The sequence below is a fragment of the Halopseudomonas salina genome, assembly GCF_014637955.1.
Lineage (GTDB): Bacteria > Pseudomonadota > Gammaproteobacteria > Pseudomonadales > Pseudomonadaceae > Halopseudomonas > Halopseudomonas salina.
Genome location: NZ_BMFF01000001.1, coordinates 55229 through 112899 on the forward strand (window position 1 = coordinate 55229; position 57671 = coordinate 112899).

Sequence of the window (57671 nt, forward strand, 5' to 3'; positions counted from 1 at the left end):
CGCTTTTCACGCGGATGTTCGTTTCAGCCGATGACGGAGTACAAACAGCGGTCAACGCTTATCTGGTCAACACGGGTACCGAGCTGATTCTGGTCGATGTGGGCGCTGCGCAGTGTTTCGGACCGACCCTCGGCAATGTTGCATCCAATCTGAAAGCCTCCGGCTACACTGTCGAGCAGGTCAGTATGGTGTTGTTGACGCACCTGCATCCGGATCACGCCTGTGGTTTGCGCAACAGCGACGGATCGGCAACCTACCCCAACGCCACGGTACACGTGCCTCGCGCAGAAGCCGCTTACTGGCTGGATGAAGAATTGACAGCGACCATGCCGGACAGCGCCCAACCGTTTTTCAAGATGGCTCAGGCGGCCGTAGAGCCCTATGTGGCGCAAAAGCGATTGCAGAAGTACGGGCGTGATACCGAACTGATGCCCGGCGTGCGAACTGTACCCACGAACGGCCACACGCCTGGGCACAATGCCTACCTGTTTCAATCTGAGGGGCAGGACCTGATGGTCTGGGGCGATATTGTGCATAGTCATACGGTGCAATTTGCTCGCCCGGATGTGACGATCGAGTTCGACGTCGACAGTGAGGCGGCGCTGGCCACCCGCAAGGATGTATTTAACGAGGCTGCACGTAACCGGTTCTGGGTGGCGGGAGCGCATTTGCCTTTCCCTGGCCTGGGTCATGTTCGCCGCGAAGGGGCGGCATTCTCCTGGGTGCCGCTAGAGTTCGGGCCGCTACGGTCGGATCGCTGATCCAAGGTTGATGGGGCGCCAGCAATTGCTGCTGGCGCCGGGAACCCATCATGTAGTGACAGGAGGCTCAAGAGGGGCATCTGGCATGCGTCCGGCGCCCCAGCTGCGCTGTATATAACCGATGACTTCATCCAGCTCCTCGCGGGTGACGGACGCGGGTTCACCGTGCTCGAGAGGGTCGTAGTGAAAAATGTACAGCCTGGACAGAAACTGTGCGAAGGGTAGTGAAGCCTCTCCGAAGCGTTCGCCGTGGCCTGCGGTACTGACCTCTACGCCGTCGCCCCAATTCTGCCCGCTGTCATTGTTCGGATTGTAGAAATACAGGCGCATCTCATCGGTCTGATCCAGATTGACCCGCAATATGGTGATGGCGTGCCAGCCGATGAAGCGCGCAGCGCTATCGGTAACTGCGATGCCCGCCGGTTGGGGGTGAATCAGCGGCTGATTGCCATTGTGATACGGATGATAGGCGGCATAGAAGTGCCGGATAAAATCATCCAGATCAACCAGATGGCCCGTCGGGACATCAACATTCAATCGGAAGCCACGACCTGCCCACCAGCCATGGAACTCGGGATTGACCCAGCGATGCGGGTCGCCCTCACGACCGATACAGCGTCGCCCCATTTCAGCGTAGATGCGGTCCAGATGCGGCACCACCAATAGTGAAACTGCATCCAGGTCGATCGGCAAGGTGGTAGCCACGCCACTCAGGCTTTCCTGTGAGGAAATTGGCTGCCCTTCGAAGTGCATGATGATCTCATCATCGCGCGCCGCCCAGGTCACCATTTGCAGAAGATAATCCGGGTCGTTGTAGGCCCACATCGATAATGCCCGTGCAGACTGACAGGTCGGGTTGTTGCCCTGGCCTACGCCGAGGGGCAGGCCCAGCATACATAGAACCCCCTCCAACAACAGTGCCTCAGCTGGTACGGCGGTGCCGAACGCCATGGTCAGCCGCTCCCGTGACCAGTCCGACAAGGGTAAGCCGAGCTGCCGCCACATGGCAGGGGCAACCGGCAACTGAAACAGAATGCCGCGCTCCAGCATCAGGGCCAGACCGTAGATCGCCTGCGGAGTACCCGGATGTACACCCTTGTCGATCAGTGCCAGGACCAGCTCGCGATAACACAGAAGACAGTCTCTTCCGGTGGCCGACAGCCCCATGGCCTCAGCCAGCAAATGCTCCGCCTGGTTAAGCAGGTGACGCATTAGAACGGCGTGATAGGCAGAGGCCAGACCGGTATCGTGCATGGCCCGGGCAAAACCGGTCGCTTCGCTTTGCAGCGCGGCGTGGTCCATGTAATCGAGACGTTCCTGGTAGATTTCGATACCCGGGTCTTCTCGGCATGCATGGGTCGGACCGAACAGGCTGCTTACCAGGCGGTCGGCGCCCTGTCCGCTGTTGCCCAGATCAATGTCGGGATTGGCCTGACACAGGGCAATCTGGGTAATCATCCGTTTTACCGGGTCAACCTGAATGGGCCGTTGCTGCAGGATGCGCCAGATCTCGCCAATCAACTGGTCAATAATGTGTTGATAGCCGATTGAAGCTGCCAGATGCTGCAGCAGGTTACGTGGCAGCTCGGCTAGACGTCCCTGAGTTTCACGCTCGGCTTCACTCAAGGGTGAGAACAGTAACGCAAGGTTGCTTGCCAGTACCTGAGTAAGAAAATGATGTGCATGCTCGGAAGACACAACCGGGTGAACAAATTCGCCGCGGGCTACAGCCAGCAGTCTGAGCTCGCTCAACGCTTCAATCACCAGCGTATGGGGATCAGCACTCGACAGGGTCTGGGGAGTGAGGGCCGGCACCAGTGTTTCGGGGCTGGCCCAGTCGGAGCCGGCGAAAATTCCTGCGGACTCCAGCATGGCTGCGCGCGATTCAAGCTGCGCACAGCCACCGGCTACCATCATTACCCTCCGCGCGGTGTCGAATACCCGGCCGAGCTTGCCTGGCTTGGCAAACTCGGGGGCGCGATCCAGCAGCTCAAGGGCTTCGTCAAACCGGGACAACAACAACGCAAGCTTGCCGTCATCTGGCGGATTTTGCGTATTCTGCTCGACCACGCACACACTCCCTATTCATTCTCATTGCCGCCCATGATAGGGACCGGATGCGCTGAGCGCTATACGTAGAAGTCCAGTTCTTCCTGACGCGCGAGCAACTTGTGCATTTCCTCGGCGTTGTCGCCCTTGAAATAGATCAGGCCCCAATGGGTTCCGAATGCGGTGCGCTTGGTTACCATCTCTTCAAGCGGTGTCGTCAGCTCGTGTGACTCGAAATAGGGGTGATCCTCGGTTTCAGCAGGAATTTCGAGCTTGCTGACTACGCGGCGGCGCGGATAGACACCAAAGCAACCGGCGTACCCATCGGCGTCCTCGATCTCCTTGGGGAAGTAGGCTTGGACTTCCTCTTCGGTGGATTTCGGATCGAATACCAGCATGCTCGCATGATAAGCATTGAAACCCTTGTACACGCGCTCAAGCAGCTCGAATACCTTGAAGCCCGGCGGACGGTAGGCCACCTCACCAAAGTACATCTCGCCGTCGCTGGTCACGAAATACTCGGGGTGAATCATCCCGAATTCGATGTCGAAGGTTTTGATCAGCTTCTCGATCTGCTTGACGATCTGCGGACGATACTCTTCCAGCTTGGGTGATGCGGGAACGTGTACCGAATAACCAAGACGTACATACTCGGAGATGTTCAGAAAGCGAATCTTGCCATCGTGAATCCAGGCCTCGACCGCAAATTCCCAGCCATCGAGGTGGGACTCCATCAGGGATGGGAACTCCTCGTCAGGGATCGCATCCACGTCATCCGGTGTGCGAATGACCCGGTGACCGAGACAACCCGCCTTGTCGAACGCCTTGACGTGGATCGGATCGTTCGGATCGCCATCAAGCTTGAGCAGGGTCTGGTTGACGCGCTTGAGGAAGCGGATCACATCGCCGCGATCGTGGGCTTCCTCGAAGATGCCAACGCGAATGCCACCAAGCTGTGCACGACGCTTCATCAGCGACTTGTCACGCATCAGCATTGACTGGCCGAACAGGCGTGGATTATCCAGCAGGACGGAGTTGATCGCCCCGGCCCACTCAACGGTCTCTTCGAATAATGGGATGGATACATCCACGCCCATGTCCTTGAGCGTCTGAGCTATTTCCATGGACCGGTCGTTGAGGCGCTCGAAGTTCCAGGCCACGTAGGGGATATCGTGCTCTTTACAGTAGTCCTCGGCCCATTCGGGTGCGACTACTACATAGCGACGGTCAAAGGTGGCTGCGGCTTCAACAGCGTTGGGCGCCCAGCCGAGCAGAGCAATAAAACCCTTGGTTGGATCCTTCTTCATATGCGACCTCCTTTGCGATCGGGAGCTTGTCCCGTTCAATGTATAATTTAGATGTGTAATTACTATACACCATAGAAGAGGTCTAGGCTAACCGTACCTGCATATGGTTTGCGGTGTTAGGTCGTTATCAAATGATTCGAGAGCGAAATATTATTGTCATCTGTTCGGGCTCTATTGGTATGAAGCCGATGGGGCACACAAGTTCCGGTCGTGTTCTTTCATGCCGGTAGAGCGATGCGAAGACATCGACATTGACGGCTGATCGGCAGCCAAGGATGATTCGCTGCACAATGTTCATGTTTGGGGTGGGGTAATGCTGGAGGGCGTGAATCTGTTACCTGAGGGGGTCGTACTCGCGGACGGGATTTTGCGATTGCTGATCAGTACTGCATTGTTGCTTGTCGTGGTTCTGGTAGCCCGTTCGCTGACCGCTCGCTTCATACGGCGGACGGTTGCATCCCCCGAATTAAGGGGCCGCTGGCTGGTTAACTCGCGGAATGCTTTCCTTTTGCTTACGCTCCTTGGCCTGGTGATCATCTGGGGTGACGAGTTGCGCACGCTGGCACTGTCGATAGTCGCAATCGCAGTGGCCTTTGTCGTCGCGACAAAGGAGTTGATCCTGTGCCTGACCGGCTCTCTGCTTAAAAGCGGGTCACGGTCCTTCAACCTGGGAGACCGTATTCAGGTCAAGGAGTTTCGCGGTGATGTGATTGACCAGAGCCTGCTGGCCACGACGGTTCTTGAGGTGGGTCCCGGCGCATTGCAGCAACGCACGGGCAGGATGATCGTTATTCCCAATGCGTTGTTTGTCTCCGAGCCGGTGATCAATGAAAGCTTTACTGATAATTATGGATTTCACGTCTTCAGCATCCCGTTCCGGCGGGGAGATGACTGGCGCTCGGCGCAGCGGGCTTGTCTGGAATCAGCTAATCGACACTGTGCTCCTTATCTCGAACAGGTAAGAACCTTCATGACTCGGGTGAGTGCCAACCGCGGTCTGGCTGTGCCCGCGGTAGAGCCGAGGGTCACGCTGCAAGTCCCGGCGCCGGAGGCCATGCACCTGGTTGTCAGAGTGCCGGTGAAGGTCGGGGAGCGGAGTTTTATCGAACAGGCGATTCTCAGCGATGTGTTTGCCGAACATGACTTTCTCCCTGCTCACCATGAACCGAGGGCCCGGATAGCGGAGCCATCACGTGTCGAGGATGCCGGCGACATCTGACCCTGAAGGCTCCGCACTGGGCGTTGGCGGGCAAAAGCTTGCAATTTACGGCCCGCGAAATTAGCGTCAGCAAAGGTTTTATTCATCCCGGCACCCGCCGGAACCCCATCACAAGAGGCAACTGATCGTGAAAACCCGTATTACTGAATTGTTCGGCATCCAGCACCCTATCATCCAGGGCGGCATGCACTATGTCGGCTTTGCCGAGCTTGCAGCAGCAGTCTCCAATGCAGGGGGGCTGGGTACCATCACCGGTCTGACGCAAAAAACCGCTGCGGATCTGGCCAATGAAATTGCCCGTTGCCGGGACATGACCGACAAGCCTTTTGCAGTCAATCTGACCTTTCTGCCCTCGCTGAACACGCCTGACTATCCTGGCTATATCAAGGCGATTATCGACGGTGGGGTCAAATATGTCGAAACTGCCGGCCGTAGCCCGGAACAGTACATGCCACTGCTCAAGGACGCCGGGATCAAGGTGATACACAAGTGCACGTCGGTCCGCCATGCACTCAAGGCCCAGTCAATCGGCTGCGACGCGGTTTCGGTCGATGGCTTCGAGTGCGGTGGTCACCCTGGTGAAGACGATATTCCAAACATGATCCTGTTGCCCCGTGCAGCCGATGAGCTGGAGATTCCCTTCGTTGCATCAGGCGGTATGGCTGATGGTCGCTCGCTGGTTGCGGCCATGGCGTTGGGCGCCGAGGGCATGAACATGGGCACGCGCTTCATTGCTACCCAGGAAGCGCCCGTGCACGAGAACGTCAAGCAAGCCATTGTGGCTGCCAGCGAGCTCGATACCCGCCTGGTCATGCGGCCGTTGCGCAATACCGAGCGCGTTCTCAATAACGCAGCGGTTGAACGCATTATCGAGAAAGAAAAGCGCCTGGGCGCGGACCTGCAGTTCAAGGACATCATCGATGAAGTTGCCGGAGTCTATCCGCGCATCATGAAGGAAGGCGAGATGGAGATTGGTGCCTGGTCATGCGGCATGGTCGCAGGTTTGATCCATGATATTCCGACCTGCCAGCAGCTGCTCGATCGCATCATGGGCGAAGCGGACGCACTGATTCGTCAGCGCCTCAACTCGATGCTCTGATGCCCTTTCGCAGGCAGCCCTTTGGGGCTGCCTGTCACACCTTGCAGTATTCCTTTGCAAATGTGTGCGAACTGCTTCTTCGATACGGCGTCCAAGCTGAAACCAATCGAATGCAAGGAGACACGCATGACTGATCCCGTCCTGTTAATCACTGGAGCCTCCTCCGGTATTGGCGCCGCCACAGCCAGAGAAGCCGCAAAGGCTGGCTATCGGCTGGTGCTGGCAGCGCGTTCAGCAGACAAGTTACACGGCTTGCAGCAAGAGCTCGGCGGGGCAGAGCGCGTGATCACCGTCGCCTGCGATGTGCAAAGCCAGGATGATCAACTCAGGCTGGCCGCGGAAGCAGAGCGCGCCTTTGGGCAAATTGATGCGATTTTTGCCAATGCCGGGCGTGGTGGTGAGCCGGGTGGATTCTCCAAAGCCGATCCCGCCGTGTGGCGCGACATGATCCTGACCAATGTGCTGGGCGTGGGTATGACCGTGCAGGCCTGTCTTCCTGCACTGCGCAAGACTCGTGGGCATATCTTGATGACTGGCTCCGCAGCGGGTCGAGTGACAATTCCCGGGTCCATGTACAGTGCGACCAAGTGGGCTGTTTCGGCAATTGGATACGGCTTGCGCGAAGAGCTGCGGGGAAGCGGTATACGCGTCACTCTGATCGAGCCGGGGATGGTTGATACGCCCTTTTTCGACAAGCCGCCTGAGCGGGCTCTGCAGCCCGAGGATGTTGCCAGGGCCGTGCTCTATGCCCTGTCTCAGCCGGCTCATGTGGATGTGAACGAGGTGCTGATAAGACCAACCCCAGCTCTGGAGTAACACGTCCGGGCCTCGGGCACGCCCCAATATAGAAGTGCGTGCGTTGGCTGATCTTTCTCGGGCATACTTTCCCTGTACGCACGGAATGTATTTCTGACGGAGCAGCCAAGCATGATTCCAGACCTCTACATAGCCAACAAGAACTACTCCTCCTGGTCTCTCAGGCCCTGGGTGTTGTTGCGCCACTTGCAGATCCCCTTCAACGAACGTCTGATGCCCTTTGCCGGAGACGCAACCTCCGCTATTTATCGCACCTTCTCGCCAAGCGGCAAGGTGCCGTGCCTGACGCATGGCGACATTGTGGTCTGGGATTCGCTGGCGATCTTCGAGTATCTTGCCGAGCTGCATCCGCAGGTGTGGCCCATTCATGCGAAGGCGCGGGCATGGGCCCGGTGCGCATCGGCCGAGATGCACGCCGGTTTTGCGCACCTGCGCAGTATTTGCACCATGAACTGTGGACTGCGAGTGCGTATGGCGGGGATATTACCGGAACTGCAGGGAGATCTTGATCGGATCGATGATCTGTGGAACCAGGGGCTTGAGCGTTTTGGTGGGCCTTTTCTGGCAGGGAATCAGTTTACTGCAGTGGATGCGGCTTTTGCGCCGGTCGCTTTCCGGATTCAGACCTATGATTTGCCGATGTCCGGCGCGGCGCTGGAGTATGTGGATCAATTGCTCGATCTCCCCGCCATGCGCGAATGGTATGAGGCGGCGTTGCGGGAGGAATGGCGGGACGAAAGACACGAGCAGGAGGCCCATCTTGCCGGCGACTGGATGGAAGATCTGCGGTCCTGATGGGCCGTGAGATGGTTCAGGCGGCTTCCCGGGCAGCGTTTATAGTCTCCCGGGCATCTTCCTTGTCACTCCCGTCAGGTTCAGGCTTGTCGTGCTCATCACTCCGTGAAGGGCGGTGGCACAGGGTGGCAAGAATGGGGAAGTGGTCAGATCCGAACCCCTGAAGTCGTTCCATGTGCCGCAGGGTGAAGTGCTCGGTCACAAAGATGTGATCCAGCGGCCAGCGCAGCAGGCGGTGCTCGGCATGAAAAGTGGAAAACATACCCCGGCCCCGGCGCGGATCCAGCATGCCGCTGACGCGGGTGAACATGCGGGTGGTACGCGACCAGGCGACGTCGTTCAAATCGCCGATCAACAAGGCGGGTCCGGCGTGATCGCGGATTTCCTTGCCAACCAATAGTAATTCAGCGTCGCGCCAGAGGCTGGTGTCGCTTTCCTGCGGCGCCGGGGGGCGGGGATGCAGAGCATGCAGGCGCACGCGTTCGCCGCTTCTCAGAATGATCCAGCAGTGTATCGAGGGAATGTCGTCCTGGATCAGCCGCTTGACCTCCAGGCCCTGTAATTCCAACCGGGAATAGAGGTGCATGCCGTAGAGATTATCCTGGGGAATACTCACTACTTCGGGCCAGGTCTCTGACAGCGCTGCGTGCAACTGCTCGCCCCACCAGTCATCAGATTCCAGGGTCAGGATGATGTCGGGCTGATGCTTGAGTATCTGCTTTATAAGCCCTTGTGCGTTGCGGTTGGGCGTCAGCACATTGGAGATCAACAGCTTGATGCAGCGATCGTCGTTACCAGGCTCTGCGTTCTTGAGTTCCAGCGGACCAAAGGGCGTGTAGGGGTAAATTCGCCAGAGCTGCAGGGTCAGCACGACCAGGCTGGCCGCCAGGCTGTAGGGTTGGAGAGGGTCCCCGACCAGCAGTGACAGCAGCGCGGTGATGGCTGCAACTGATGCAATCTGCACCCGCGGAAACTCACAGGCGCGTAACCACCAGTTGTGCAGACGGATCCTGGCAAACAGCGTGACTGCAAGCAATACCATGCTGAGCGTAAAAACGGCCAGGTCGAACATGCGCAACTCCCTTATCCCTGCAATTGGCAGGAAACCTGTTCAGTCACCGGAGGTTGCATTGTGCATTGGCCTGGCCCGGGAGCAGCGTTTTCAGATTTCCGCGTTGTGGTAGATGTTCTGCACGTCGTCGAGTTCATTCAGCATGTCGATGAATTTTTCGAACATTGCAACGTCATCGCCTTCCAGCGTAGTTGATGTCTGCGGCAGAAACTGGATCTCGTCGACTGCAAAATCGATATCGCCATAGCTGTCTGCCAGTGCCTGCTTGGCCTTGCCGTAATCGGTATTGGCCGCAAAGACAGTTATCATGCCATTTTCGTTCTCGATGTCGGTCACATCGACGTCGGCCATCATCAGTGCTTCCAGAACACCCTCTTCATCATCAGATGCAAAGGACAGGATGGCGCAGTGATCGAACATGTGGCTGACACTGCCCGGTGTACCCATCTTGCTTTTGGTCTTGGTAAAGCAGTTGCGCACATCGGAAATGGTGCGGTTGGGGTTATCGGTCAGACACTCGACGATGGCAATGCAGTTCCCCGGCCCGAAGCCTTCATAGCGTGCAACCGAGAAGTCCTCGCCACCGCCACCCTTGGCCTTGTCTATCGCCTTGTCGATCACATGGGCTGGTACCTGATCTTTTTTGGCGCGTTCGATCAGCCCGCGCAGGGCCAGATTGCCAGTGGGGTCGACGCCGCCGGATTTGGCAGTGACGTAGATCTCGCGAGCGTACTTGCTGTAGACCTTGGTTTTGGCATCGGCCGTCTTGGCCATCGATTCTTTGCGGTTCTGGTAAGCGCGACCCATGGAATTGCCCCGTTGATTGGCGTCAAAGCCGCGATTTTACCTGCAGATCCGGGTCAGAGCTACGATGGATTTAGACGGTTTGGCCGCGGGCTGGGGATTGTGCATTGCGTCTCGGGTTAAACCGGCCTACCTTGAAATCAGACTTGTTTGAATACCGCTAGAAAATCAAAGGAGGAAAAATGTCCCTTTCCCGATTGAGTGCCAAACGACTGTTCCGCCAGCAAAGCTACATTGGAGGGCAGTGGCGAGATGCCGCCGATGGCGCAACCGTCAAGGTCGACAACCCGGCAAACGGGGAGATTCTGGGCACCATTCCATCGCTGAGTGCCGCCGAGATAGGTGAAGCCATCGTACAGGCTGATGCCGGCTTTCAGATCTGGCGCAAGAAAACGGCACTGGAGCGTGCAGACCTGCTGCTGCGCTGGAATGATCTGATGCTGGAGCACAAGGAGGATATCGCTTCCCTGATGACCATGGAGCAGGGCAAACCCCTGGAAGAGTCCCGTGGCGAAGTCGTCTATGCCGCTTCTTTTATCCGCTGGTTCGCTGAAGAGGCTCGCCGGGTATACGGTGAGACGATTCCGGGTGCCAAGCCGGGCCAGCACATTGTGGTTACCCGTCACCCGGTGGGGGTCACGGCGGCCATTACACCCTGGAACTTTCCAGCAGCGATGATCACCCGCAAGGCCGGTGCGGCGCTGGCTGCCGGTTGTTCAATGATCGTCAAACCGGCCGAAGCGACGCCCTATACCGCTCTGGCACTTGCTGAACTGGCTCACGAAGCGGGTATCCCGGCGGGTGTTTTCAACGTCGTCACCGGCAAGTCCAGCATGATTGGCAAGGTCTTTACCGACAGCCCTGTGGTGCGCACGCTGAGCTTTACCGGCTCGACCTCAGTGGGTAGCAAGTTGATGGCCCAGTGCGCCGACAATGTCCAGAAGGTATCCCTTGAGCTGGGCGGTAACGCACCCTTTATCGTTTTTGACGACGCTGATCTGAAGCGCGCCGTCGAGGGGGCTATGGTAAGCAAGTTCCGCAACACCGGACAGACCTGCATTTGCGCCAACCGGTTCCTGGTACAAGCCAGTGTTCACGATGAATTCGTTTCATTGCTGGCCGAGGCAATGGGCAAGCTCAAGGTCGGTGATGGCTTCGAGGAGGGCGTTACCCAGTCAGCTCTGATCAATCATGATGCTGCTCTCAAGGTCAAGCGGCATTACGAAGATGCGTTGTCGAAGGGCGCTACCCATGTTGCCGGACCCAGGCCCGAAGCAGATAACGGCAGCTACGTGCACCCTGTATTGATTACCGATGTGACTCCGGACATGGAGCTGTGCGAGGACGAAACCTTTGGCCCCCTGGCTGCGGTAATGAAATTCGATACCGAGGAAGAAGCGCTGAAGATCGCCAACGATACGCCCTACGGCCTGGCCGCCTATTTCTACAGCACGAATATTCATCGGATATGGCGTGTTGCTGACGAGCTGGAAGCGGGCATCATCGGCGTCAATGAAGGCGCTGTATCCAATGCGGCTGCGCCCTTCGGCGGGGTTAAAGCCTCTGGTCTGGGACGCGAAGGGTCGCATTACGGCCTGGATGAATATACCGAGGTGAAGTACCTCTGCATGGGCGCGGAGTGAATTGATGACTGCGACTGCAAAAGCCGCCCGGATTGCACTGATGCCCGGTGACGGTATCGGCGTTGAAGTGATGGATCAGGCAGTCCGGGTTCTGGAAAGGTTGCGTGAACGCGATGGTCTGCGTCTCCATTGGGATGTACTGGCATGGCCCAGTACCGCCTGGCATCAGGAGCACGGTCAGATGATGCCGGATGATGCACTAACGCAGGCCTGCGACTACGACGCCCTCTTGTTGGGCGCCCTGGGGGACCCGGGGCCGCTTGTGGACCACAAACGCTATCGGTTGCCCGATGGTGTATCACTGGCGCCCTTACTGACTTTTCGCAAGGGTCTGGATCTCTGGGCCTGCGAAAGGCCGGCGCGTCTGTTGCCCGGGGCCCCGCGCTATCTGGCGGACCCCCGCGCGGAGCAGGTAGACATGCTGGTCATCCGTGAGAACAGCGAGGGGGAGTATGTGAACCAGGGTGGACGCCTGCAGCAGGGGACGCCCCACGAAGTGGCAACCCAGCTGGAGATATTTACCCGCCGTGGCACCGAGCGACTGATTCGCCATGCCTTTGTTCGAGCGCGCGAGCGTTTGCAGATCCATGGTTCTGCGCGCAGCTTTTTCTGCGCCGAGAAGGGCACTGCAGCGGCTCAGGTGTGCCTGATTACCAAGCGCAATGCCCAGCCGGCGTGGGGCGAGCTGTACACCGAAGTCTTTGCCGAGGTGGCCCGCGAGTTCCCTGATATCGGCGTCACTCACCAACTGGTTGATGCCGCGTGCATGAAATTCGTGCAATGCCCCTGGGAGTTTGATGTGGTGGTGGCCAGTAATTTGCACGGAGACATCCTGACCGATCTGGCTGCCGTGTTGTCCGGTGGTCTTGGTCTGGCGCCGTCATGCAACATCAACCCCGATAGCCGGGAGATGCCTGCACTGTTTGAGCCGACCCACGGCAGTGCGCCGGATATTGCAGGCCAGGGCAAGGCCAACCCGGCCGCAATGTTGCTGACCACGGCAATGATGCTCGAGTGGCTGGGTTTTGGCCCTTCTGCCGAGCGATTACGCCAGGCCGTGGCACAGGATTTGCTGACCAGCAACACACAGGCGCGCCGTTGCAGTGAAGTAACCGACGGCATCATTGCGCAGCTTGATTGAGATCTCCTGGCGAAGGGCTTTGCCTGATTCGCCTGTCGCTTTACCAGCGGATTCTTGAAGTCCGCCGCCATAGTTGGAGTTGTATGTCATGACTTTCGTATTGGTACTGGTCGCCGAAGGCGAAAACGAACTGCCCGGGCTCGGCGGTTTGCCTGCCGACGTTCGGGTCGAAACCGTCAGTGACGAAGCGCGATTGCGCGCGCTGTTGCCAACAGCCGATGTACTGGTGGTGACCGATTTTCGCACCGGCCTGCTGGAACGCTGCTGGCCGGAGCAACCACGTCTGCAGTGGGTGCATGCCACCAGTGCCGGTGTGGATGCCCTGATGTTTCCCGCTCTGGTCGACAGTGATATTCCGGTAACCAATGCCCGGGGCGTATTCGATAGGGGGATCGCCGAATACGTGCTGGGCGCCGTATTACTGTTCGCCAAGGACACCCTGGGCAATCTGGCGTTGCAGCGCCGGCATCAATGGCAGCACCGTGACACCGAAATGGTTTGCGACACCCGAGCGTTGATTGTCGGCGCGGGATCGATCGGTGGTGAAGTGGCCACGCTGCTGAGGGCGGTCGGAATGCGCGTTACCGGTATTGCCAGGGCCCCACGCGAAGACGAGCGTTTTGATCAGGTGCTGGGCAACGATCAGTTGTTCGACTGTCTGCGCGAGTCCGATTACGTTGTGATAACCGCACCCCTGACCCCCGATACAGAGGGGCTATTCGATGAGAGGGCCTTTGCGCTGATGAAGCCGGGTGCGAGGTTGATCAATGTCGGTCGCGGGCCGATCGTGCGTACCGATGATCTGTTGGAGGCATTGCGTGCGGGCCAGATAGCCGGCGCGGCTCTGGATGTCTTCGAAGAGGAGCCGTTGCCCGCGGAACATCCGCTGTGGGATGAGCCAAATGTCATGATGTCGGCGCACATGGCTGGGGACTTCCGGGGCTGGCAACAGGCTCTCGGTGAGCAGTTCGTGGCCAATTTTCAGGGCTGGATTCAGCACAAAGCTCTGTTCAATCAGGTTTCCAAAGGCTGATCGGCTCCGGCTGAATCATCAGATGTAATTGACAGGAGAAACACATGTCCAACGAGATTTTGCGGATGACCGCTGTAGAGCTTTTGCAGCAATACAGGGACAAGACGCTGTCGCCAGTGGATGTGGCCGGCGCGATGCTGGACCAGATCGAACGCCTGGATAAGCATACCAACGGTTTCTGTCTGGTAGACCGGGAAACCTCCCTTGGCCTGGCACGCGAATCAGAGCAGCGTTATCACAAGGGTGAAGCGCGGGGCCTGGTGGATGGTGTACCTGTTGCGGTGAAAGACGTATTTCTCACGCCTATGTGGCCAACCATCAAAGGCTCATACACCGTTGATCCGCAGAGCACGCTGAACAAGTCGGCACCAGCCACTGCAGCGTTGGCCCGGCATGGATACGTCCCCATCGGCAAGACTACAACGCCGGAGTTTGGCTGGAAGGGCGTAACCGACAATCCGGTGGATGGGGTAACCAACAACCCCTGGAATCCGGAAAAGACCGCCGGTGGTTCCAGTGGCGGCAGCGGCGTTGCCGTGGCGCTGGGCATGGCCCCGCTGGCGCTGGGAACCGATGCTGGTGGCTCAATCCGTATACCGGCAGGCTTTTGCGGGATAGTTGGACTCAAGCCATCCTTTGGTGAGGTGCCCCATTGGCCAGCCAGCCCCTTTGGCACTCTGGCCCACGCAGGGCCGATGACCTGGACGGTCGAGGACGCCGCGCTGATGATGAATGTGCTGTGCGAACCTGACCATCGCGACACCAATGCCATTCCGCGACGCAATATTGATTATCTGGCGGATCTCAACAAAGGTGTCAAAGGCCTGAAAATTGCCTATAGCCCGAATCTAGGTTATGTCGACGTCAATCCCGAGGTCGAAGCTGCCGTAGCTCAGGCCGCCAAGGTCTTCGAGGAGTTGGGCGCGGAAGTGGTCAGGGTCGACCCCGGTTTCAGCGATCCGCTGGGGGCGTTCGGTCACCTGTTTTATGGTGGTGCAGCAAATGCGATGCGCGACCTGGGTTCGAAAAAGCGCGAGCGGATGGATCCTGAACTGGTCAAGGTGGCGGAAAAAGCGGCGCGGTTGAGCATGCTTGATTACATGGGTGCAGTGAATGAGTCCATGGCATTGCGCGAGCGTATGGCCAACTTCCATCGCAAGTATGATCTGCTGTTGACGCCCAGCTTGCCAATTACTGCATTTGAAACTGGCCGTGAGGTGCCGCGCGACTGGCCCAGCACGCGTTGGCCCACCTGGACGCCTTTCACTTACCCATTCAACATGACCGGCCAGCCGGGCCTGTCGGTGCCCTGCGGTTTCGACAAGGCCGGCCTGCCGATCAGCTTGCAGCTGGTGGGAGCCAGATTCAACGATGCACTGTTGCTGCAGGCGGGTCATGCTTACCAGCAGGCCGCACCACTGACAGATCGTCGCCCCGAGTTGTTCAATTCCTGAGAGAGAGTCCGCCATGTCCCTGAGCACGCTGGATATCGACCTGTACGAATCCGAAGACCCTATCTGGAACCCGGCGATGATGGCGATTCCGGTTCCGGGTATCCGCAAGATGGTCAACATGGCCGCTGCCATGGAGGATGTCATTCATCTGTCCATCGGCCAGCCAGATCTGCCCGCACCCGAAAATGTAGTCAACGCCGCGGTTGAGGCCCTGCGGGCCGGTCAGACTGGATATACGATGGATGCAGGACTCCCGGAGCTGCTTGAGTCCCTGGCCCTGTACTACGGCCAACGCTATCAGCGAGAGCTTTCGCCAGACAATATCATGATCACCACTGGGGCAACGGAGGCGCTTTACCTGGCGTTGACGGCGGTCTCTGCACCGGGCCGGCATTTTATCGTGCCCGATCCGGCGTTCATGCTTTACGCCCCGTTGCTGCGGATGAATGGAGGTGAAGTAACGGAAATAGCCACCCGCGCCGAGAAGAACCATCAGTTGGATCCGCAGGAAGTAATTGATGCTATCCAGCCCAATACCTACGCAATCATTCTCAATTCGCCGAGCAACCCCACGGGTACGGTTTACCCGAAGGAAACCCTCGAGGCGATTCTGCAAGAGGCAGCCTATCGGGGGATCGAGGTGATCAGTGACGAGGTATACGATCACCTCATTTATGATGGCAAGGAGTACCCTTCGGTGCTTGGCCATACAAGTGATCTTGATAACGTGATGGTGGTCAGCAGCTTTTCCAAGACCTACAGCATGGCCGGTATGCGGATCGGCTGGATTATCGCCAGTCAGGGCGCGATCAAGCGGCTGCGCCGTTATCACATGTTCACCACCACTGTGGCCAACACCCCTTGTCAGTGGGCCGGCGTGGCGGCTTTGAACGGCGGGAGTCATTTCATCGACAGCATGCTTGCCGAATACACTCGCCGCCGTGACCGGCTGGTAGAGCTCGTTGAGCAGACGCCGCACCTGACCGGTTACAAGCCGGAGGGCGCCTTTTATCTGTTCCCGTCGTTGCCCGAGGGAGTGAATGGCACCAATGTGGCGTTGCGTCTGTTGAAGGAAACGGGGGTCTGTACCATTCCCGGTGAGACGTTCGGCCACAGTTGCAGTAACGCGCTGCGGTTGAGTTATTCGACCTCATTGGACAATATCGAGCAGGCTTTCGAGCGAATCATCCCCTGGATGCACAAGCAGGATTTCAGTTGATTCGGTGTGTATTGGACCTGATAGGTAAACGTGGAATTGCTCTATTCACCTATTTTTACAACCTTTTGCGATTCTGACTGTCCAAGGATTAAGCCGCATTTCAAAAGAATGCGGTTTTCCCCCTTATTGGAGCATGTCTTATGAATAACATCGTCTATATCGTTGGTGCCGTCGTAATTGTTCTCGCTATCCTGTCGTTCCTCGGCTTCCGTTGAGTTAGCCTCGCGGCGGGCGTTGCCCGCCAGGCGAGAGCGTCAACGCGGTGCGCTGTGATGAACCTTTGTCATGGCGCATCTGCGGCTCTGACTTAGTCAGATCGCCGCCTCTTTGCGCAGCCGCGCAATGGTTTCGCTGCTGTACCCCATCCCTGCAAGCAACGCTTGCGTATGTGCGCCCAGCGCCGGTCCAACCCACTCGGTCGACCCCGGCGTCGCCGATAATTTGGGCACTATTCCGGGCATCTTGAATTCCCTGCCATCAGGTAATTGGCCAGAGACGAACATCTCACGTGCCAGAAACTGAGGGTCAGTGAACATGTCCGCCACCGAATAGATGCGGCTTGCTGGCACATCTGCCCTGTTCAGAATCTCCAGAACTTCTGCTTGCGATAAAGTGCCTGTCCAGCGATCAATGACAGCATATAGCTCATCGCGGCGGGTATCTCTGCCGGCGTTGTCCGCCAGTTCAGGGTCCCCTGCGAGATCTGGCCGACCGATGCCGTGCATCAGACGTTTGAAGATGGCATCGCCATTGGCGCCAATCTGCACCGCCTTGCCGTCTGCGCAGTTATGAATGGAGGAGGGCGTAATGCCCGGCATGATGTTGCCACTGCGCTCGCGGACAAAGCCCATGACGTCGAACTCGGGCACCATGCTTTCCATCATGGCGAATACGGCTTCATAGAGTGCCACATCCACTACCTGTCCTTCGCCATTGGCCATATCACGGTGTCTGAGCGCCATGAGGGCGCCAATCACGCCCCACAGGGCCGCTATCGAATCGCCGATGGATATGCCTGTGCGCACGGGCGGCCGATCTTCAAAGCCGGTGATATACCGCAAACCGCCGACCGATTCGCCGATGGCACCGAAACCCGGCTGATCCTTCATCGGTCCGGTCTGGCCAAACCCGGATAGCCGGACCATGATCAGTCCAGGGTTGAGCTCATGCAGCACATCCCACCCCAGACCCAGTTTCTCCAATGTACCCGGTCGAAAATTCTCGATCAGGATATCCGTATCCTTCAGCACTTCCTTGAGTATCTGTAATGCCTCGGGATGCTTGAGGTTAAGGGTCAAAGATTGCTTGTTACGTGACTGCACGAACCACCAGAGAGAGGTGCCCTCATACACCTTGCGCCACTTGCGCAACGGATCACCGCCGTCAGGCGACTCGACCTTGATGACATCGGCACCGAATTCGGCGCAGATGCGCGCGGCAAATGGTCCGGCGATCAGGGTGCCGAGTTCAACAACCTTGAGGCCTGTCAGGGGTTTGGCAGTGTTCATGGGGGCTCCGTAATCCATGCGAGGGAGGGAGCGTCAGTCTATTCGATGGGACTGCGATGAGGTAGGGGAGGTAATGGAGGTGGGGCGCCGCCCGGAGAGGACGGCGGCCTGGTATGTCAGCCGAGCGGACTCTTGACCGGTGTTGCCGGAACGGTCTGCTGGTTCGATGATTTTGTCTGATCTGTCAGCGCGCCTGCGGGCGTGGCCATGCTGCTGCCGGCATGATCAATAGCGTGGCTGGCGCGATAGGCCTTGATTCCGCGGTACAGGGTGTACGCCCCTATCGCCAGACTGACGGCGCCTATAATGCCAGGACGGGTAATGCCCTTGCGCAACAGCATGGCACCGCCGCCCATGGACATCAGTTGTTCGGTTTTGCTCTGAATCGGTTTTTTGAGATTTTTCAGATCTTTCAACATGGTGGCTCACTCATAGTCGGTGAAAAGGAAATGCTTCTGATAAGTGTAGACTGATGGCAGGCACCATTGTTCCTGCCGTCATTGCGAACCTATCAGTCTGATCGTTTTCCAATTCCGAAAGCGCCCGTGAATTCACGGCATAGCGCTTTCAATCAGGAGCTGAAAAAAAGGAGCTGGCGGATGTCCACTTGGGAAGTCGTTGTCACAACTGTCGCGGCGGAATTTTCCGATATCAACGATGTAGAGCAGACCACACGGGTATGCCTACGGCTGACGTTGGCCGCAATATTGGGTGGCATACTGGGTATCGAACGGGAAAGTCAGGGCAAGGCCGCCGGTTTGCGTACACATATGCTGGTGGCGTTGGGCGCAGCGCTTTTTGTACTAAGCGCAGACCCGACCGGCGAGGTAAATGACGCCATGAGCAGGGTCATTCAGGGCGTTGTTGCGGGTGTGGGGTTTCTTGGCGCAGGGACGATTCTGAAAAGCGAGTCACTGGCCAATGTACGCGGACTGACAACAGCAGCGGGCTTGTGGCTGACCGCAGCAATGGGGGTTGCAGTGGGGCTTGGGCAGGAAATAGTGGCCATTCTGGCAACGGTTTTGGCGCTGATTACTCTGCACGTGCTGCCTCTGCTGATAGAGCCCAAGACAGGTGAGGAAACCGAAGACGGTTGATATGATCCACTCGGGTCCTGGCGTTTTTCGTTCAGCTTTTTAAGGTACACTGCGCTCCTCTTCAAGCCGAACTGGACGCCCATGGCTCAGCAAGCAACGCCCTATAAAGTCCATCTGAACCTGACCGATACCGATCGTGGCATCTACGAGTCAATGCGCATGACGGTCGCCCGTCATCCCTCCGAGACAGCCCAGCGGATGATTGCCCGCGTGCTCGCCTATGCGATCTGGTACCAGGAGCGGCTGGCGTTTGGCAGAGGCCTTTCCGAGGTAGATGAACCGGCGCTCTGGCATAAAAGTCTGGATGATCGTATCGAGCACTGGATCGAGGTCGGCCAGCCCGACGCGGAGCGCCTGATCTGGTGTTCACGCCGTGCCGAGAAGGTGTCACTTCTGGTTTATGGCAACGCTCGCGCGTGGTCGGCCAAGGTCCTGCCAGGTGTTGCTGGCCTGAAAAATCTGCATATCGCTGCGTTGCCCCAGGAACCGCTGGATCTGTTGGCAGAGGGTCTGACGCGTACCATCGATTGGGGTGTGATGATTACCGATGGCGTGCTCTATGTCAGTGATGCCACCATTCAGGTCGAGCTGCCGCTTGAATGGTTGATGGCCGAGCAGTGAGTTGCTGATGCGAATCGAATCCCGTCCCGTCCCTGCCGAACTGCCCGCACTCGGGGATCTACCGCCGCTTCTGACCCGCCTGTATGCAGCCCGCGGAGTCAGTAGTATTGCCGATCTGGACAAGCGTCTTCAGGCGCTGCTGCCTTTCACCCTGTTCAAGGGGATGCCGGAGGCCGTTGCGGTGCTGGTTGAGGCGCTGCAGGGGCAACAACCGATTCTGGTGGTTGGGGATTTCGACGCCGATGGCGCCACCGCAAGCAGTGTCGCCGTGCTCGGCTTACGGGCCCTGGGTGCAGGTCCGGTGGACTACCTGGTGCCTAATCGCTTCGAGTTCGGTTATGGCCTGACCCCGGAAATAGTCGAGGTTGCGTTGACGCGCAAGCCTGCAGTTCTGGTGACTGTGGATAACGGGATATCCAGTATCGAGGGCGTGGCTGCAGCAAAGGCTGCCGGGTTGAAAGTCGTGGTCACCGATCACCATCTGCCCGCCGAACAATTGCCTGCCGCCGATGCGATAGTCAACCCGAGCCAACCCGGGTGTGAGTTTCCCAGCAAGGCCATTGCGGGCGTTGGTGTTATTTTCTATGTGATGCTGGCGCTTCGTGCGGCGCTTCGCGAGCAGGGCTGGTTCAATGCGACCCGCCCCGAGCCCAATCTGGGCGAACTGCTGGATCTGGTTGCCCTCGGCACCGTGGCCGATGTGGTACCCCTGGATGCGAATAATCGTATTCTGGTGCATCAGGGTCTGGCGCGCATCCGGGCTGGGCGTTGCAGACCCGGAATCCGGGCTTTGCTGGAGATCGCAGGCCGGCCGGCCGAGCGTCTGGTTTCCACTGATCTGGGCTTTATCGTCGGCCCCCGTTTGAATGCGGCTGGGCGTCTTGACGATATGAGTCTGGGCATCGAGTGCCTGCTCACCGACAGCGAGCAGTTGGCCCAGGATATTGCGCGCGAGCTGGATGGCCTGAATCGGGACCGCAAATCCATTGAGCGGGACATGCAGCAGCAGGCGCTGACGACACTGGCTGCGATGGATCTGCAGGACAGTGATCTGCCCTATGGTCTCTGCCTCTTTGATCCTGATTGGCATCAGGGCGTCATTGGTATCCTGGCTTCGCGTCTGAAGGATAAATACCATCGTCCGGTAATCGCCTTTGCCGATGCTGGCAATGGGGATCTCAAGGGCTCCGCCCGATCGGTGGCCGGCTTGCATATTCGCGATGCGCTGGATGCGGTTGCGGCGCATCATCCAGGCCTGATCAGCAAATTTGGTGGCCATGCGATGGCGGCGGGGTTGTCCTTGCCCGAGGCCAACCTCGAGGCCTTTCAGGCCGCCTTTGACAGTGAAGTCAGGCGGCAGCTTACAGCGGATGATCTGACTGGCAGGTTGCTGTCTGACGGCGAGCTGGATCAGGCTGAATTCAATATGGATCTGGCATCGCAGTTACGTGAGGCGGGTCCCTGGGGGCAACATTTCCCCGAGCCGGGATTTCACGGGGAGTTTCTACTCATCCAGCAGCGGCTGGTAGGCGAGCGGCATTTGAAGATGGTGCTGCAGCTTCCCGGAGCCACTGACGTGCTGGATGCCATCGCCTTCAATATTGACCCCAAGGTCTGGCCTAACCCGGGAGTTCAACGCGTGCTGTTGGCTTATACCCTGGACATCAACGAGTTTCGCGGACGTCAGAGTCTGCAGCTTATGGTCAGGCATTTGCAGCCGCTCTGAAGCCTTTGCGCGACATCACTGTTGTGCCACCATCGGTGCAAACAACAATATCGGTGATCCATGCGCGCTCCAGAATCCCACTACGATTACATCATTGTCGGCGCCGGCCCCGCCGGGTGCCTGTTGGCCAATCGTTTGTCGACAGATCCCGCTACCCGGGTACTGCTGCTCGAGGCCGGCGGCAAGGACAACCATCCCTGGATTCACATTCCGGTCGGTTATCTGTTCTGTATCGGTAATCCGCGTACCGACTGGTGCTATAAAACTCAGCCAGAGCAGGGTCTGGGCGGACGGAGCCTGGGCTATCCACGGGGTCGGGTACTGGGTGGCTGTTCATCGATTAATGGCATGATCTATATGCGCGGTCAGGCGGCCGACTATGATGGCTGGGCTGCCGCGGGCAATCCTGGCTGGAGCTGGAAGGAGGTTTTGCCGCTGTTTATCAAATCGGAAAACCACTACGCCGGTGCCAGCGAGCACCATGGCGATGCAGGCGAGTGGCGGGTCGAGACCCAGCGGCTGCACTGGACCCTGCTGGACGGCTTTCGTCAGGCTGCGGATGAAAATGGTATTGCCCCTATCGATGACTTCAATACGGGTGATAACGAGGGCAGCAGCTATTTTCAGGTAAATCAACGTCGTGGAGTGCGCTGGAATTCGGCCAGGGCCTATCTGAAGCCGGCGCGCGGACGCCCGAACCTGACCGTTCTCACCCATGCCGAGGCAAAGACGCTGATGCTCGATGGCAAGCGCGCCTGCGGTGTGCGTGTTGGCTGGCAGGGGCAAGAGCTCGAGATCCGTGTCGAGCGCGAAGTCATACTCTGTGCTGGTGCAATCGGCTCGCCAGCGCTGCTGCAGCGTTCGGGTATTGGTCCGCGTCCGCTGCTTGAGTCCCACGGTATCGAGGTGCGGCATGAGCTGCCAGGTGTGGGAGAGAATCTGCAGGACCACCTGCAGTTACGTCTGATCTTCAAGGTCCAGGGCGTGCCTACCCTGAACCGCATGGCGGCAAAATGGTGGGGTAAGGTGGGTATGGGGCTACGCTATGCGTGGAACCGTAGCGGCCCGCTGGCTATGGCGCCAAGTCAGCTGGGCGCCTTTGCCCGTTCGGATCCGGATCAGCCCCGCGCCAATCTGCAATACCATGTGCAGCCCCTTTCACTTGAGCGTTTTGGCGAGCCTCTGCACCCCTTTGCCGCTTTTACGGCTTCAGTCTGCAATCTGCGGCCCAAAAGCCGGGGCAGGGTACAGATTGCCAGTGCCGATCCGGCAGCGCCGCCACTTATTCAGCCCAACTACCTGTCTCACCCCGATGATCTCAAGGTCGCTGCAGACGCCATACGTCTTACCCGGCGGATCGCAGCGGCGCCCGCTCTCGCCCCTTATAAGCCCGAGGAGTATCTGCCAGGGCAATCATTGCAGACCGATGAAGAGCTGGCTGAGGCAGCGGCGGCCATAGGCACGACGATATTTCATCCGGCGGGCACCTGTGCCATGGGCCCGGGTCCCGAAGCGGTGGTGGATCACGAGCTGCGTGTGCATGGCATGCAAGGGCTGCGCGTGGCTGACACTTCCATCATGCCGACTATCACCTCAGGCAACACCTGCTCGCCCACCCTGATGATCGCCGAAAAGCTCGCCACGATGCTTGCCCCGCAAAGACGCTAGAAATTCGCTGTGCCACTTTTCCGGGTCTACATTTGATCTGAGTCAGCTCCCCGTCTGTCTGCACGGGGCACTCTGGCCAGGGGGAATCGATCCGGGATCAGGAGCAGGCCATGCAGGATACCAAGCGCACCCAGTGGCATACCATGAGCACAGAGGCGGTTCGAGAGACGCTTGAAGTGCCGGAAGCCGGATTAAACCGGGAAGAAGTGAAGCGTCGCCTTGAAGAGCACGGCGCCAATATTCTGCCCGAGACTGAGGGCCGGCCGATTTGGTTGCGGTTACTTGCCCAGTTCAACAACGTCCTGATCTATGTGCTGATGAGTGCTGTGCTGGTCACGGCGCTGCTGGGGCACTGGCTGGATACCGCAGTAATCTTTGCTGTTGTTCTGGTGCAGGGGGTGGTCGGCTTCATTCAGGAGGGTCGTGCCGAGAAGGCACTGGCTGCTATACGTCATATGCTCGCACCCAGGGCCACTGTCCTGCGTGACGGTCAGCGCTTGCACATCGATGCCAGTGATCTGGTGCCGGGGGATGTGCTTTTGCTTGAGCCCGGTGATCGAGTGCCGGCCGATATACGGCTGGACCAGGTACATGGTCTTAGCGTCGATGAATCGATGCTCACCGGTGAGTCGATACCCGTCGAGAAGGCCCTGGAGACTCAGCCTGCCGATGCAGCCCTGGGAGACCGTTTATGTCTGGCCTATTCGGGCACCCTGGTGAGAACCGGGACTGCCCGGGGCGTGGTGGTGGCCACCGGCTTGCATAGCGAGATCGGCCGCATATCCGGTCTGCTGTCGGAGGTGGCAGTACTGCAAACCCCGCTGACTCAGCAAATGAACCGGTTTTCACGCTATTTGTCGCTGGTCATTGTGCTAGCAGGTCTAGGCGTATTTTTACTGGGTTGGCAGTTTGGCGACAGGCCGCTCGCTGACCTGTTCATGGCTGTGGTTGCGCTGACCGTATCGGCGATACCGGAGGGGCTGCCGGCGATTCTTACCATCACCCTGGCGATTGGTGTTCAGCGCATGGCTAATCGCAAGGCGGTGGTTCGACGAATGCCTGCGATAGAAACACTGGGCGCGGTATCCATCATCTGTACGGACAAGACCGGTACTCTGACCCGCAATGAAATGATGGTGGCGGCGCTGGTGCTGGACGATCAGATATTTCCGGTCAGCGGGGACGGCTATGACCTTGGAGGGGACATTGGCGCGGCAGAGGGTGCCGGTGGATCGGTACCTGCTCCGCAGCAGCTGGTTGCGGATCTGGCCCAGGCAGCGCTGCTGTGCAATGACGCGAGACTTGATACCACCGCTGAGCAGATCAAGGTCGTCGGCGATCCGATGGAAGCCGCACTGCTGGTGCTGGCTGCCAAGGCTGGCCTGGACCTGAACGGGTACGGCGCCGAGTGGCCACGACAGGACGAGGTGCCCTTCGATTCCGACCTGAGGTATATGGCGACACTCAACCATGATCATCACGGTCAGGCGCGAATCTTCGTCAAGGGTGCGCCCGAGCGGGTGATGGCTCTCTGTGAAATGGTGCGCAACAGTGAAGGCAGCGCAGCGCCACTTGACCCTGAGCGCTGGCAACGACACATAGATAAGCTGGCGGGCCAAGGCCTGCGAATCCTGGCTCTGGCCGCCGCGCCTGCACCCTCGGGCTCCGGCGAGCTGAACGTGGAAACACTGGGCGCGGGTCTGGAATTGATCGGGCTGGTAGGTCTGCTGGACCCGCCACGTCAGGAGGCGATGGAGGCGATCGCCGAATGTCGCCAGGCGGGTATCGAGGTCAAGATGATTACCGGGGACCATGCAGTGACCGCGCGTGCCATTGCAGAGAAACTGGGGTTGCGCAATACCCGCGAAGTAGCCAGCGGCAAGGATATTGACGCCCTGGATGACGCTTCTCTGGTTGAGTTGGCCCAGCGGGTAGACGTCTTTGCTCGTACCAGTCCGGAGCACAAATTGCGCCTGGTGCAGGCGCTACAAAGCGCCCGGGGCGTGGTAGCAATGACCGGCGATGGCGTTAATGACTCACCCGCGCTCAAGCGCGCTGATGTGGGTATCGCGATGGGCCAGAAGGGCTCGGCCGCTGCTCGGGAGGCCTCTGACATCGTATTGTTGGACGACAATTTCGCGACCCTCGCCGCGGCCGTGCGTGAAGGCAGAACGGTCTATACCAATCTGAAAAAGGCCATCAGTTTTCTGTTGCCGATCAATGGTGGCGAGGCGGCGAGTCTGATCGTTGCTTTGCTGTTGGGATTGGCTTTGCCAATCACGGCATTGCAGATACTCTGGGTCAACCTGGTCAGCTCTGTGGTGCTGGCTATGGGTCTTGCCTTCGAGCCAGCAGAGAATGACGTGATGCACAAACCCCCCAGGCCTGCGGACGAAGGGCTGCTGGACGCTTTTCTGGTGTGGCGCATCGTACTGGTATCGTTGCTTTTTCTGGGCGGCATATTCGCCTCTTTCCAATGGGCAGTCCATGCCGGCTTGGGCGAAGCCGCCGCGCGAACCCTGGCAGTGAATACCCTGGTGGCGATGGAGGTGTTCTATCTGTTCTCCGTCCGGTATCTGGACAGTGCATCAATCACCTTGCAGGGGGTGTTGGGCACCCGCGCGGTCTGGATCGTGATTGTTCTGATAGTCCTGCTGCAATGGCTGTTTACCTATGCACCCTTTATGCAGTCGATGTTTCTTACTGCTCCACTGGATTGGAGCACGTTGGCAATTGCGCCAGCAGCGGGGGTGATTGTGCTGCTCGTTCTCGAGCTGGAAAAGCGGGTCAGACATCCACGCCCTGGGTTGGCTCGGACCTAGTCCAACTCTTGAAGAAAAGTTGCGGGCCCATCAATCAGGGCCCGCGCTTTTCAGCGTAATATTGCCGGGTTGCCGCAACCGCTTATAGCGGCCCACTCCTGCTCATCCAGCCAATATTGTGAGTCGGCCTCTGGCGCCGTGCGCGCGGCGGCCCCAATTACGTGGGCCCAGGTGCAACGGTTGGTGAACAGCATGCCGGTATGATCGAATGTTCCGCCCTGGTTGATATACCCCAGCACCTGACTGCGTGCCGGAACCGGGAACAGGCTGTGCAGATGGCCACGCATCACCTCGGGGCGCATATGAGTGAGCATCACGCGCCGGGTCATGCTGGCAGGAAACAGCGTTTCTATTTCCTGGGCACTGGCGCTGCATGCGGCCTCGTGAGTGTCCCGGGGGGTGGTAAATCGTCCCGGCTCCTGCAGATACACCAATCGCCAAGACTGGTCATGCTCGGTCAGTCGCTGTGCGGCGCGGAGCATTTCACCGAGCTGGTATGCGCCATTGGCGATCAACAGTAAAGGTTCGCCTTTGCCCCGATGTTCATTAAGCACAATGGCACCTTGGTCTGCCAGTTGGTGGGCTTGCTGCGGGCTCATCCATACAGGACACTCTCCCTTGGGGATGACCATGCAGCTGAGCTGTCCGCGGTTTTGCCAGATGCCCGGCAACAGGGCGAGGATGCTGTTGTAGTCCGCAGGAAACAGAACTCGCATTACATCGTGCATCTCGGCCAGCAGGCTTTCGCAAAAGGTGGTGTCCTGGTGCGACTGCTCGTTCTTGCCGTTTTCCCAGGTGTGTGAGGTGGCAATCAGCGGAAATCCCAACCATTGGGCGGGCCTGCCCACTTCTTTCTGATGGCGGGCGAAAATCAGCTCCTGACGCACGGCCCCAAGCATTTTTACGCAAAAGGCCTCGTAACTGGCAACCAGGTTCAGTCCTCCCTTGTTGGCCAGGCAGGCGGAGACCACGGCCTCTTCATTCAAAGCGGTAATCACTCTGCCATCAATCGCTTCGAGCTCGCTTTCCGGTTCCAGCACGCGGTGCTTGAGCGCCTTGAGGACGCCGCTCAGACGGTTGCTGGCCAGTTCGTCCGGGTTGCCTACGCGGGCGCGCAGTTCGGGGTTGGCTTCGACCAGTGAGGTGAAAAAACGATCTACTGCGCGCATGGGTGACACCGTATCCTGGCTCCATTCCAGTGGAGGAATGATCGGCTCTGCCGGGTTGCGCTTCGCGAGGGAATGGTCGCGCTCGCGCGGACGTTTATCGGCATCATGCCGGTTGAGTTGCTCGCGTGCCTGCTGCAGATCCAAGGGGCTTACCCAGAGCAACCCGGCGTGCTGGTTGAACAGGTCCCGTGCGGCTTGATCGTGCCGTGGATTGCCTGGCAGGGGCAGGTTGTGCGCGGCGTTCTTGCCGGCGCCATAAAAGCCGAATCCCTTGACCGTCTCGGCGATGGCATAGGGGATCGGCAGGGGATACTGCAACAGTCCGGCATGGTATTCCTCCACGCGGCGTTCCAGGCGCTGCTCCATCTCGTGCAGGGCGCAGACTATGGCTGCGGGATCACGGCCGTCGATGCGCATCGGATCAAAGCCGCAGGCGCGAAGATGTTTGGCAAAGGCATCCAGGCCCTTCTCGGTGCCCAACTCGGTGCGTTGCTCAATGCGCCGGCCATTGGCGATCATTACCGGCAGGGCTACGCCACAGTCTTCAGCCCGCCACCAACGTGGAATCCAGTCGCTGCCACGTTGCTCTTCTGCGGCGCCGTCGGATAGAAAGGCCACCAGCGTTTCGCCCGGTAGAGGCATGTGCGCATATTGCAATTCGGCAAAGCCCAAATAGCCACCCTCAATCACGCCGCCTGCGGTAAAGGCGTTGACATGACTACCCAAGGGAGCTGCAGGGCGCCCATTGGGCATCTGCGCATAGCCATAAAAATCCTTTAACAGCTGGTTAAGCCCTGCATTGCCGGCGTAGCGTGCGGCCTGCTCGGGGTGCACATTGCCGATCAGAACGTTGACGGCGTCAATCGCTGCCACGCAATGCCCTTGCCCCATCAGCCAGCTGCGCGTGCGTCCCGTCAGGCTATCCAGTGCCAGATAGGCCGCATAGGCGGGCACCATGTTCAGGGCGCCTCCGGTATGACCCTCGGGTCTGGACTTGAAATCCTCTGCTGCCAACGGCGTGCCGTCTGTCTGGCAGCGCTTGGCGTAGGTCATGTGCACCACCAGCCACATGCCGGCGCTGGTTAGATGGTCGAGTGCGATAAGCTGGTTGTATACGCCGTCGGGATCAGCGTGCTGACCTTTTTGCTGTAACAGGTGAGCCAGGCGATAAACAGCTGCCTGGGTTTCCGGGGTATGCACAATGACGCCATGGCCGGCGCGCCAGCGGGCAAAGGCCGGGCATTGATCTGCGTGTTCATCAAGCGTGTTCTGGTCTGGCAGTAGCTGGCTCACGGTATGACTCCGTTGCAAATAAGTGACCTGATCGGTTCAGTCTAGGCCGTAGCACAGTGGAGCTAACTGATCTGCGTCAAGGCCATTTGCATCCCTTTGGTTTCACCGCTTTGCAGGGCCATGGCGCAGTGCTTCGAGCCTGCTATAGTCGTAGCTCAAAATAATAAAGAGGTGTGACCATGCAACGCTGGATATTCGTTTTCGTCGCCGGTTTCCTGGCTGTTCTGTGCTTTCATCAGGCGGCACTGGGGCTTCTGCACTCGGCGGGTGTGGTGCCTTTCGCACCTTACTCGCTGCAACCCACTGCCCCGCTGGGGATTCCCTCAGTCATATCAGCGAGTTTCTGGGGTGGGCTCTGGGCGTTGGTCATGATCGCAGTGCTGGACAAAATCGGCCATGCTCTGATCTGGCTCAAGGCCGCTTTGTTCGGTGGTATCGCGCTGACCCTGGTCGCGCTTATCGTTGTATTTCCGCTCAAGGGGTACGGTTTTGATATGGCCCAGCTACCAGGCCGTTTCATCATAGGCTTCATACTAAATGCATTCTGGGGCATAGGCACTATTGTATTCGTCCGGGTGTTGCCCCACTGAGAAAGGGCTGGGTTGGTGGCTCCCTCGGGCGCCACTGCAGTCTGCTCTACAAACCCTTGAGTACTGCACGTGGAGCCCGAAATCGGCTATAGTGGCGGCTTTTGCCTGACGGGATTTGTCACCATGGAAATCAATCCGATTCTTAACACCATCAAAGATCTGCGTGGCCGCTCTGAGTCCATCAGGGGGTATCTTTGACTACGATCATAAACATGATCGTCTGACCGAAGTCGAACGCGAAATGGAAGACCCCAGCGTCTGGAACGACCCCGAGCGGGCCCAGAACCTGGGACGCGAGCGCGCGCAGCTGGCGCAGATCGTGGAAACCCTGGACGAGATGCATGCCGGTCTGAACGATGCTTCGGAATTGCTGGAAATGGCAGCCGAAGAAGAGGACGAAGGCGCAGTCGCCGATGTGGTGACCGAGCTTGATAGACTGCAGAAGAGTCTGGAGAAGCTCGAATTCCGCCGCATGTTCAGTGGCGAGATGGATCCAACCAATTGCTATCTGGATATCCAGGCCGGGTCGGGTGGCACCGAAGCCCAGGATTGGGCCAACATGTTGCTGCGCATGTACCTGCGCTGGGCCGATCAGCGCGGCTTCGAAACCGAGATTGTCGAACTCTCCGAAGGTGAAGTTGCCGGTATCAAGAGCGCTACCGTCTATATCAAGGGTGAATACGCCTTTGGCTGGCTGCGCACCGAGATCGGTGTGCATCGCCTGGTGCGCAAGAGCCCCTATGACTCGGGCAACAGACGGCATACTTCCTTCTCCGCGGTATTTGTCTCCCCGGAGATTGACGACGATATCGAGATCGATATCAATCCCGCCGATCTGCGCGTGGACACCTATCGCTCCCAGGGCGCTGGTGGCCAGCACGTTAACACCACCGATTCTGCGGTGCGCATTACCCACGTACCGACCAATACGGTGGTCAGCTGTCAGAGCCAGCGTTCCCAGCATGGCAACCGCGATACCGCGATGAAGATGCTGCGCGCCAAACTCTACGAGCAGGAAATGATGAAGCGCACAGCCGCTGCCCAGGCGCTGGAAGACAGCAAGTCCGATATTGGCTGGGGCCACCAGATCCGCTCCTATGTACTCGATCAGTCCCGGATCAAGGATCTGCGGACCAATATCGAGAACAGCAACTGCAACGCGGTACTTGACGGGGATTTGGACGAATTCATCGAAGCCAGTCTGAAACAGGGGCTTTAAGCGCCGCCGCCGCGCCCGATGCAAGACAACGTCTGATCTACGCCATACAACTGTAACGCCCAGGAATACGCAAACATGACCGACCAGCCGCAAGACCCGCACGCCCGTCACGAGGAAGAAAACAGCCTGATCGCGATGCGCAAGGAAAAGCTCGCCCACGAACGCGCCAAGGGCCGGGTATTTCCCAACGATTTCCGCCGTGACAGCTACTGCGCCGATCTGCAGAAAACCTATGCGGACAAGACCAAACCGGAGCTTGAGGAAGCAGCGATCCCGGCCAAGGTGGCCGGTCGTATCATGCTCAATCGCGGTGCTTTCCTGGTTTTGCAGGACGTCAGTGGGCGCATTCAGCTCTACGTTGACCGCAAGGGCCTGCCGGCCGAAACCCTGGAGGCTATCAAGCACTGGGACCTGGGCGATATCGTAGCGGCCGAAGGTATCCTTCAGCGCTCGGGCAAAGGCGATCTGTACGTTCAGATGCAAAAGGCTACGCTGCTGACCAAGTCATTGCGGCCACTGCCGGACAAGCACCACGGTCTTACCGATACCGAGCAGCGTTACCGCCAGCGTTATGTTGATTTGATCGTCAACGAAGAGACGCGCAAGACGTTTCTGATCCGTTCACGTGTGGTCGCACATATCCGCAAGTTCCTGGCTGACCGTAATTTCCTCGAAGTCGAAACGCCCATGCTGCAGACGATCCCCGGTGGCGCGGCGGCCAAGCCCTTCGAGACGCATCACAATGCGCTGGATCTGCCGATGTTCCTGCGTATTGCCCCGGAGCTGTATCTGAAGCGTCTGGTGGTGGGCGGTTTCGAGAAGGTGTTCGAGATCAACCGCAACTTCCGCAACGAGGGTGTTTCGACCCGGCACAATCCGGAGTTCACCATGCTCGAGTTCTACCAGGCCTATGCCGATTACGAAGACAACATGGATCTGACCGAGGAGCTGTTCCGCGAGTTGGCGACGGAAGTCTTGGGCACCACAGATGTGCCCTACCAGGGCAAGGTGTTCCATTTCGGCGAGCCCTTTGCTCGGCTGTCGGTGTTCGATTCAATCCTGAAGTTCTGCCCCGAGATCAGTGCGGCTGATCTACAGGACCTGGACTCGGCCCGTGCTATTGCCAAGAAAGCCGGTGCGGATGTGAAGGGCTTCGAGGGTCTAGGCAAGCTGCAGGTGATGATTTTCGAGGAGCGGGTCGAGCATCTTCTGGAGCAGCCGACTTTCATTACCCGTTATCCCTTTGAGGTGTCTCCGCTGGCGCGTCGCAGTGACGATGATCCGAGTGTGACTGACCGTTTCGAGCTATTTATTGGCGGCCGCGAGATTGCCAATGCCTACTCGGAGCTTAACGACGCCGAGGACCAGGCTGAGCGTTTCCTGGCTCAGGTAGCAGACATGGATGCGGGTGACGATGAAGCCATGCACTACGATGCCGACTTTGTGCGTGCGCTGGAATATGGCATGCCGCCGACGGCGGGCGAGGGCATCGGTATTGATCGCCTGGTGATGTTGTTGACTGACGCGCCGTCCATTCGCGATGTGATTCTGTTTCCGCATATGCGGCCTGAGGTTTGAGTTCGTTTGGTAACGTTTAAGGAAACCTGATCTCAGGGATTGTGTGTTTGGCGCGCCTGGGTACGGCCGGTGGCGGACACGCTACGAGCACATCCATGTGGGCTCGTCGCTGGCCGTCCCTGGCCAGCGACGGTCCGCCACCGGCCGCACCCAGACACGCTTGTAGACTTGGGTGTTTGATCAGGTTTCCGGTGAGATTGAAGAGGCAGCGCGGAACGTAAAGTGGGGATTGGTATGGGGTTTAGGCGCTCTCGGAAGCACTCCTTTCCCTACCGCGGCGCCGGGTAACCCTCATGCTGGACCGTCGATGGCCAGGGATGGCCAGCGACGAGCCTACAGGGATGTACTTGCGGCGTGTCCAGCATGAGGGTTGCCCGGCCAAGCGTTGCACGAGCTCGAAAAAGCATCACCCGACCACGCATAAACCAAAGCAGGAACACCATGACGGTAAAACAGAGCGAGCAGTACCAGTTGGTAATTCGCAGTCTGTCCGACCGCATTGTCGAGGCGCAGGCGCCGATCCGGATTCTGGATGCGATCAAGTGGGATGACAGTCTGCGTGAGGAGTTCTTTCGCAAACGCTGCAAGAGCATTCCCGATGTGGGCCCTGATTACTACGCCAAGCGCCCGCTGGGCTTTGACCCGGCAGAGCGTCGCCAGGTGCTGCAGGATATCGAACGCGACATCACCCGTCAGCTGGGCACCTTCAACCCGGTAGGCCAGATCATGCGGCGCATGTGCAAGGAATACCGCATGGTGATCCGCATGCTCGAGGCGCGCGGCACCCCTGATATGGGGCTTATATCCCAGGAATTGTATGGTTCTGCCTCCGACGCCTTCCACGCTGGCGACCCGACCCTGACCGATCTGGGCATCATGCTCAGCGAGTCATTGGCCAATATCGGCAAGACCGAATTGCTCAGTGAGCCCAAGACCATCGCTGCGCCCGAAGCGGTGGACATTTTGCAGGCGCGGATGAATGAAGCCTTTCCGGACGATCAGGCCGTGCGCGTATTCGAATCCGACGGCATCGTCGCTGACGCGGCTGCTGGCGCGGACTATATCAAGATCCGCAGTGACGCCAAATTCAATCAGCGTGATTTGAAAATCCTCGCCGTGCACGAGGGCATGGTGCATGTAGCGACCAGTCTTAACGGCCAGCACCAGCCGATCTGTACCTTCCTGGCCAAGGGGCCGCCGTCGTCGACCGTGACCCAGGAGGGCCTGGCCATTCTGATGGAGGTAATCACCTTCGCCTCCTATCCGGCGCGTTTGCGCAAACTGACCGACCGCACACGGGCGATTCAGCTGGCTGAAAGTGGTGGTGACTTTATGGATGTATTCCAGTTTTACCGGGAGCAGGAATATTCCCGTGAAAACAGTTACACCAATGCCAGTCGGGTATTTCGCGGATCCAGCAGTAATGGGCTGCCGTTTACCAAGGATCTGGCCTATCTAAAGGGTTTTATCCTGACCTATAACTATATTCAGCTCGCGGTACGCAAGGGCAAGCTCCAGCAAATACCGCTATTGTTCTGTGGCAAGACCACGTTGGAAGATATGCGCACCCTGGGCCAACTGGTAGAGGAGGGGCTTGTGGTGCCGCCGCGTTACTTGCCAGAACCCTTTGCCGATCTGAATGCGCTGAGTGCCTGGATGTGTTTTTCCGGCTTTCTGAATAACCTCAGTCTCGACAGGATCGAGGCCGATTACGCCAACATTCTCTGAGTCTTGTTACAGGGCCAGAGTGCAAGGAATTCCAATGAGTGATAGCAAGGAAATGAACAAGATACCAATGATTCTGACCGCCTTCGCGACGGTCTTTGCCACAGTTATGGTGTTGTATTTTTATGGTTACCTGAACTTCTCCCGGGAAGAACAGGGCATGGTCGTGGCCGAATTCAGTCTGATCAAGGTGGGCTCTGCAGAAGCGGGGCAGATGCGTAGTCGTGCTGCCGATCAGGTCGCGGAGTGCGTCGATGGCATCCTGATTCTGCATGACAGCCGACATAACGGCTTGTCCGGGCTGTTGATTGATGATCGTCAGCGTGTTGTGCGCTGCAGCGCCCAGTCTGTGCCGGTAGCGGAGTAACCAGTGGCACAGGGCGAGGTCAAGCTGGAGTCAGGCTGGAAAGCCGCTCTGGCTGATGAGTTCGGGAAGGAATACATGCGCACTCTGCGCGAGTTCCTGCGCGTGCAGAAAGCAAACGGCCAAATCATCTATCCTCCCGGTCCCCGGATCTTCAATGCTCTGGACAGTACCCCGCTGGATCAGGTCAAGGTGGTCATACTTGGCCAGGATCCTTACCACGGTCCGGGCCAGGCCCATGGGCTCGCTTTCTCTGTGCCGCCCGGCATAAGGCCGCCACCTTCCCTGCAAAATATCTTCAAGGAGCTGGAGAGGGATCTCGATATACCCAGACCAGCGCATGGATGCCTCACCCACTGGGCAGAGCAGGGCGTGCTTTTGCTCAACGCGGTGCTAACAGTAGAGGCGGGTGACGCGGGCTCCCATGCCAAGCGTGGCTGGGAGAGATTCACCACCCGGATTATCGAGGTGGCAGCGCAGCAGCATGAGCATCTGGTCTTCATTTTGTGGGGCAGCTATGCGCGGCAGAAGGCCGAACAGCTTGATCTTTCGAAGCATTGCGTTCTTACCTCGGCTCACCCTTCCCCTCTGTCAGCCCACCGGGGCTTTCTCGGTAACGGCCATTTTTCAGCCGCAAATGACTATCTTCAATTGCACGGGCGCAAGCCGATTGACTGGGCCTTGCCCGATAGCGCAGTCTGAATTTATCTCTTCACTGTTTCTGGAGGCCTCCATGGATCACGCACTGCAACCCTATACCGCTCTGGTCCCACGTACCGACAAGCTGGTCGTGCAGAAAGTCGGCCACACCGCGCTGGTTACCATCGATAATCCGCCAGCCAATACATGGGACAGCGATACCTTGCACGGGCTGATCGAGCTGGTTGGGCATCTTGGTGCCGATTCAGAGATCTTTGCCCTGGTGATTACCGGGCGTGGTGATCGTTTCTTTTCAGCCGGTGCCGACCTTAAACTTTTTGCCGACGGCGACAAGGCCAGAGCCCGTGAGATGGCGAGTCTCTTCGGCAAGGCTTTCGAGACGCTGCGCGATTTCTCCGGCGTAACCATTGCGGCGCTCAACGGCTATGCCATGGGTGGCGGTCTGGAGTGTGCGTTGGCTTGCGATATCAGAATTGCCGAGCGTCAGGTGCAACTGGCACTGCCGGAGGCAGGAGTTGGCCTGTTGCCGTGCGCAGGCGGTACCCAGGCGTTGGCTTGGCTGGTCGGAGAGGGCTGGGCCAAGCGGATGATTCTGTGCGGAGAGCGGATTGACGGGGTCAAAGCCGAGCGCATCGGGCTGGTGGAAGAGGTGGTAGAGCAGGACCAGGCTCTGGCGACCGCCCTAAGGCTGGCGGCTCAGGTTGGCAGGCAGAGCCCGATGGCTGTCAAGGTCTGTAAGAGCCTTATCCAGGGGGCGCGACGTCAATCACTCAACAGTTTGCTGCCCGAAGAACGTGAGCGTTTTGTTGACCTGTTCGATTACGAGGACACCCTGGAAGGTGTCAACGCGTTCTTCGACAAGCGCCCGCCACAGTGGCGTAATCGCTGACGAGGCAGTGGTTCGCTACCCGTGCCTGCCGGGCGGTTAGCCCAGCAGCTGCATGGCGGCTTCCATTTCGGCAGACAGATCTTCGTCGCCGTCCTCCCCCTGAGCCAGTCCTAGCTTGTTGAAGGAGGCTATAGTGCTCCAGTCCATTTGGGCGAGGGGATGCTCACTGCTGAGGCTCTGTAGCATCGCGACCTGGACCACATCCGAGTAATCGACCGTAGGCGTATTACGATTGAAATCCAGGTGCTCGGTCGGTATGTGGCGCAAGGGTGTTGGAAAATCCCAGGCTGCCAGAATGCGGTCACCCAGTATCGGATGAATATGCTCGATCACCAGGTTCAGGCTGATCGAATCCCTCAGCAACTGGCTGTTTTCTTCGGCATAGCTCAGAATTGGCAGGACTCCAATCTGATGCACTAGCCCGGCAAGCGTCGCCTGGTCGGGCTTGAGTCGGGTGTAGTGTCGGCAGAGTACGTGACTGATGCCAGCTACTTCGGTACTGCGGGCCCATACTTCACGCATCTTGCGGTCAATAACGTCAGAGGTCGCCTGGAACATCTGCGACATCGCCAGTCCCGTTGCGAGGTTGGCGGTGTAATTGATGCCCATGCGGTTGACCGCCATGCCCAGATCCGTGATTTCCTGGCGGGTGCGCAGTAGTGGGCTGTTAACTACCTTGATCAGGCGTGCGCTCAAGGCGGCGTCATTGCTGATCTCACGAACCAGGTCGGGAATGCTGACGTCAGGGTTTTCTGCGGCTTCGCGTATGCGCAGGGCGACTTCTGGAAGCGTAGGCAGTACCAACTGATCCTTGTCGATTGCCTGAATCAATTCTTCCTGTACGCGCTGGGCCAGATCAGTCATGGGTATTCCTTGTCATTTCGCCTGGCCGGCTTCGTCGGCCACTTCGGACTCGTAGGGCAGGGGAGCCAGAGTGAGTGCTGGCCCCTGGCTATCAATTGCACACAACGATGCCAATTGTGCCGCATCCTTTTGTACTACCGCCAGCATTTCCATATGCTCGGGGCCCAGGGCTGCCATCACCACCTCCCCCAACACCTGTCCGGTGTCCCTGTTGACTACCGGGGTGCCCGGGGCCAGACAGTCAGACTTCTCACTGACGAGTCTGAACATGCGTTTTTTCAGTTTTCCCAGATACTTCATGCGGGCCACAATTTCCTGGCCTGTGTAGCAGCCTTTCTTGAAGCTTACGGCGTCAAATACCTGAAGATTGAGCATCTGTGGAATAAAGGCTTCACGTGTCTCAGCAAACACCTGGCCAATACCCGCACGAATCTGCAGTAGCTGCCAATCGTTTAATGGTATGGCGGTGGCCGTGGCAAGCAACCGCTCGATAGCAGGCAGGGCCATTTCGGCCGGAAGCCAGAGCTCAAAGCTATCGTTGCCGGGCAGGCGAACTACCCTTGCGGCATCCAGCTGTTCCACGGTATCTGGTGCTCCGGGTACGGGCAGATCAAGTTCAGCCAGAAGCGAAGAGGCCTTCTCTCCATGGAGTCCCAGCCTCACCCAGCTATCTGTGGCGTCGATTATCTTGGTCTTGAAGAAGGCAGCATACTTGGTAAGGTCTGTGATTTGGGGCCCGATTAGCGCTTCTGCCATCGCCAGCAAGTAGTCTGACTCGTCATGGCGAAGTAGCCTGAAGCTCGACTGCATGCGGCCCTTGGGGTTGCACCGGGCGCCCAGAACGCTGCCAGGCAGAGGCAGGCGGGTGACGTCGCAGGTCAGTTGTCCCTGCAGAAATTTCGCCGAATCGGGGCCGCTGACTGCCATAATGCGTTCATGGCCAAGCCAGGCCAGTGCTGTTGCAGGCGACTTCGTTGGCGAATCGATTGGGAAGTATCTCGCGAGTTCACTATTTAGCGGATTAGTTTGGGTCATAAGCTCTGATTGCCTGATGAATTCAGCTGTTACATCATAGGGCGGCGTCGGCAGCTTGTCAGTGTCGTCTTGCGCTTATAATGTCACCTGTGCATTCTGAGGCGTTTTTACCTTATTGCGGAGAGAGAGATGTCGGCTGAAATTGAGAAGAAACGGCTGTACTGGCATAGTCGAAGGGGCATGCTTGAGCTGGATGTACTGCTGGGACCGTTTCTCGAGGAAGCCTACAGCGATCTGGATGCAGAAGACAAATTGCGTTATCGAAAGTTACTTGAGAGCGAAGACCAGGACATGTTCGGCTGGTTCATGCAACGCAGCGAACCCGACGACCCGGATCTAAAACGTATGGTAAGGATGATTCTCGACCGTGTTCAGCCAGCCTGATTATCTGATGCTTCGCAGGCAGCCTTCTCGTTTTCTGGGGGGGTTGGTGATTCTGTTGAGCGTTCTCGCCTGTGCAGCGCTCCTGCGCAGCGGCCTTCCTCCGCTGCTGGCTACGGCCAGCATGCTTGTCGTCCTGGGTTACGGTATATGGGTCTGGCCGCGGCAGGTGAGCTTGCAGCACGCGCAATCGATTACCGGATTGCGGTTCGACAGTCAGGGATGGCATGTCATGCGCCGCGATGGTTCTGAAAGCGCAGCGCGGTTGTTGGCGGACACCTTCGTCAGTGCCTTCCTTACCGTTGTGCGGTTCAGGGAGCCGGGGCGCTGGCTCGCAGTGTCTGTGATCCTGCCCGCAGATGCTGCCGCCGAGGACGCCTTGCGGCGCCTCAGGTTGCGGCTACGCTTCAGTCGTCAGCGTTGGGCGGCCGCAGAATAGTATCGACGGCCTCTGGCAACAGGTTGGGGTAGTCGAGCGTATAATGCAGGCCACGACTTTCATGGCGCTGCATCGCTGAGGTGATGATCAGATCGGCAACCGTCGCCAGATTTCGCAGTTCCAGCAGGTCCCGGCTGACTCGGTAGTTACTGTAGAATTCGTGGATTTCCGCAAGCAGCATATCAACACGATGCTTGGCTCTTTGCAGGCGCTTTGTGGTGCGCACGATACCCACGTAATCCCACATGAATCGGCGCAACTCGTCCCAGTTGTGGGAAATGATCACATCTTCGTCCGAGTCGGTGACCTGGCTCTCGTCCCAGTGCGGCAGATTGTCCGGCATGGGGGTCCGTTCAAGTTCGTTAAGTATGTCCTGAGCTGCGGCACGTCCGAACACAATGCATTCCAGCAGTGAGTTGCTGGCCATTCGGTTGGCGCCATGCAGGCCGGTGTAACTGGCTTCCCCTATGGCGTACAGGTTGTTTGCGTCGGTGCGACCGCAGGCGTCAACCACAACGCCGCCACAGGTATAGTGGGCAGCCGGCACCACCGGTATCGGTTCGCGCGTGATATCGATCCCGAATGCCAGGCAGCGCTCATGTACAGTCGGAAAATGACTGCGTATGAAATCCGCCGGCTTGTGGCTGATGTCCAGAAAGACACAATCCAGACCCAGACGCTTCATCTCGTGGTCGATCGCGCGTGCAACGATATCCCGAGGTGCGAGTTCTGCACGCTTGTCAAAACGTGGCATGAAACGCGAGCCGTCCGCTAACGTGAGCAGTGCACCTTCTCCCCGCAACGCTTCAGTCACCAGAAAACTCTTGGCCTTGGGGTGATAGAGGCAAGTGGGGTGAAACTGGTTGAACTCCATATTCGCCACCCGGCAGCCGGCCCGCCAGGCCATGGCAATGCCGTCTCCCGACGCGCTGTCGGGGTTGCTTGTATACAGATAGACCTTGCTCGCACCACCCGTTGCCAGAACCGTAAAGCGCGCGCCATAGGTTTCAACATGGCCGTTGTTACGGTTCAGAATGTAGGCGCCCAGACATTGCTTGCCAGGTAGTCCCAGTTTTCTGGTGGTGATCAGGTCAACGGCAACCCGGTTCTCCAGCAGCTCGATATTGCTGTGCTCCTGCGCCTTGTGGAGTAGCGTGTTGAAAATGGCTGCGCCGGTTGCGTCCGCTGCGTGGATGATGCGGCGGTGGCTATGGCCTCCTTCCCGAGTCAGGTGAAAATCATCACTCTCGCTGCCATCAGCACGTCGTTCGCGGGTAAAAGGTACGCCCTGATCTATCAGCCAGCCGATAGCATCACGACTGCTGCCGACAATCTGTCGAACCGCATCTTCACGACACAGGCCCCCGCCGGCGTCAAGCGTATCCTGCACATGGGCGTCGACTGTATCGGTATCGTCAAGGACGGCAGCCACGCCACCCTGTGCCCAGAAAGTCGAGCCTTCGGACAGCTGGCCCTTGCTGATCACGGCCACCCGCAAGTCGTCTGCCAGGTGCAAAGCCAGTGTCAGACCGGCGGCGCCGCTACCAATAACCAAAACATCGTAATTATGCGCTTGTCCCATGGTGTCTCAATCAGGGCCTGATGAGCCGGGTTGTTGCCCGGACGGAATGTATTGGCAACTAGTATATAGAAGGCGCGTACGCCACAATACAAACTTGCGCAGATGGCTTTACGGCATCATGTTGCCGAATAATGACAATATTTTACGGGCTTGGCGGAACTTTAGGTGTTTTCCAATGCTCATACAGCTGAGCCTGAAGAGGGGAGAACTTTTGCTTACATTGCTGGTCTATCACAGTAAGGCAGGGCTACAAGGCCCAGGCCGTCGGGAGCTGCCGCATGGCTGAGCAGACAGACCAGGAGTTGGTAGTCCGGGTTCAAGGCGGTGACAAGCGGGCGTTCGATCTGCTGGTACTCAAGTATCAGCACAAGATTCTGGCATTGGTCATGCGTTTTGTGCACGACAGCCATGAAGCGCAGGATGTGTCGCAGGAAGCCTTTGTAAAGGCGTACCGCGCCCTGGCCAATTTTCGCGGAGACAGCGCGTTTTATACCTGGCTGTACCGCATAGCGATCAATACGGCCAAGAATTATCTGGTAGCACGCGGACGCAGACCGCCCGATTCTGATATTGCGGCTGATGAAGCCGAGTATTACGAAGGAGATAGCGCTCTCAAGGATATTCATTCGCCGGAACGCGATTTGCTGCGTGATGAGGTTGAGCAGATGGTCAACAGGACCCTGCAGCAGCTGCCGGACGACTTGCGTACTGCCTTGACGCTACGCGAGTTCGAAGGTTTGAGTTACGAAGATATTGCCGCGGTAATGAGTTGCCCGGTTGGTACGGTACGTTCACGTATCTTCCGGGCCCGAGAGGCAATTGACAAAGCTCTCAAGCCCCTGCTCGAAGATTGAGCGGGCGCCGGGGGTCAAATGCAGCTAGCCCAAAGGGCCAAAAGCAGAGGTATAGCAATGAGCAGTGAATCCTTGAAGGAGTCTCTCTCCGCGCTTATGGACAACGAAGCGGATGAGCTTGAAGTACGCCGTGTTCTGAAAGCGTGCGGGGATGATTCGTCCTTGCGTAGCGACTGGGCACGATACCAGGCGGCGCGTGCATTGATGCACAAGGAACCCTGGCAGGGCAAGATTGATCTGTCCGAGGGCATCGCTGCTGCGATTGCCAATGATCCGGTACCTGCTCCGGCAACTGCCAAGACCTCGCGGATCTGGCAGAGTGTGGGCCGGTTTGCAGTGGCCGCATCCGTTACTGTTGCGGTTCTGGTGGGCGTGAACATGTTCCAGCAGGATGGGAGCTCGGGTAGTGAGGCAATGGTAGCCGATCAGACGCCGCCGGTTGCGTTACCCAGTGCCCCGGCTGCACAGCCGGGTGCGGTACTTGCGGGTTATTCGCAACCAGACGCAGATGAGCCGCCAGCGCAAGAGCCGCTCGCTGCGTGGCAAGAGCAGAAAATCGACACCTATCTGCGTCAGCATGCCGGCCAGGGAGATGGTCAGATCACCCCGCAATTATTGCCTAATGCCCGCGCAGCCAGTATGGAAGGGCGATAGGTGCAGGCGGCCGCGACTGCCAGTTACGGGTTGCGCAGCTGTCTCGTAGTGGGTTTGGTATCGACTGCGCTGCTATTTGCCGGCCCGCTGATGGCTGATGAAGCTGAAACGCTGTTGAAAAAGATGACCAGCGCAGCGCATGGGATGAGTTACCAGGGCGACTTTATCTATGAGCGCGCTGGTAGCTTCAGTACCCACAGAGTCTGGCGGCAGGCCAACGGCGAAGTCGTGGAACGCTTGCTGCGCACTGACGGTACGCCTCAGGAGTGGTTGCGCCGGAACGATGCATTGGAATGCACGAGCGCTCCGACCGCAGGTGCGGCGCCATCGGACAGGGCAATGCTGCCGGAACAAGCACCAACGCTTCAGCAGTGGTATTCATTGGAGGTGCTCGGTTCTGGCCGGGTTGCCAACCGAGCCGTCACTGTTTTATCAGTCCAGCCGCGCGATTCCTTCCGTTACGCCCACGAGCTCTACCTTGATGTCGACAGTGGTCTGCTGTTGCAGGCCTTGCTGGTCGACGAGAAGGGCGCGTTACTGGAGCGATTTCAATTTACCAATTTGCAGCTCGGTTCTGTTGATCCGAAAAATCTCTCAGCCGCCAGTACCTGTTTGGCGGTGAATGAAGAATCTGTAGTGACATCGCTGGCGAACGACCGCTGGTTGCCGGCCTGGGTCCCTCCTGGTTTTGCACCCATTAGGCGTGAGGCTCGCCAGTCAGCTGACAGTGACCTGCCAATCGTTACCCAGATTTTCACTGACGGTTTTGCCCGGTTTACCGTTTTTATCGAGCCTTTAGTTGACGGTCAGGTAGCAGCAGACCTTCTTGCCCAACTGGGGCCGACAATTGCTGTCAGTCGCAGGCTGGACACGCCAGGCGGGGCTTTCATGGCTACCGTTGTTGGCGAGATACCACCGGTTACAGCAGGTCGTATAGTCGCGTCCCTGTCACCTGATTTTGATTCCCAAGCGTTTATCGAGGCTAACCCTTGACAGATCGCGTGCCGATTGAGAATTTCTCATTACGTTTTTGCAGGCATTGCAGGTGACAAAGCGTGATTGAAGAGCGCGGTAGAATTCTGAGTCTGGAACCGGGCGCTGCCTGGGTCGAAACCATCCGGCGCAGCACGTGCAATAGCTGCCAGGCCCGGGCCGGGTGCGGCCAGGCATTGCTCGAGCGCCTGGGGTCCGGCGCGCGCCGTGGTTTTATCCGGGTGCTTTGCGACCAGCCTCTATCGATCGGTGACGAGGTCATCATAGGTCTTCCGGAGGATGCTGTTGTAAAGGCGTCAACCCTGATGTATATCCTGCCCCTGCTTGCAATGTTCATTTTCGCTGCGCTGACGGATCAGCTAGGAATGTCCGAACCCTGGATTATCCTCGCGGCGGCTTGCGGGCTTGCCAGCGGATTTGTCACAACAGGTTGGTGGGCGCAACGCGAACGTGGCAATCCGGCTTATCATGCTCGCGTACTACGACATTTGCCTGATGGATCAGCAGCGCCTTTGCTGGTCCGAGGCTCATTCTAGAAAGAGGCTCAATCATATGTATTCGATGAAGCGCTTGATGGCTGCGACAGCCGCCACAGCACTGCTTGGCTGGCAATCGCTGGGTCTGGCTCAGGGGCTCCCTGATTTTACTGATCTGGTGGAGGAAGTATCCCCCGCCGTAGTCAATATCAGCACCAGTCGTGCGGCCAGCCGATCGCCAGTGGCCGGTGGGCAGGGCATGCCCGATCTTGAGGGGTTGCCACCCATTTTCCGTGAGTTCTTCGAGCACGGTTTTCCTCAGGGTCCCCAGCAGCCAGGCCGGCAGCAACCCTCACCCCAATCACTGGGCTCTGGATTCATTCTTTCAGATGATGGTTATGTTCTGACAAATAATCACGTGATAGAAGGGGCCGACGAGATATTCGTGCGTTTGTCCGACCGCCGGGAAATGGTAGCCAAGCTGGTAGGTGCCGATCCGCGTTCGGATCTCGCGCTGCTGAAGATTGAGGCTGATGAAGATTTGCCTGCTGTTCGAATCGGCAAATCGTCGGATCTCAAGCCGGGTGAATGGGTTCTTGCGATTGGCTCGCCTTTTGGCTTTGATTATTCGGTAACGGCGGGAATTGTGAGCGCAAAAGGTCGGAGTCTGCCGACCGAGAACTATGTTCCTTTCATTCAGACTGACGTGGCCATCAATCCGGGTAATTCTGGCGGCCCGCTCTTGAATCTTGATGGGGAAGTAGTGGGTATCAACTCGCAGATCTTCACCCGGTCCGGCGGTTTCATGGGGCTCTCCTTTGCAATTCCGGCTGACGTTGCCATGGATGTGGTAGCGCAGTTGAAGAAAAACGGCACCGTGCAGCGCGGATGGTTGGGGGTTGTAGTCCAGGAAATAAACAAGGACCTGGCTGAGTCCTTTGGTCTGCCCAAGCCGGCAGGCGCGCTGGTGGCTCAGATCATGCCGGGCGGTCCGGCGGACGAGGGTGGCCTGCAGGTCGGCGATGTAATCCTGCAGTTCAACGGTCAGGAGATCAATATGTCCTCCGATCTGCCCCATGCTGTGGGTCGGGTGCGTCCGGGTGAAAAGGCCTCCGTTGTTGTTATGCGAGACAGAAAGCGCCGCACCCTGAATCTGGAAGTCGGTGCGCTGCCCGAGGATGATTCGATCGCAGCGGCAGCCGTGCCAAGCGAGCAGGCGCCATCCGCAGCGACTAACCGGCTTGGCGTTGTAGTAGCCGAGCTGACGCAGAAGCAGCGTGAGGCCATGGATGTGGCCGCAGGTATTGTTGTACGTGAGGTACGCCAGGGTCCGGCGGCGATGGTGGGGCTGAGGGCCGGTGATGTTATCACCAGCCTGGATAACAGACAGATCGAGTCGGTGGAGCAGTTCGAGGAAATAGCCGAGGCGTTACCCACAGATCGCTCGGTTTCCATGCGCGTGGTCCGCCAGGGCCGCGCCAGCTACATTACTTTCCGATTGGCCGAGTAGAAAGGCTTAATGTGCTGCTAATACGGCTTCCGCCTGGTCTTCCAGGCGGATGTCGGTTGTCCTGGGCGCCATAGCGTCCTTCTGCTTATTCGGGTACACTCGCGAGCTGATTTCGGGGGAGTCCCCCGTCTACTGCTTGGAGCTTCCTGGCTCCCAGTCTTGCAATCATGTCTGGATGATCCCCGTTGTGAGTGACCTTAGTTTAATTCGAAATTTTTCGATCATTGCCCATATTGACCATGGTAAATCGACTCTGGCGGACAGGTTTATTCAGATCTGTGGTGGTCTGGCCGATCGGGAGATGGCCGCACAGGTTCTTGATTCCATGGATCTCGAGCGTGAGCGGGGCATCACCATCAAGGCTCACAGCGTTACGCTGTATTACACCTCCGAGAAAGACGGCAAGACCTATCAGCTGAATTTCATTGATACGCCCGGTCACGTTGACTTTCATTACGAAGTCAGCCGGTCGCTGGCGGCCTGCGAAGGAGCTCTGCTGGTGGTTGATGCTGCCCAGGGTGTCGAGGCACAGTCAGTAGCCAACTGTTATACCGCCATTGAGCAGGGCCTAGAGGTCATGCCGGTGTTGAACAAGATCGATTTGCCCCAGGCTGAGCCTGAGCGGGTCATGGCCGAGATTGAAAGTGTCATCGGGATTGATGCAACAGACGCGGTCACCTGCAGCGCAAAAAGCGGTCTTGGTGTGATAGATGTACTGGAGCGCCTGATTCAGGTGATCCCGTCGCCGGTTGGCGAACTGGATTCTCCGCTGCAAGCGCTGATCATCGATTCCTGGTTTGACAATTACCTGGGTGTGGTTTCGCTGGTGCGGGTCAAGCATGGACGTATTCGCAAGGGTGACAAGGTGTTGGTCAAGTCGACCGGCAAAATCCACCAGGTGGACAGCGTTGGTGTATTCAATCCCAAGCACAGTGAAACCGCGGACCTGAAAGCGGGCGAGGTGGGATTCATTATTGCGGGGATCAAGGATATTCATGGTGCGCCGGTGGGCGACACTCTGACACTGTCCAACACACCTGACGTCGACATGTTGCCGGGCTTCAAGAAAGTCAAGCCGCAGGTGTATGCCGGGCTTTTCCCGGTGAGTTCAGAAGATTTTGAGGATTTTCGTGATGCGCTATCCAAGCTGACGCTGAACGATGCCTCCCTGCATTTCGAGCCTGAGAGTTCCGAAGCCCTGGGTTTCGGGTTTCGCTGTGGCTTTCTCGGCATGTTGCACATGGAGATCATCCAGGAGCGACTTGAGCGCGAATACGATCTTGACCTTATCACGACGGCTCCCACAGTCGTATTCGAGGTGGTCAAGAAAGACGGTAGCGTCATCTACGTTGACAACCCCTCGCATCTGCCCGATCCATCCATGATCGAGGAAATGCGCGAACCTATCGTTCGGGCGAATATTCTGGTCCCCCAGGATCACCTGGGCAGTGTAATTACGCTCTGTTCGGAGAAGCGCGGTATTCAGCATGACATGCTGTTTCTCGGTACACAGGTCCAGGTAATCTACGATCTGCCGATGAATGAAGTTGTTCTGGATTTTTTTGATCGCCTGAAATCGGTCAGCCGTGGCTATGCTTCGCTGGATTACGCCTTCGATCGTTTCCAGGTAGCCCGCCTGGTGCGCCTGGACGTATTGATCAACGCCGAAAAAGTAGATGCTCTGGCGCTGATCGTGCATCGGGACAACGCGGCCTACAAGGGTCGCCAACTGGTCGAGAAAATGCGCGAGCTGATACCCCGCCAGATGTTCGATGTGGCCATCCAGGCAGCAGTGGGCGGTCAGATCGTTGCGCGGTCGACTGTCAAGGCACTGCGCAAGAACGTGATTGCCAAGTGCTACGGCGGCGACGCCAGCCGGAAAAAGAAGCTGCTCGAGAAGCAGAAGGCCGGTAAGAAACGGATGAAGCAGGTCGGAAATGTGGAAATACCCCAGGAAGCCTTCCTTGCGGTATTGAAAGTAGACAGCTAGCAATAGCTAAACGGACGCGATTATGCATATCAATTTCCCGCTGCTACTGGTGCTCGCAGTCGTTATTACCGGTCTTTTAGCGCTGATCGATCTGGTCTGGCTTGGCCCGAAGCGGCGCAGGGCACGTGCCGTCTACGAGGCAAAGGTCGATGTAGCCGATCCGGTGGTGCTCGAGCGTATGGGCAAGGAGCCGCTGCTGGTTGAATATGGCAAGTCGTTTTTTCCCGTACTGCTCGTGGTTCTGGTGTTGCGCTCCTTTCTTGTGGAACCCTTTCAGATCCCCTCTGGATCCATGAAGCCAACGCTGGAAGTGGGCGATTTCATTCTGGTGAACAAGTTTGCCTATGGTATCCGTCTACCGGTTATCGACAGCAAGGTAATCGCCATAGGCGATCCCGAGCGTGGTGATGTGATGGTTTTTCGCTATCCCAACGACCCACGCATCAACTACATCAAACGCGTAGTAGGACTGCCTGGCGACCGCGTGAGCTACGCAGGCAAGGAATTGTTCATCAATGGCGAAAAGGTACCAACCAGTGTGGTTGAGGTGAAACTCGATGAAGACCTTCCCGCTGGTCATCCGATGCAGAACATTGCAGAGGTGCGGATTCTCGAGGAGCAGCTTGGCGAAGTCGAACATCACATCCGCGTCGAGCGTCTTGCCCGTACACCTGCTGCTCAGGAGTGGCTGGTGCCGCCCGGACACTATTTCATGATGGGGGACAACCGGGACAACTCCAATGATAGCCGTTACTGGAATGCGCCCGATATGCCAAGGGAGTTGTGGGGAATGGTCCCGGACAACTATATTGTAGGCAAGGCATTTGCCATCTGGATGCATTGGCCAGAGCCGAAACTGCGTAACCTGCCAAGTTTTTCAAGGGTTGCCCTGATACATTGATGGGCTGGAACTACAACACCAACAACGGACGTCACGAGGTTATTCATGCGCCACTCCCAGAAAGGCATGTCATTCTTTGGCTGGTTGGCCGTCATTGCGCTGATCATATTCGGTCTGGTCATCTCGATGAAGCTGATCCCCATATACCTGGACCATTTCGCTTTGCGGGACATGGTGACCAAGGTCAATGAAGATCCTACGATCAAGATCAATTCGATTCGGGAATTCAATAGCTACATCGACAAGGGTATGCAGATAAACAGCATACGCGATATCAACGCGCGTGAAGCGATCAAGGTTACTGCCAGCGGCGCCAACGCCTTTACTGTGCAGATAGCCTACGAAGTGCGCACGCCGGCACTGCAGAACGTGGACCTGTTGGTCCATTTTGATGAAACCCATATAGTCAGACCTATTAAGTGACAAACAAGTTAGACCGCCTTGAACGCAAGATTGGCTATAGCTTCAGCGATCCAGAACTGCTGAACCTGGCTCTTAGCCACCGTAGCCTGGGGGGCCGCAATAACGAGCGGCTGGAATTTCTCGGAGACTCAGTGCTCAATTTTGTAGCAGCAGAGGCGCTTTATCAGCGCTTCCCGCAGGCCCGTGAGGGCCAGCTTTCGCGCCTGAGAGCCCGTCTGGTCAAGGGTGTTACCCTGGCTGAACTGGCCAAGGGTTTCGAGCTTGGGGAGTATTTGCGACTGGGCTCGGGCGAGCTGAAAAGCGGAGGTTTCCGTCGCGAGTCGATTCTCGCTGACGCGACCGAGGCAATCATCGGAGCCATTTACCTCGAAAGTGGTCTTGAAGTAGCGCGCGAGCGGATACTGCATTGGCTGCAGGGCCATATCGATTGCCTGACACTGGTCGACAACAACAAGGACCCCAAAACCCGATTGCAGGAATACCTGCAGTCGCGGCATTGCGATCTGCCTCGCTACGAAGTCACCGAAAGCGGTGGCGAGGCGCACTGCAGAACCTTCAGGGTCGAGTGCCTCGTCAGCCCTCTGGAGAAAGCCACCTACGGTGTGGGCAACAGCCGCCGTCTGGCGGAACAGGTTGCCGCCCAAAAAGCCCTGATCGCCCTGGGCGTGGAGAAAGCAGATGAGTGATAGTACCTCCCGTTGTGGCTATGTGGCCATTGTAGGCCGGCCCAATGTGGGCAAGTCGACGTTGCTCAACCACATACTCGGGCAGAAACTCGCGATTACTTCGCGCAAGCCACAGACCACCCGGCATACCTTGTTGGGTATCAAGACAGAAGGCGAGACGCAGGCGATATATGTCGATACCCCCGGCCTGCATAAGGAAAACGAAAAGGCGCTGAATCGCTTCATGAACAAGAGCGCAACCCAGGCGTTGCGTGATGTCGATGTGGTGCTTTTCGTGGTTGATCGTACGCGCTGGACCGATGAGGACCAGATGGTGTTGGAAAAGGTTCGCTACGTTACTTGTCCGGTGCTGTTGGTGGTCAACAAGGTCGACCGTATGGACGACAAGCAGGAGTTGTTGCCACACCTGGAATGGCTCGCGCAACAATTGTCCAGCGCCGAAGTGGTTCCGGTTTCGGCGCTACAGGGTCGTAATATCGAGGAGCTGGAGAAGCTGGTTGCCGAGCGCCTGCCTGAGGGCGAGCACTTTTACCCGGAAGATCAACTGACTGACCGCAGCTCACGCTTTCTGGCCGCCGAACTGGTCCGTGAAAAAGTCATGCGTCAGCTCGGAGCGGAAATTCCCTACCAGGTAGCGGTGGAAATTGAGCAGTTCAAACAGGAAGGCAAGGTCCTGCATATTCATGCGCTGATCCTGGTCGAGCGTGAAGGCCAGAAAAAAATCATTATTGGCGACGGTGGCGACCGCATGAAAAAGATCGGCCAGGAAGCGCGCCTGGACATGCAGAAACTGTTTGGCAGCAAGATCATGCTCAATCTGTGGGTCAAGGTACGGCGCGGCTGGTCTGATGACGAGCGTGCGCTCACTTCCCTGGGTTATTATTTCGACAAGTAGTCACTCGTCGCCCTCGAGGTTGCAGTGCAATCAACCCTGACCCCGGCCTTTGTTCTGCATAGCCGCCCTTATAGAGACACCAGTGCACTGGTTGATCTTCTTACGCTGCATCAGGGGCTACAGCGGGTTGTCTGGCGTGGCGCAAGGAAGCCCCGCGGCGGCGTATCTCCACAACCTTTTGTGCCTTTGCTGGTAAGCCTAAGCGGGCGTGGTGAGCTGAAAACCCTGACTCAGGCCGAAGCTGCCGGTACCTATCTGCCGCTTCAGGGTGACTCGCTATTCAGTGGTTTGTATCTGAATGAGTTGTTGGTGCGAGTTCTGGCAGCTGGAGACCCGCAGACGCTGGTCTTTGCGGGCTATCAATCGGCCCTACAGGCGCTGGCTGGAACCACCTCCGTGGAACCGGTATTGCGCGAGTTCGAATGGCAACTGTTGGACGTTATGGGCTATGGTTTCAGCCTGACAGAAGACGCCAGCGGTGCTGCGATTGAAGCTGATGCTACCTATGTCTGGCAGGCCGAAGTAGGCTTGCTGCGCCTCGTTGATGCGCGCCCGGGAGATGGGCGGCCCGGGCTGCCCGGTATTGGGCTGTTGGCAATGGCGCGAGCTGACTGGGCGGCGCCCCAGGCGCTCAGGACGGCGAAAAATCTCATGCGACAGGCTTTGGCAATACATCTGGGCGGCCGGCCGCTGGTCAGTCGTCAACTGTTTTCATCCCCTAGCAGCACCCCCAGAGGAGACAGATCTTGAGCCATCCACAACGTGTACTTCTAGGCGTCAATATTGATCACGTGGCGACCTTGCGCCAGGCGCGGGGAACACGCTATCCCGACCCCGTCCAGGCTGCCATTGAAGCAGAGCAGGCCGGGGCAGACGGCATTACCTTGCATTTGAGAGAAGATCTTCGGCATATCCAGGAGCGTGATGTGCGCGTACTCAGGGATATTCTGCAAACCAGAATGAATCTGGAGATGGCGGTAACCAGTCAGATGCTGAAGTTTGCCGAGGAGATAAAGCCAGCCAACATCTGCCTGGTGCCCGAGCGTCGCGAGGAGCTGACTACCGAAGGTGGACTTGACGTGGCAGGTAATGGCGCGAAGATCCAGGAAGCGGTCGAGCGGATGTCGGCCATGGGTAGCGAGGTGTCCCTGTTTATCGATCCGGATTCGCAGCAGATCGAGGCAGCCAAGCGCGCTGGTGCACCGGTTATCGAGTTACACACCGGGCATTACGCGGACACCCATGGCAAGGAGCAGCAGGATGCGCTAGCCCGCTTGCGTGAGAGCTGTATCTACGCGCGCAAGCTGGGTCTGGTGGTCAATGCGGGGCACGGTCTGCATTACCACAACGTCGAGCCTATTGCGGCGTTGCCGGGAATCAACGAACTCAATATAGGGCATGCGATTATTGCCCGTGCGTTGTTTACCGGGCTGGCGACAGCGGTGTCAGATATGCGCGCGTTGATTCTCGGCGCATCGGGAAATAGATGATTCGGGGCATTGGTACCGATATGGTGCTGGTCGGGCGAATCGAGGCAGTACTCGGGCGCCAGGGGGATCGTTTTGCGCGGCGTATCCTGACTGATGCGGAGTGGCAGCGATACGCTGTGCATGGTCAGCCGGCGCGCTTCCTGGCCAAGCGCTTTGCCGCCAAGGAAGCCATTCTCAAAGCCCTGGGTACCGGCCTGGGCCAGGGAATGTCCTGGCACTGCATACAGATTGATCGCAACGCACTTGGCGCACCGGTCGTTGTGCTGAGCGGAGCTGCCCTTACCCGGCTTGACAGCGGCGGCGGAGGGAGCATGCTGCTCAGCCTCAGTGATGAACGGGAGCAGGCGCTGGCGTTTGCTGTATGGTCGGCCGATCCGGCGGCTCAGGCCGATTCGGTGGCATAGGCGGCCTGTAATCGGGTAATTGCCTCGATTAACTGACTGACCGCTACCTGATTGGGTAGGCCGCGCTTCAACAGCTCCTCCGCGCGCTGGCAGCAGGCGCGTAATTGCGGTACGCCGCAGTAGCGGCTGGCGCCATGGAGCTTGTGTATGACTTCCAGTAACTCCTCGTTTGCATTGCTGGTAATGTACCTCTCGATTCTGAGTCGCTCGTCCGGCAAACCCTCGATCAGCATGCGGAGCATGTCCTCTGCGAGATCTTCTTTTCCGGCAGCCAGGCGCAAGCCTTCTTTGCGGTCCAGAACCGCCAGCCGCTCACGATCTTCCAGGCGTCGGTTGGGCGGGCTTTCAAGTGCGTCAGCCGAGGCAGGCATCTCCAAGGCCACGCCCGTCCAGCGCTGCACACAATGGGCAAGCTGCTCAGGGCTGATAGGTTTGCTCATGTAATCGTTCATACCGCACTGCAGTAATTTGCGCTGTTCCTCTGCCAGGGCGTGGGCGGTCAATGCGATGACCGGTCGCGGCGCGTAGCCGGCCAGCTCCTCACGCATGCGCAATTCGGCCGTGGTGGCGGGGCCATCCATACCGGGCATCTGAACGTCCATGAAAATCAGGTCTACCGCTTCTGTGGCCAGTATGTCCAAGGCCTGTTCCCCACTCATTGCGGTAAGAACCTGTGCCCCCATCTGGCTCAGAAAGGTCGCGACCAGTTTCAGGTTGGCCTCGTTATCGTCTACGCACAGAATCGTGATTGATTGGCTCAGTGATATGGATCGCGCTGCGATGCTGACAGGCTCCGGTTTGAATAGTCGATTGATAGCGCGCAACAGCTTGCGAGTGCACAGAGGGCGAGAGAGTACCTGACATTCGCTGGCTGGCAGCTGATCCAGAGCGGGGTAATGTTCGGTAGTATCGATCAGCAGAACAGTCTTGCAGCCGCCGACCAGTGATCCACGTTTGAACAGTTCCAGCAAAACCTCGGGCTGATCTGTCGAGGCCGCGCTGCTCAGCAACATCAGGTCTATCGCTCGCTCGCTGTGGCTGCGAGCAATCATATCCTCTTCGAGGTAGGCGGGGTTTTCATAGACGCTAACCTCCAGGCCGAGGTCCTCCAGGCAGTGCAACAATGCCTGGCGACTCAACAGTAGTGGCTCTACCACCGCGGCCCGCAGGCCGGAAAAAGGCCTGTAAGGCAGGTCATCAGCCGCCTGACTGGACTTTTCCAGGCGCACTGTGAACCAGAATTCAGAGCCTTCACCCGGTTGGCTGTTGAGGCCGATCTCGCCCTGCATCTGTTCCACCAGGCGTTTGGCGATGGTTAGTCCCAGTCCGGTACCACCAGCCTGGCGGGAAATGGAATTGTCTGCCTGGCTGAACGCCTGGAACAGCATTTTTTGCTGGCTTGCGTTGAGACCGGTACCCGTGTCGGTAACACTGATTCGCAGCAGCGCATGGCTTTCGTCCTCATGCTCGAGCATCGTGCGGATACTCACCGAGCCGGTATGCGTGAACTTGATTGCATTGCTGATCAGGTTGGCCAGTACCTGCTTCAGGCGCAAGGCATCACCACACAGGCCCAGGGGGGTATCACGGTAGATGATACTGACCAACTCCAGATGCTTGTGGTGGGCAGCAGGCGCCAGCATTGTCAGTGTGTCCTGAATCAGATCGCGCAGGTTGAAGGGCAGGTTGTCGAGTATCAGCTTGCCTGCCTCGATTTTGGAAAAATCCAGAATCTCGTTGATTATCGCCAAAAGATTGTCCGCGGATGATCCTATCGTGCCCAGATATTCCTGTTGGCGGTTACTCAGCTCGGTGCGTTGCAGCAGGTGACTGAAGCCGATGATGCCGTTGAGCGGTGTACGCAGCTCATGACTCATGTTGGCAAGAAATTCGGACTTGATGCGGCTCGCCTCCAGGGCCGTCTTGCGCGCCATGTCCAGCTCTATATTCTGTACCTCGATGGTTTCCAGCGTTTGCCGCAGATCTTCGGTGGCCTGGTCGATATTCTGCTGCAACTCACCTTGTGCGCTTTGCAACGTTTCGGCCATGGCGTTGATACCCTTGGCCAGATCGTCCAGTTCACGGCTGTCCTGGCCTTCCAGACGCACATCGAGCTGGCCCCTGCTGATACGGCTTACCGCGTGATTGGCTCTGGCGATGGGATCGCTGATGCGCCGGCCAAGACTGCTGACCACCAGGCCGGTAAAGGTCAGCCCGACAAGCATAAGTACCAGTGTGTGAAGCAGGGTCTGATACTGGCGCAGGTGCAAATTGCCGTGACTGAGTTCGACCTCAAGCCAGCCAAGTAGAGCATCCGATTCGACCTCTACTGCGGCCTGACGATCAAGCAATTCGCTGGAAGCGATCAGCGGGAGAAGAAAACGACTGCTGTCGTCGCTGCGTCGGACCTGAAGACCGGTGCCCGCACCAAGGCTGTCCACCCCCAGGGTGCGCTCCGGCTGATGCATCTGCGGGCCGCTGTGCTCGAGTATGTTGCGGTCACTGTCATACAGGCTCACGGCGCGCACATCGGAGCGGTTTAGGGTGGCTGAGAGTCGATTTCTGACCTGTTCAGGCTCGCCATTCAGCAAGGCGACAGCCGCGGGGTCCTGCAGATGCTCGACGGTCATGAAGCCGCGTTCGAGCAATTGCTGGTTCAGGTCGGTGATTGCCTGCCAGCTGAAATAGCTGCCCAGGGCAAGAATCATTGCCCCCGTGGGTATCAGCGTCATCAGCAGGATGCGTGCTTTCAGGCCTATATCATTCATTGTGTATCCCTCACTCCGTTGCCGGTATCATAGGCCGCCTGAATGAAAAGCACAGCACCGGGTGCTACTCCGGGCCATGGCAACGAAAGGTGCAAGATGACCACTGATTATCCTACCGTCGCTGATTTTGTCGGCAACACGCCGCTGGTGCGTCTGCAGCGCATTCCCGGTGACACCAGCAATACCATACTGGCCAAGCTCGAAGGCAACAATCCCGCGGGGTCAGTCAAGGATCGGCCGGCGCTTTCGATGATCGAACAGGCCGAGCTGCGGGGTGAAATCAGCCCCGGTGATACCCTGATCGAGGCCACCTCGGGCAACACAGGTATTGCTCTGGCCATGGTGGCGGCAATCAAGGGTTACCGGATGGTGCTGATCATGCCGGATAACATGAGCTCTGAACGCAAGGCGGCAATGAGCGCCTATGGTGCGGAGCTGATTCTGGTCAGCCGCGAAGCGAGCATGGAAGGTGCCCGCGACCTTGCCATGCAGATGCAGAGTGAGGGCAAAGGAAAGGTGCTGGATCAGTTCGGTAATGCTGACAATGCCGAGGCGCACTACCGCAGTACGGGCCCGGAAATCTGGCGTGATACCCATGGAACCATTACCCACTTCGTCAGCTCCATGGGTACCACCGGCACCATCATGGGCACCTCGCGTTATCTCAAGGAGCAGAATCAGGCTATTCAAATCGTCGGTCTGCAACCTGTCGAGGGCGCATCTATTCCAGGTATTCGCCGCTGGCCCGAGGCATACATGCCGGGTATCTTCGATGCGCAGCGGGTAGACCGGATAATCGATATGGCTCAGCAGGATGCCGAGATCATGATGCGCCGACTTGCCCGCGAAGAGGGTATTTTCTGCGGTGTATCCTCTGGAGGCTCGGTGGCGGCTGCCATGCAGTTGTCGCGCGAGGTCGAGAATGCGGTGATTGTGGCCATTATCTGTGACCGCGGTGATCGGTATTTGTCCACCGGAGTGTATGACCCTAAATCATGAAAGCTTTCCGCGGTAAGGCCCGCAAGACCGCTGACGCGCCTGCGGCCATAGGTCAGCGCATTGAGGTCGAACTTGAGCGGCTCAGTCACGATGGGCGAGGGATTGGACGCTGGCAAGGTCGAACGGTGTTTGTTGATGGTGGTCTTCCTGGCGAACGGGTCATCGGCCGTGTCCTCAAGGCTCGCAGCAAGCTGATCGAGACGCGCGTGGACAGCATTTTGCAGGCCAGCTCCGAGCGCGTCACACCGGCGTGCCGGCACGCTGATCTATGTGGCGGGTGTAGCTTGCAGCACATGCCTCACACGATGCAGCTGCAGGTCAAACAACAGGCGTTGGTCCAGCAATTGCAGCACTTTGCAGGTGTAGAACCGGAACAGTGGATGCCTCCGTTGCTGGGGCCTGCCTACGGTTATCGTCAGCGCTCGCGGTTGGCCGTGCGCTGGGATCGCAGGCAGGCGCGGCTTGAGGTTGGCTACCGTCAGCGCTTCAGCAGTGACCTGGTCGAAGTGCAGGAGTGCCCGATTCTGGTGCCGAAGCTTGAGTCGCTGGTGCAGGCGCTGGGTCCTGTGCTTCGGGATCTGGAGGGTGCAGCTGCCCTTGGCCACGTGGAGTTGATCGCGGCCCAGGTGCCGCTCATCGTCATTCGGCATATGCAGCCCTTGCCATCAGCTGACCTCGACCGTCTGCGCAAGCTCGCGCTGGATCATGGTGCCGAGTGCTGGACGCAGCCAGGAGATGGTCAATCGCTGCACTGTATCAGTGGTGCAGGCACCCAGGCAGCGTATTTGCTGGCCGACCAGGGCTTGCGGCTGGAGTTTGCGCCGGGCGATTTCATCCAGGTGAATGCGGCAGTCAATCAGCAGATGGTTAACCAGGCATTGCAGTGGCTTGCACCTCAGGAAGGCGAGCGTATTCTGGATCTCTTTTGCGGGGTTGGTAATTTCAGCCTGCCGTTGGCTCTGGCTGGGGCCCGGGTAACCGGGATTGAAGGCGATGGCCAGATGGTGGCTCGGGCACAAACTAATGCTGTAAATAATGGGCTGAACTCGCTGCACTTTTTACCGGCGGACCTGTCCAAGCTGCTCGATAGTAAATGCTTCGCTGACGGCTGCGATGCCGCTTTACTGGATCCGCCCCGAGATGGTGCCGAATTGCTGGTACGAACGCTGGCCGACATGAAGGTCGGTAGGATTCTCTACGTATCCTGCAACCCGGCTACCCTGGCGCGCGACGCGGGGATTTTGGCAGCTAAGGGATACCGGCTCACCAAGGTGGGGGTGATGGACATGTTTGCTCAGACCGCGCATGTCGAGGCAATGGCACTGTTTGTACGCGGTACGGCTGCAGGTTCTGCTCGAAAAGCTCAATAGAGTGAAGAAAATTGTCTAAGAATCCGCATGAAATCAGGGATCTGTCCTAATGGTACAGGTCAGGGCGCAATACCCCACTAACGGCGATGGCAGCGTCGATATTGCCGCGTGGATCGATCGCATCAATCAACGCGTGACATTGTCCTCCCCGCAGATCCTGCGCGAGGCTTGCGAATGGGCCTTGCAGCTCGAGCAGGAGGCGATCGCGGAAGAGAATATCTGGGCTGAAGGCGCCAGCAGTTATACCACTGGCCTGGAAATGGCGGAAATTCTCGCCGAGCTCAAGCTCGATCAGGATTCGCTGGTGGCAGCGGTCATCTATCGCGCGGTACGTGAACGCAAGACAGATCTGCCTGCTGTCGAACGCCGGCTTGGCCTCGCGGTGGCGAGCCTCGTCGACGGTGTTCAGCGGATGGCGGCCATCAGCGTTTCACAAAACCCTGCCAAGGCAGCTGCATTCAGCTCCCAGTCCCAGGTCGAAAATCTGCGCAAGATGCTGGTGACCATGGTCGACGATGTGCGGGTTGCGCTCATCAAGCTGGCTGAGCGTACCTGCGCCATACGTGCGGTCAAGGATGCGCCCGAGGAAAAGCGTTATCGGGTTGCCCGCGAGGTATTTGATATATATGCGCCATTGGCTCACCGCCTGGGAATCGGTCATATCAAATGGGAGCTCGAAGATCTCTCTTTCCGTTATATCGAACCCCTTCAGTACAAGCAGATCGCAGCGTTGCTCGACGAGAGGCGGCTGGACCGGCAGGAATATATCGATGAAGTGATGGGCCAGTTGCGCCAGCAGCTTGAAGAGGCCGGCATCCAGGCCGAGATTACCGGGCGCGCAAAACATATCTATTCAATCTGGCGCAAGATGCGCCGCAAGAATATCGACTTCAGTCAGGTCTACGACGTACGTGCAGTACGGGTGCTGGTTCCGTTGGTACGCGACTGCTATACCTCTCTGGGGATTGTGCACAGTCTCTGGCGGCATATTCCCAACGAGTTTGATGATTACATAGCCAATCCCAAGGAAAACGGCTACCGCTCGCTGCATACTGCGGTTGTCGGTCCCGGCGGAAAGGTGCTGGAAGTACAGATCCGTACCCAGGGTATGCATGAGGAGGCCGAACTGGGCGTCTGCGCCCACTGGCGCTATAAAGGCACCGATGCCGGCAGTACGTCTTCCAATGCATACGAGGACAAGATTGCCTGGTTACGTCAGGTGCTCGAGTGGCATGAAGAGATGGGCGATATCGGCGGGCTGGCTGACCAGTTGCGTGTGGATTTCGAGCCGGACCGCATCTACCTGTTTACCCCTGACGGTCACGTACTCGATGTTCCCAAGGGCGCCACACCGCTGGACTTCGCCTACCGCGTACATACCGAAATAGGTCACAGTTGTCGCGGGGCAAAGGTTAACGGCCGTATTGTACCGCTAAGCTACATCCTGCAAACCGGTGAACAGGTGGAAATCATTACCGGTAAGCAGAGCGGCCCGAGTCGCGACTGGCTTAATCCGAACCTGGGATATGTCAACACCTCCCGCGCGCGGGCCAAGGTCCAGCACTGGTTCAAGCAGCAGGCGCGGGAACAGAACGTGCAGGCAGGCAAGTTGATGC

The 57671-nt window shown here is 58.0% G+C and carries 51 protein-coding genes (2 of these 51 running past the window's edge); 40 read left to right on the forward strand and 11 right to left on the reverse strand.

Annotated elements, in window-relative coordinates:
• Positions 1 to 761, forward strand: the 3' portion of a protein-coding gene (locus IEV54_RS00305; protein WP_150277818.1) for an MBL fold metallo-hydrolase. Its footprint begins 223 nt before the window's first position; the window shows 761 of its 984 coding nt (coding positions 224-984); its start codon lies off the left edge, out of view; its stop codon occupies positions 759 to 761.
• A gap of 48 nt (positions 762 to 809) precedes the next feature.
• Here the strand turns inward: IEV54_RS00305 and IEV54_RS00310 are convergent, their stop codons facing one another.
• Together IEV54_RS00310 and IEV54_RS00315 are read right to left on the reverse strand one after the other, a co-directional pair.
• Positions 810 to 2831: a hypothetical protein gene (locus IEV54_RS00310; RefSeq protein ID WP_150277817.1), complete on the reverse strand. Its 2022-nt coding sequence runs from the start codon at positions 2829 to 2831 to the stop codon at positions 810 to 812.
• Positions 2832 to 2890: 59 nt separating this feature from the next.
• Complete coding sequence (locus tag IEV54_RS00315) at positions 2891 to 4117, reverse strand: ATP-grasp domain-containing protein (RefSeq protein WP_150277816.1); 1227 nt, start codon at positions 4115 to 4117, stop codon at positions 2891 to 2893.
• A 313-nt stretch (positions 4118 to 4430) separates the two neighbouring features.
• Between IEV54_RS00315 and IEV54_RS00320 the strand changes: the two genes are divergently transcribed.
• The 4 genes from IEV54_RS00320 (at position 4431) to IEV54_RS00335 (ending at position 8046) form a co-directional block, all read left to right on the forward strand.
• On the forward strand, positions 4431 to 5336 hold the full coding sequence (locus IEV54_RS00320; protein WP_150277815.1) for a mechanosensitive ion channel domain-containing protein: 906 nt from the start codon (positions 4431 to 4433) through the stop codon (positions 5334 to 5336).
• Between the two features lie 127 nt (positions 5337 to 5463).
• Positions 5464 to 6435: an NAD(P)H-dependent flavin oxidoreductase gene (locus tag IEV54_RS00325; protein ID WP_150277814.1), complete on the forward strand. Its 972-nt coding sequence runs from the start codon at positions 5464 to 5466 to the stop codon at positions 6433 to 6435.
• A gap of 126 nt (positions 6436 to 6561) precedes the next feature.
• Positions 6562 to 7251 (forward strand): SDR family oxidoreductase, encoded by a 690-nt coding sequence (locus IEV54_RS00330; protein WP_150277813.1) that lies wholly within the window; start codon positions 6562 to 6564, stop codon positions 7249 to 7251.
• A gap of 111 nt (positions 7252 to 7362) precedes the next feature.
• A complete protein-coding gene (locus IEV54_RS00335) occupies positions 7363 to 8046 on the forward strand; it encodes a glutathione S-transferase family protein (protein ID WP_223825448.1) in 684 nt (227 codons plus the stop codon).
• A 16-nt stretch (positions 8047 to 8062) separates the two neighbouring features.
• Here IEV54_RS00335 and IEV54_RS00340 read toward each other — a convergent pair whose 3' ends face one another.
• Together IEV54_RS00340 and IEV54_RS00345 are read right to left on the reverse strand one after the other, a co-directional pair.
• A complete protein-coding gene (locus tag IEV54_RS00340) occupies positions 8063 to 9118 on the reverse strand; it encodes an endonuclease/exonuclease/phosphatase family protein (RefSeq protein WP_150277812.1) in 1056 nt (351 codons plus the stop codon).
• Between the two features lie 90 nt (positions 9119 to 9208).
• Positions 9209 to 9925 (reverse strand): YebC/PmpR family DNA-binding transcriptional regulator, encoded by a 717-nt coding sequence (locus IEV54_RS00345; RefSeq protein WP_150277811.1) that lies wholly within the window; start codon positions 9923 to 9925, stop codon positions 9209 to 9211.
• Positions 9926 to 10104: 179 nt separating this feature from the next.
• Between IEV54_RS00345 and IEV54_RS00350 the strand changes: the two genes are divergently transcribed.
• From IEV54_RS00350 to IEV54_RS00370, 5 genes are all read left to right on the forward strand, one after another.
• The gene (locus IEV54_RS00350) at positions 10105 to 11565 is read left to right on the forward strand and encodes an NAD-dependent succinate-semialdehyde dehydrogenase (RefSeq protein WP_150277810.1); all 1461 of its coding nucleotides are present in this window, start codon (positions 10105 to 10107) and stop codon (positions 11563 to 11565) included.
• Between the two features lie 4 nt (positions 11566 to 11569).
• The gene (locus tag IEV54_RS00355; protein WP_150277809.1) at positions 11570 to 12706 is read left to right on the forward strand and encodes an isocitrate/isopropylmalate dehydrogenase family protein; all 1137 of its coding nucleotides are present in this window, start codon (positions 11570 to 11572) and stop codon (positions 12704 to 12706) included.
• Between the two features lie 88 nt (positions 12707 to 12794).
• On the forward strand, positions 12795 to 13739 hold the full coding sequence (locus IEV54_RS00360; RefSeq protein ID WP_150277808.1) for a D-2-hydroxyacid dehydrogenase: 945 nt from the start codon (positions 12795 to 12797) through the stop codon (positions 13737 to 13739).
• Between the two features lie 44 nt (positions 13740 to 13783).
• Positions 13784 to 15193 carry an amidase gene (locus tag IEV54_RS00365; protein WP_150277807.1) on the forward strand — a complete coding sequence of 470 codons (1410 nt, stop codon included), beginning with the start codon at positions 13784 to 13786 and terminating at the stop codon, positions 15191 to 15193.
• Positions 15194 to 15206: 13 nt separating this feature from the next.
• Positions 15207 to 16412 carry a pyridoxal phosphate-dependent aminotransferase gene (locus tag IEV54_RS00370; RefSeq protein WP_150277806.1) on the forward strand — a complete coding sequence of 402 codons (1206 nt, stop codon included), beginning with the start codon at positions 15207 to 15209 and terminating at the stop codon, positions 16410 to 16412.
• A 311-nt stretch (positions 16413 to 16723) separates the two neighbouring features.
• Here the strand turns inward: IEV54_RS00370 and IEV54_RS00375 are convergent, their stop codons facing one another.
• Both IEV54_RS00375 and IEV54_RS00380 read right to left on the reverse strand, forming a co-directional pair.
• On the reverse strand, positions 16724 to 17920 hold the full coding sequence (locus tag IEV54_RS00375) for a CaiB/BaiF CoA transferase family protein (protein WP_150277805.1): 1197 nt from the start codon (positions 17918 to 17920) through the stop codon (positions 16724 to 16726).
• Between the two features lie 116 nt (positions 17921 to 18036).
• Entirely contained in the window at positions 18037 to 18339 is a 303-nt protein-coding gene (locus IEV54_RS00380) for a hypothetical protein (protein ID WP_150277804.1), read from the reverse strand.
• Positions 18340 to 18519: 180 nt separating this feature from the next.
• Here IEV54_RS00380 and IEV54_RS00385 point away from each other — a divergent pair, with 180 nt between their 5' ends.
• From IEV54_RS00385 to IEV54_RS00405, 5 genes are all read left to right on the forward strand, one after another.
• A complete protein-coding gene (locus tag IEV54_RS00385) occupies positions 18520 to 19017 on the forward strand; it encodes an MgtC/SapB family protein (protein ID WP_150277803.1) in 498 nt (165 codons plus the stop codon).
• An 81-nt stretch (positions 19018 to 19098) separates the two neighbouring features.
• Positions 19099 to 19638 carry a YaeQ family protein gene (locus IEV54_RS00390; protein ID WP_150277802.1) on the forward strand — a complete coding sequence of 180 codons (540 nt, stop codon included), beginning with the start codon at positions 19099 to 19101 and terminating at the stop codon, positions 19636 to 19638.
• A gap of 7 nt (positions 19639 to 19645) precedes the next feature.
• Positions 19646 to 21364, forward strand: coding sequence for a single-stranded-DNA-specific exonuclease RecJ (gene recJ, locus IEV54_RS00395; protein WP_150277801.1), 1719 nt, complete (start codon positions 19646 to 19648; stop codon positions 21362 to 21364).
• A 60-nt stretch (positions 21365 to 21424) separates the two neighbouring features.
• Positions 21425 to 23032, forward strand: a complete 1608-nt coding sequence (locus IEV54_RS00400; protein ID WP_150277800.1) for a GMC family oxidoreductase — start codon at positions 21425 to 21427, stop codon at positions 23030 to 23032.
• A gap of 110 nt (positions 23033 to 23142) precedes the next feature.
• Positions 23143 to 25854 carry a cation-translocating P-type ATPase gene (locus IEV54_RS00405; RefSeq protein WP_150277799.1) on the forward strand — a complete coding sequence of 904 codons (2712 nt, stop codon included), beginning with the start codon at positions 23143 to 23145 and terminating at the stop codon, positions 25852 to 25854.
• 50 nt (positions 25855 to 25904) lie between these two features.
• On the opposite strand, the gene IEV54_RS00410 is transcribed toward IEV54_RS00405, so the two are convergent.
• Complete coding sequence (locus IEV54_RS00410; RefSeq protein ID WP_150277798.1) at positions 25905 to 28316, reverse strand: phosphoketolase family protein; 2412 nt, start codon at positions 28314 to 28316, stop codon at positions 25905 to 25907.
• 179 nt (positions 28317 to 28495) lie between these two features.
• Between IEV54_RS00410 and IEV54_RS00415 the strand changes: the two genes are divergently transcribed.
• The 7 genes from IEV54_RS00415 (at position 28496) to IEV54_RS00445 (ending at position 35341) form a co-directional block, all read left to right on the forward strand.
• Positions 28496 to 28906 (forward strand): hypothetical protein, encoded by a 411-nt coding sequence (locus IEV54_RS00415; RefSeq protein WP_150277797.1) that lies wholly within the window; start codon positions 28496 to 28498, stop codon positions 28904 to 28906.
• A gap of 123 nt (positions 28907 to 29029) precedes the next feature.
• Positions 29030 to 30125 (forward strand): peptide chain release factor 2 gene (prfB, locus tag IEV54_RS00420; RefSeq protein ID WP_150277796.1). Its coding sequence is split into 2 segments (ribosomal slippage): positions 29030 to 29101 and positions 29103 to 30125, totalling 1095 coding nucleotides; the frame shifts between segments, so codons are not numbered across the junction.
• Between the two features lie 75 nt (positions 30126 to 30200).
• Positions 30201 to 31703: a lysine--tRNA ligase gene (lysS, locus tag IEV54_RS00425; protein ID WP_150277795.1), complete on the forward strand. Its 1503-nt coding sequence runs from the start codon at positions 30201 to 30203 to the stop codon at positions 31701 to 31703.
• A gap of 441 nt (positions 31704 to 32144) precedes the next feature.
• Positions 32145 to 33431 carry a flavohemoglobin expression-modulating QEGLA motif protein gene (locus tag IEV54_RS00430; RefSeq protein WP_150277794.1) on the forward strand — a complete coding sequence of 429 codons (1287 nt, stop codon included), beginning with the start codon at positions 32145 to 32147 and terminating at the stop codon, positions 33429 to 33431.
• Positions 33432 to 33465: 34 nt separating this feature from the next.
• Complete coding sequence (locus IEV54_RS00435; protein ID WP_150277793.1) at positions 33466 to 33795, forward strand: PA3694 family proteiin; 330 nt, start codon at positions 33466 to 33468, stop codon at positions 33793 to 33795.
• Positions 33796 to 33798: 3 nt separating this feature from the next.
• Positions 33799 to 34494 (forward strand): uracil-DNA glycosylase, encoded by a 696-nt coding sequence (ung, locus tag IEV54_RS00440; RefSeq protein ID WP_150277792.1) that lies wholly within the window; start codon positions 33799 to 33801, stop codon positions 34492 to 34494.
• A gap of 31 nt (positions 34495 to 34525) precedes the next feature.
• Positions 34526 to 35341 (forward strand): enoyl-CoA hydratase, encoded by an 816-nt coding sequence (locus IEV54_RS00445; RefSeq protein ID WP_150277791.1) that lies wholly within the window; start codon positions 34526 to 34528, stop codon positions 35339 to 35341.
• Positions 35342 to 35377: 36 nt separating this feature from the next.
• Here IEV54_RS00445 and IEV54_RS00450 read toward each other — a convergent pair whose 3' ends face one another.
• On the reverse strand, positions 35378 to 36205 hold the full coding sequence (locus tag IEV54_RS00450; RefSeq protein WP_150277790.1) for an HDOD domain-containing protein: 828 nt from the start codon (positions 36203 to 36205) through the stop codon (positions 35378 to 35380).
• Between the two features lie 12 nt (positions 36206 to 36217).
• Positions 36218 to 37132 carry a CAF17-like 4Fe-4S cluster assembly/insertion protein YgfZ gene (gene ygfZ / locus IEV54_RS00455; protein ID WP_223825446.1) on the reverse strand — a complete coding sequence of 305 codons (915 nt, stop codon included), beginning with the start codon at positions 37130 to 37132 and terminating at the stop codon, positions 36218 to 36220.
• A 237-nt stretch (positions 37133 to 37369) separates the two neighbouring features.
• On the opposite strand from ygfZ, the gene IEV54_RS00460 reads away from it, so the two are divergent.
• Together IEV54_RS00460 and IEV54_RS00465 are read left to right on the forward strand one after the other, a co-directional pair.
• Entirely contained in the window at positions 37370 to 37624 is a 255-nt protein-coding gene (locus IEV54_RS00460) for an FAD assembly factor SdhE (protein ID WP_150277788.1), read from the forward strand.
• Complete coding sequence (locus tag IEV54_RS00465; RefSeq protein ID WP_150277787.1) at positions 37608 to 38060, forward strand: hypothetical protein; 453 nt, start codon at positions 37608 to 37610, stop codon at positions 38058 to 38060. Before IEV54_RS00460 ends, IEV54_RS00465 begins: the two co-directional genes overlap by 17 nt.
• On the opposite strand, the gene nadB is transcribed toward IEV54_RS00465, so the two are convergent.
• A complete protein-coding gene (gene nadB / locus IEV54_RS00470; RefSeq protein ID WP_150277786.1) occupies positions 38029 to 39642 on the reverse strand; it encodes an L-aspartate oxidase in 1614 nt (537 codons plus the stop codon). The genes IEV54_RS00465 and nadB overlap by 32 nt on opposite strands.
• A 278-nt stretch (positions 39643 to 39920) precedes the next feature.
• Between nadB and rpoE the strand changes: the two genes are divergently transcribed.
• From rpoE to acpS, 13 genes are all read left to right on the forward strand, one after another.
• Positions 39921 to 40496: an RNA polymerase sigma factor RpoE gene (rpoE, locus tag IEV54_RS00475; RefSeq protein ID WP_150277785.1), complete on the forward strand. Its 576-nt coding sequence runs from the start codon at positions 39921 to 39923 to the stop codon at positions 40494 to 40496.
• Positions 40497 to 40553: 57 nt separating this feature from the next.
• The gene (locus tag IEV54_RS00480; RefSeq protein ID WP_150277784.1) at positions 40554 to 41150 is read left to right on the forward strand and encodes a sigma-E factor negative regulatory protein; all 597 of its coding nucleotides are present in this window, start codon (positions 40554 to 40556) and stop codon (positions 41148 to 41150) included.
• A 48-nt stretch (positions 41151 to 41198) separates the two neighbouring features.
• A complete protein-coding gene (locus IEV54_RS00485) occupies positions 41199 to 42143 on the forward strand; it encodes a MucB/RseB C-terminal domain-containing protein (RefSeq protein WP_150277783.1) in 945 nt (314 codons plus the stop codon).
• A 62-nt stretch (positions 42144 to 42205) separates the two neighbouring features.
• Positions 42206 to 42679, forward strand: a complete 474-nt coding sequence (locus IEV54_RS00490) for a SoxR reducing system RseC family protein (protein WP_150277782.1) — start codon at positions 42206 to 42208, stop codon at positions 42677 to 42679.
• 25 nt (positions 42680 to 42704) lie between these two features.
• The gene (locus IEV54_RS00495) at positions 42705 to 44129 is read left to right on the forward strand and encodes a DegQ family serine endoprotease (protein WP_373286413.1); all 1425 of its coding nucleotides are present in this window, start codon (positions 42705 to 42707) and stop codon (positions 44127 to 44129) included.
• Positions 44130 to 44316: 187 nt separating this feature from the next.
• A complete protein-coding gene (gene lepA / locus IEV54_RS00500) occupies positions 44317 to 46119 on the forward strand; it encodes a translation elongation factor 4 (RefSeq protein ID WP_150277780.1) in 1803 nt (600 codons plus the stop codon).
• Between the two features lie 22 nt (positions 46120 to 46141).
• Positions 46142 to 47020, forward strand: coding sequence for a signal peptidase I (gene lepB / locus IEV54_RS00505; RefSeq protein WP_150277779.1), 879 nt, complete (start codon positions 46142 to 46144; stop codon positions 47018 to 47020).
• A 45-nt stretch (positions 47021 to 47065) separates the two neighbouring features.
• Positions 47066 to 47443, forward strand: coding sequence for a DUF4845 domain-containing protein (locus IEV54_RS00510; RefSeq protein WP_150277778.1), 378 nt, complete (start codon positions 47066 to 47068; stop codon positions 47441 to 47443).
• Positions 47440 to 48129, forward strand: coding sequence for a ribonuclease III (gene rnc, locus IEV54_RS00515; protein ID WP_150277777.1), 690 nt, complete (start codon positions 47440 to 47442; stop codon positions 48127 to 48129). The genes IEV54_RS00510 and rnc overlap by 4 nt, the downstream gene beginning before the upstream one ends.
• A complete protein-coding gene (gene era / locus IEV54_RS00520; protein WP_150277776.1) occupies positions 48122 to 49024 on the forward strand; it encodes a GTPase Era in 903 nt (300 codons plus the stop codon). The genes rnc and era overlap by 8 nt, the downstream gene beginning before the upstream one ends.
• Before the next feature lie 24 nt (positions 49025 to 49048).
• Positions 49049 to 49774, forward strand: coding sequence for a DNA repair protein RecO (gene recO / locus IEV54_RS00525; RefSeq protein WP_223825445.1), 726 nt, complete (start codon positions 49049 to 49051; stop codon positions 49772 to 49774).
• Positions 49771 to 50514, forward strand: a complete 744-nt coding sequence (gene pdxJ, locus IEV54_RS00530; protein ID WP_150277775.1) for a pyridoxine 5'-phosphate synthase — start codon at positions 49771 to 49773, stop codon at positions 50512 to 50514. Before recO ends, pdxJ begins: the two co-directional genes overlap by 4 nt.
• Positions 50511 to 50918, forward strand: a complete 408-nt coding sequence (acpS, locus tag IEV54_RS00535) for a holo-ACP synthase (protein WP_150277774.1) — start codon at positions 50511 to 50513, stop codon at positions 50916 to 50918. Before pdxJ ends, acpS begins: the two co-directional genes overlap by 4 nt.
• Here the strand turns inward: acpS and IEV54_RS00540 are convergent.
• Positions 50897 to 53686 carry an ATP-binding protein gene (locus IEV54_RS00540; protein ID WP_150277773.1) on the reverse strand — a complete coding sequence of 930 codons (2790 nt, stop codon included), beginning with the start codon at positions 53684 to 53686 and terminating at the stop codon, positions 50897 to 50899. The genes acpS and IEV54_RS00540 overlap by 22 nt on opposite strands.
• Positions 53687 to 53782: 96 nt before the next feature.
• Between IEV54_RS00540 and cysM the strand changes: the two genes are divergently transcribed.
• The 3 genes in view from cysM to relA are tightly spaced (at most 49 nt apart) and all read left to right on the forward strand, a layout consistent with a single transcriptional unit that may run on beyond the window.
• Positions 53783 to 54685, forward strand: coding sequence for a cysteine synthase CysM (cysM, locus tag IEV54_RS00545; protein WP_150277772.1), 903 nt, complete (start codon positions 53783 to 53785; stop codon positions 54683 to 54685).
• Positions 54682 to 56055, forward strand: coding sequence for a 23S rRNA (uracil(1939)-C(5))-methyltransferase RlmD (gene rlmD, locus IEV54_RS00550; RefSeq protein WP_150277771.1), 1374 nt, complete (start codon positions 54682 to 54684; stop codon positions 56053 to 56055). The genes cysM and rlmD overlap by 4 nt, the downstream gene beginning before the upstream one ends.
• Positions 56056 to 56104: 49 nt before the next feature.
• Positions 56105 to 57671, forward strand: partial view of a GTP diphosphokinase gene (gene relA, locus IEV54_RS00555; protein WP_150277770.1) — the 5' portion only. The gene runs 683 nt beyond the window's last position; only the first 1567 of its 2250 coding nucleotides appear in the window; the start codon lies at positions 56105 to 56107; its stop codon lies off the right edge, out of view.

What these genes read in the sequence shown, in the direction of transcription:
- lysS (WP_150277795.1), top strand. Translation starts at nt 30,201, where the DNA reads ATGACCGACCAGCCGCAAGACCCGCACGCCCGTCACGAGGAAGAAAAC.
- IEV54_RS00370 (WP_150277806.1), top strand. Translation starts at nt 15,207, where the DNA reads ATGTCCCTGAGCACGCTGGATATCGACCTGTACGAATCCGAAGACCCT.
- acpS (WP_150277774.1), top strand. Translation starts at nt 50,511, where the DNA reads ATGATTCGGGGCATTGGTACCGATATGGTGCTGGTCGGGCGAATCGAG.
- IEV54_RS00460 (WP_150277788.1), top strand. Translation starts at nt 37,370, where the DNA reads ATGTCGGCTGAAATTGAGAAGAAACGGCTGTACTGGCATAGTCGAAGG.
- IEV54_RS00480 (WP_150277784.1), top strand. Translation starts at nt 40,554, where the DNA reads ATGAGCAGTGAATCCTTGAAGGAGTCTCTCTCCGCGCTTATGGACAAC.
- IEV54_RS00345 (WP_150277811.1), bottom strand. Translation starts at nt 9,925, where the DNA reads ATGGGTCGCGCTTACCAGAACCGCAAAGAATCGATGGCCAAGACGGCC.
- IEV54_RS00450 (WP_150277790.1), bottom strand. Translation starts at nt 36,205, where the DNA reads ATGACTGATCTGGCCCAGCGCGTACAGGAAGAATTGATTCAGGCAATC.
- cysM (WP_150277772.1), top strand. Translation starts at nt 53,783, where the DNA reads ATGACCACTGATTATCCTACCGTCGCTGATTTTGTCGGCAACACGCCG.
- IEV54_RS00435 (WP_150277793.1), top strand. Translation starts at nt 33,466, where the DNA reads ATGAGTGATAGCAAGGAAATGAACAAGATACCAATGATTCTGACCGCC.
- IEV54_RS00385 (WP_150277803.1), top strand. Translation starts at nt 18,520, where the DNA reads ATGTCCACTTGGGAAGTCGTTGTCACAACTGTCGCGGCGGAATTTTCC.
- IEV54_RS00375 (WP_150277805.1), bottom strand. Translation starts at nt 17,920, where the DNA reads ATGAACACTGCCAAACCCCTGACAGGCCTCAAGGTTGTTGAACTCGGC.
- IEV54_RS00405 (WP_150277799.1), top strand. Translation starts at nt 23,143, where the DNA reads ATGCAGGATACCAAGCGCACCCAGTGGCATACCATGAGCACAGAGGCG.
- IEV54_RS00400 (WP_150277800.1), top strand. Translation starts at nt 21,425, where the DNA reads ATGCGCGCTCCAGAATCCCACTACGATTACATCATTGTCGGCGCCGGC.
- IEV54_RS00320 (WP_150277815.1), top strand. Translation starts at nt 4,431, where the DNA reads ATGCTGGAGGGCGTGAATCTGTTACCTGAGGGGGTCGTACTCGCGGAC.
- IEV54_RS00360 (WP_150277808.1), top strand. Translation starts at nt 12,795, where the DNA reads ATGACTTTCGTATTGGTACTGGTCGCCGAAGGCGAAAACGAACTGCCC.
- IEV54_RS00495 (WP_373286413.1), top strand. Translation starts at nt 42,705, where the DNA reads ATGAAGCGCTTGATGGCTGCGACAGCCGCCACAGCACTGCTTGGCTGG.
- IEV54_RS00390 (WP_150277802.1), top strand. Translation starts at nt 19,099, where the DNA reads ATGGCTCAGCAAGCAACGCCCTATAAAGTCCATCTGAACCTGACCGAT.
- IEV54_RS00330 (WP_150277813.1), top strand. Translation starts at nt 6,562, where the DNA reads ATGACTGATCCCGTCCTGTTAATCACTGGAGCCTCCTCCGGTATTGGC.
- IEV54_RS00335 (WP_223825448.1), top strand. Translation starts at nt 7,363, where the DNA reads ATGATTCCAGACCTCTACATAGCCAACAAGAACTACTCCTCCTGGTCT.
- nadB (WP_150277786.1), bottom strand. Translation starts at nt 39,642, where the DNA reads ATGGGACAAGCGCATAATTACGATGTTTTGGTTATTGGTAGCGGCGCC.
- IEV54_RS00340 (WP_150277812.1), bottom strand. Translation starts at nt 9,118, where the DNA reads ATGTTCGACCTGGCCGTTTTTACGCTCAGCATGGTATTGCTTGCAGTC.
- IEV54_RS00380 (WP_150277804.1), bottom strand. Translation starts at nt 18,339, where the DNA reads ATGTTGAAAGATCTGAAAAATCTCAAAAAACCGATTCAGAGCAAAACC.
- IEV54_RS00510 (WP_150277778.1), top strand. Translation starts at nt 47,066, where the DNA reads ATGCGCCACTCCCAGAAAGGCATGTCATTCTTTGGCTGGTTGGCCGTC.
- IEV54_RS00355 (WP_150277809.1), top strand. Translation starts at nt 11,570, where the DNA reads ATGACTGCGACTGCAAAAGCCGCCCGGATTGCACTGATGCCCGGTGAC.
- IEV54_RS00415 (WP_150277797.1), top strand. Translation starts at nt 28,496, where the DNA reads ATGCAACGCTGGATATTCGTTTTCGTCGCCGGTTTCCTGGCTGTTCTG.
- IEV54_RS00445 (WP_150277791.1), top strand. Translation starts at nt 34,526, where the DNA reads ATGGATCACGCACTGCAACCCTATACCGCTCTGGTCCCACGTACCGAC.
- IEV54_RS00365 (WP_150277807.1), top strand. Translation starts at nt 13,784, where the DNA reads ATGTCCAACGAGATTTTGCGGATGACCGCTGTAGAGCTTTTGCAGCAA.
- era (WP_150277776.1), top strand. Translation starts at nt 48,122, where the DNA reads ATGAGTGATAGTACCTCCCGTTGTGGCTATGTGGCCATTGTAGGCCGG.
- lepB (WP_150277779.1), top strand. Translation starts at nt 46,142, where the DNA reads ATGCATATCAATTTCCCGCTGCTACTGGTGCTCGCAGTCGTTATTACC.
- recJ (WP_150277801.1), top strand. Translation starts at nt 19,646, where the DNA reads ATGCGAATCGAATCCCGTCCCGTCCCTGCCGAACTGCCCGCACTCGGG.
- IEV54_RS00350 (WP_150277810.1), top strand. Translation starts at nt 10,105, where the DNA reads ATGTCCCTTTCCCGATTGAGTGCCAAACGACTGTTCCGCCAGCAAAGC.
- IEV54_RS00430 (WP_150277794.1), top strand. Translation starts at nt 32,145, where the DNA reads ATGACGGTAAAACAGAGCGAGCAGTACCAGTTGGTAATTCGCAGTCTG.
- IEV54_RS00540 (WP_150277773.1), bottom strand. Translation starts at nt 53,686, where the DNA reads ATGAATGATATAGGCCTGAAAGCACGCATCCTGCTGATGACGCTGATA.
- rpoE (WP_150277785.1), top strand. Translation starts at nt 39,921, where the DNA reads ATGGCTGAGCAGACAGACCAGGAGTTGGTAGTCCGGGTTCAAGGCGGT.
- IEV54_RS00315 (WP_150277816.1), bottom strand. Translation starts at nt 4,117, where the DNA reads ATGAAGAAGGATCCAACCAAGGGTTTTATTGCTCTGCTCGGCTGGGCG.
- ygfZ (WP_223825446.1), bottom strand. Translation starts at nt 37,132, where the DNA reads ATGGCAGTCAGCGGCCCCGATTCGGCGAAATTTCTGCAGGGACAACTG.
- rlmD (WP_150277771.1), top strand. Translation starts at nt 54,682, where the DNA reads ATGAAAGCTTTCCGCGGTAAGGCCCGCAAGACCGCTGACGCGCCTGCG.